Origin of the sequence: Cryobacterium sp. PH31-L1 (assembly GCF_030063145.1) — a bacterium.
Lineage (GTDB): Bacteria > Actinomycetota > Actinomycetes > Actinomycetales > Microbacteriaceae > Cryobacterium.
The window spans coordinates 1-57,671 of sequence record NZ_JASISM010000008.1 but is presented as its reverse complement, the minus strand read 5'-3'; the positions used below and the strand labels follow the sequence as shown (position 1 = coordinate 57,671).

The following is a 57,671-nucleotide window of genomic DNA, read 5'->3' as shown; positions in this document are numbered from 1 at the left end:
GCGACGACCCGAAGAAGAAGCGCAAGATCGTGCGCAAGAAGGCGCCGGACGGCTTCGTGTCCTGGGGCGAACCAAGCTTTCGACGCCTGGTCGATGCCGAGCCCGAGACCCTGACCTCGAGCATGCAGATGACAGCGGCGATGCTCATCAACGTAATCGGGCGCGGCGGCGACGCTTTCGCCCACGTGCACTCCCTGGTCTTCGACAACCACGAACCATGGCGCCGCCAGTTGGTGCTGGCCCTGCGCGCCCTGGGCATCTACAAGACGCTGCGCGAGGCCGGCATTGTGGAGCAGAGTGCGAGCGGCAGCATCCGCCTGACGGTTGATCTGCAGGCGAACTTTGCGCTCAACCAGCCGTTGTCACCGTTCGCGCTGGCCGCGTTCGAACTTCTCGATCCGGAATCGCCCACTTATTCGCTCGACATGATCTCGATTCTGGAGTCGACCCTCGACAACCCGCGGCCCGTACTTATGGGCCAGCAGTTCGCCGCCCGGGGTGAGGCTGTGAACGCGATGAAGCGTGAAGGAATCGAATACGACGAGCGGATGGCGCTGCTCGAGGAGATCACCCACCCCAAGCCGCTCGAAGAACTGCTGAACTACACCTTCGACACCTACAAGGCCTCGCAGCCGTGGATCGCGGACTTCGAGCTTCGGCCCAAGTCCGTGGTGCGCGACATGTATGAGCGGGCGATGTCGTTCGGCGAGTTCATCGCGTTCTACAAGCTCGCCCGCAGCGAGGGCGTGGTGTTGCGCTACCTGTCGGACGCCTATCGGGCCGCCCGGCAGACCATTCCCGACGAGGCCAAGAACGAAGACCTGCTTGACCTGATCGAATGGCTCGGCGAACTCGTGCGTCAGGTGGACTCGAGCCTGCTCGACGAGTGGGAAGAGCTGCTGCATCCTGACCTTGCCGCGCACGAAGCGGATGCCCACGCGATCCTGCCTCCGCCGCCTCGCCGCCTCACCACCAACGTTCGGGCCTTCCGCATTCTGGTGCGCAACGAGCTGTTCCGCCGAGTACAGCTGGCCGCGCTGGAACACTACGACGAACTCGGCGAACTCGACCGCGAGCATGGCTACTCGGCCGATGTCTGGGCCGACGCGATGGACGGCTACTTCGACGAGCACGACGAGCTACTCACCGGCGGAAACGCGCGCAGCTCCGACCTGCTCATGATCGAGGACGGCGTCGAGGAGTGGACCGTGCGGCAAATTTTCGACGACCCGGCCGGCGACCACGACTGGGGGATCAGCGCGAGCGTGAACCTGGCCGATTCCGACGAGCTCGGCGCGGCGGTCGTGCGCGTCACCGGGGTGAACCGGCTCTAGGGTTTACACACCGGGCGCGTTCAACGGTGCGTTGGCGTCGGCAGCCCACTCATTAAGTGAACCGTCGTAGATCGATACGTGTGTGTTGCCGGCACGGACAAGGGCAAGGGCGCTCGCGGCCGCAGCGATGCCGGCGCCGCAGTAAGTCACGAGGTGCTCGGAAGTGACCGATGCGGCGGCAGAGCGGGCCGGGAGAAGTGCCGCGTCGAGCGGGGACCCGCGCAGGAAAGCGTTTGTGGCCGGGTCGACGAGTGTGCCAGCGGGCAGACTGACGCTGCCGGGAATGTGCCCGGGCCGGGGTCGCGAGCCGGTCGTTCCGGCGAATTCCGCCGGCGGCAGGGAACAGACGAGGGCGGCGTTCGCTGTTCCAGCCACGATCGACTCGACGAAGGCCTTGTCGACCCACAGCTCGGGACGAGGCGTGGCAGTGAAACCGGCGGCCATTCGCGGGCGCACGCCGCCGGTAGCGAAGGGACGAGTTTCGGCGTGCCACTTACTGAGGCCCCCGTCGAGTACGGCGACATCGTCGTAGCCGAACGCGCGGAACAACCACCAGATGCGGGCCGCCCACTGGCCGATCGCGGCGTCGTAAACGATCACGGTTGTGCCGTTGTCGACACCAACGGATGCCGCAGCCTTCTCAAACAGGTCGGCGCTGGGTTTTGAGAAATCAAACTCACCAGCCGGGTCGGAGAACACCTCGAACAGGTCGGCGAACACGGCCCCCGGGATGTGTCCCTTGGTGAGGTAATCGTCTCGCCCACTGACGTAGCGGGGGCCAGCGGCGCCGGATTCGGTCGTGGACGGGGCCAGGGCGAACACTGTGGCATCGAGAATGACCAGGTTGTCGGAACCGAGATGGTCGGCTAGCCACTGCGTTGAGACAGCAGGGCTGGAAACGACGGGGCTGGAGACGACGGGGCTGGAGACGACGGGGCTGGAGACGACGGGCGAAGATGGAACGGGTGAACTCATGCTTCAAGGCTAGCGGCGGCCACCGACACCGGGTGGAACCGGGCTGGAATGAGTCGTCCGGCGACGCAGTGAGTCAGCGACACCGTGCTACAGCACGCCGGACTTCGGCGGCATCGGACTTCGGCGACACAGTGGCACTGGCGCCGTCGGCACCCGCAGGCTAGCGTGTGGTGGTCCAGTCCAGGTTGATGATCTGCTTGATGTAGATGTTCTCGCCGAGCCCGGGCACCGAGGGGTTCATGGTGAGCAGCAACTGCACCGGAATATTGAACCGTTGGGCAATGTCGAAAAATGCGTCGCCCTCGACCACAGTGTAGGTGAGCAGCGCCCCGGCGCCATCAGCCGTGGTGGTGCCCCGGGCACCGGGCGTGCTGCCTTGGTCGACGGCGGGGCCCTGCGGCAAGGGCACAGGTTCCGCGTTGGGAATGAGGTCGGGCACCGTCGGGTTCGGAATGAGCGCCGCCTCCTCGGTGGGAGTGGGAGAGGGCGTCGGCGTCGGTGTGGGGCTGGGCACCGGAGTCACGGTGGGCGTGATGGTCACCGTCACGGCCGGTGTCGGTTCGCCGGCGCAGCCAACCATCGTTACGAGCAGGAGAGCGGCACCAATGATGCCCCACGGACGGCGTGAGAGTGTGCTGCGAATGATTCAACCCTTTCAAGAGGCGTGCTGCGACCTCGTCGATGCACACGTTCAGCCAGCTTAGGCCGCTGACGTGGCGCCGCCACAGAACGGCCTACCCCCGTTCAGGGCACATGCTCAGCACTCGACGACGTTCACCGCGAGTCCGCCCTCGCTGGTTTCTTTGTACTTGGTCATCATGTCGAGTCCGGTCTGCCGCATGGTTTCAATGACGGTATCGAGCGAGACCAAGTGGGTTCCGTCGCCGTGCAGCGCCAGCCGGGCTGCCGACACGGCGGTCGACGAGGCAATGGCGTTGCGCTCGATGCAGGGGACCTGCACGAGGCCGCCGACCGGATCGCAGGTGAGCCCGAGGTGGTGCTCCATGGCAATCTCGGCCGCATTCTCCACCTGTCGTGGAGTGCCGCCGAGCACAGCGCAGAGCGCGCCGGAAGCCATGGCGCAGGCCGCGCCCACCTCGGCCTGGCAGCCGCCCTCGGCTCCGGAGATGGACGCATTGGCCTTCACCAGCGACCCGATGGCCACAGCGGTGAGCAGGTACCGACGGATGCCGGCGGCATCCGCTCCGGGGACGAAGCGCAGGTAGTAGTGGCCGACGGCCGGGATGATGCCGGCCGCCCCATTGGTCGGCGCGGTTACCACCCGGCCGCCGGCCGCGTTTTCCTCGTTCACGGCGAGCGCGAAGGCGTGCAGCCATTCGGTCGAGGTGTCGCGGTCGTGTAGCGGCAGCCCATCATATTCCTCCAGGCGCATACGTACAGCGGCGGCCCGACGCTTGACCTTGAGGCCGCCCGGCAGAGTTCCCGTGTGATTGAGCCCGGCCTCCACGCAGGTGTGCATGGCATCCCAAATGGCGTCGAGGCCAGCGTCGAGCGCTGCGGTGCCGTGTATCGCCTCTTCGTTGCGGCGGGCGACGTCGCAGATGGTGAGGTCGTGGGCGTCGCACAGGGCGAGCAATTCGGTACTGGAATCGTAGGGGAGCGGCTGGGTGACACTGGCCTGGGCACTCGAGCGTTCGGTGCCGCGGCGGATGAACCCGCCGCCGATCGAGTAGAACGTCTCCTCGAGCAGCGGGGCGGCATCCGCTGGGCTGTCGGACGACCAGGCCGAGAGGGTGAGCGCGTTGGGGTGGCCGGGCAGACGGGTGCGCGGCTCGAAGCGCACGTCGTCCACGCTAATCGGAATGCGGTGCCCGCCGAGCAAAGTGAGGGTGGCACCCTCGCCAAGGCCAGACCAGGCTGAACGCACCTGGTCGGGGTCGCAGGTCTCCGGGCGCAGCCCGGTCAGCCCGGCGAGGACGGCATCGGGCGTGCCGTGGCCGAGACCGGTTGACCCGAGCGATCCAAACAGGGAACAGCGGATGCGCCCCACCTCGGCCAGGCGGCCGGTGGACACGAGGTTTTCGGCGAAAACGCGGGCAGCACGCATCGGACCCACCGTGTGGGAACTGGACGGGCCGATTCCAATGGAAAATAGGTCCAGGGCTGAGACGTACGCTGTCATCGTCTTCATATTACGGCACCCGCACGCGTGGGCTTAACCCAACAACGCCCCGCACCGTGAGGTGCGGGGCGTTACGCGGCCGGTCCACCCGAAGGACCGGCCGAGAATGGTGGCTACGCGATGGTGAACGTGATGGTCGACACGTAGGGGTTGACGGCGGTGCTGCCGACCGCGGCCGAGAAGTTCGAGCGGAAGGTGTTGGCCGGGATGTTCAGGCTGAAGGTCGGGGTGAGGGTGTAGGTGCCCTTGCCGAGGGTCGCCGTGCTGACGAGTGTTGCACTGGTCTGGCCAGCTGCGGGCAGGACAACGGGGCTGGCGAGAGGTGCCGGGTCGGAACCGGTGCCAGCGGTGATCACGCCAGGCGTGATGGTGAGGTTTTCGGCCGGCAGGGTGCGAGCGATGGTGTCGACCGTCCCAGCAGCGCTGACGAAGTCGGTGGCGCTGACCGAGAGTGACCAACCGGCGTTGGTGCCGCGGGCGTTCGTGATGGTCCACGGCGCGGGGGTTCCGGTAGAGGCCTTGGCGCTGACGCCGTCAAGTGCGACGCCGGTCATGTTCTTCGGCGTGGTTCCGTTGGCGGTGAGGTTGCCGGCGCTGACCGTAGCGTCGACCGTGTCGGTCGTCGCTTGGGCGGGGGAGAGGGCGACGCTGAACAGGATTCCGGTGGCGATGATGATTCCTGCAGTCTTCGTGAATGCGCGCATGGTGTGCCCTTCTATTGATGCTGGTGATGCAGTCACGCGAAACAGCGTGGCCACGCAAGTGTGGGGTAGTGGATGTCGCAGGTTACAAACCGAACTCGTTATCCGCTAAGACTGAGTTCCGGAGGCGATAAATCAATCCTCACACGGGGGACACGCAAAAAGTGGGTTCGTCACGCAGGGTTGAATCAGCGTTAGCTCAAGGTTGGCGCAATGCCCAGAATGGGGGCTGGCGCGCAACGGAACCGGTCAGGAAATGGTGAACGTGATCACCGTGACGTAAGGGTTCATGGTTGATGCGTCGATAGCACCCGAGTAGTTCGACCGGTACGCGTTGGCCGGAATCATGAGGCTGTAGGCCGGCGTGAGCAGGTAGGTGCCCCGGTTCGGGCCCGACGTGGCGATCAGGGTCTGTGGGCTGGCGGACAGGGCGAGCGTGGGCGCGGTGATGCCGGTCGCGGCATCGGTGTTGGGGCCGGTCGTGATCGCCCCCGGTGTGATGGAGAGGTTCTCGACAGGCAACACCCGCTCGACGGTTTCGACCGTGCCGACCGCGCTGGTCGGCGCGGTCGCGCTCACCGAGAGGGTCCAGGCTGCTCCGGTGCCGCGCGCGTCGACGATCGACCATTGGCTCGACAACCCCGTGGCGAACTGGCTGTCCGTGCCCAACAGGGTCACCGCTGACAGCGTCGCGCCGGCCGTTGTGGCGGTGAGGTCACCGGCGGCCGGCGCCGGACTGGTGGAACTTGCCGTGCTCATGCTCACGGCGCCGTTCGCCGTCAGTGCCCGTCCGACGAATCCGACCCCGGCCCCGATCGAGATCGCGGCCATGCCGACGATCGTTCCTGAGAAAGCGGATGCCGCCCCCAGCGACACTGCCCCGGCGATCTGCCAATAGACCCGCGAGGCCTGCGCCCCGTTGGTGAGAACGACGATGCTGCCCGCGGCTGTGTTGAAGGCCGCATCCACCTGGATGATGAAGATGGCGTTGGGGTTGCCCTGGCCGTCGAGGGTGAGTGTCGTGCTGATCGCGAGGGCCGCGGTCGACTTGTAGACCCCCGATGTGAGCGTGCGGCCGGCGAGGTCGCCCGAAATCGCAGCGGTCGCCGGCCGCGCCGCGGCGTCCTTGTAGGCTGCGGCGAGGTCGATCTGGGCGGCGGCAGCGGCGGTGTCGCCGCCGTGGATGGTGCCCGTCAGCACTCCCGGCGGAAAGCCGGTGACCGCAGTGCCCGGGCTCACGCCGATATCCCCGTCCAACGACGAGTTTCCGGTGTTGGCGACCGATGTCGTCGCGAGAATCGCGTACGTGCTCGCGCTGCCGAGATTGACCACCGGTTCCGTCGTGAAGGCGTTGCTGCCCAGGGCGACGGTGCCGGATCGGGTGAGGGCGCGGCCGGTGAAACTCGTATGGGTGCCCACGGTGATGGCGCCCTGACCGACGATGATGCCCGAGAAGGCGGATGCCGCGCCCAGCTGCACGACGCCATCCACCTGCCAGAACACCCGCGAGGCCTGCGCCCCATTGATGAGCCGCACCGTGGTGCCGGCGCTCGTCGTCAGGTCTCCGTCGAGCTGGAAGATGAAGACGGCATTCGGGTTGCCCTGACCGTCGAAGGTGACGGATGAACCCACGGTCAGGCTGCCCGGGGCGGCATACACTCCAGCATTGTAGGTTTGCCCACCCAAATTTCCGCTCAAGGTGGCGGTGGGGGTGCGTGCGGCCGCATCGTTGATGGCGAGCTGTAGGTCGATCTGCGCCTGCGCACTCTCGGCCGTGCCGAGGTGGGTGCTGCCTGTGACGAGCCCGGGTGGAAATCCGGACACGCTGGTAGCGGGGCTCACTCCGAGAAAGCCGCTCAGGGTCGTTCCGCCTGAATTCACAACGGATGCCCCGGCCAAAACCGAATAGCTGCCCGCGGTTCGCAGGTTCAGCGGTGGCTCGGTCATGAATATGTTGCTCGCCATGGAGATGGCGCCATCGGAAGTCAGCGCGCGGCCGATCAAGGTCGTTCCGGCCCCGATCGAGATGGCGGCGAGGCCGAGGATGTTGCCGGTGAACGACGAGGCCGCGCCGAGGGAGACCGCGCCGACCACCTGCCAGAAAACGTTCGAGGCCTGGGCCCCGTTGGCGAGCACAATGCTGCTGGCCGCCGCGGTGTTGAACGCCGCGTCGATCTGAAAGATGAAGACGGCGGTGGGGTCGTTCTGGGCGTCCAGCGTGAGGGTGGTGCTAACGGCGAGGGCCGCGGTGGACTTGTAGACGCCGGCCGTGAGGGTGCGCCCGGCCAGGTCACCGGCCAGGCTGGTGGTTGGTACCCGGCCGGCGGCGTCAGTATATGCGGCGACGAGGTCGGCCTGGGCGGCAGTGGCGTGGCTGTCGCCGGCGTGGATGCTTCCGGTCAGGATTCCGGGCAGGAATCCGGTGATCGCGGTGCCCGGGCTGGTTCCGGCGTTGCCGCTCAGCGCGCTGGTGCCGGTATTCGCGATGGCGTTCCTGGCGAGTACCGAATAGCTGCCGGCCGTCTTGAGGTCGACCGTCGATGTGGCAGCCTCGGCGCGGGACTGCGGCACGAGCAAACCGCCTAAGAGCACGAGAATCGTGAGGGCTGGCAGGGCGATGAGGTGTGTTCGGCGGCCCCCGAATCGCGCTGGGCGGCGTCGGGGTGTGTGCGGGTGAGTCATCGCCGTAGTCGACGCAGGGGCGCGTCGTTATCGGAGTCGGCCAGCTCGGCCAGGTCGGCCTGCGGGGTTTGGGCGGTCTGCGCGACCTGAGCGAGGGCCCGGCGGGCGCGCCGCACAAACACGGTCAGGCGCCAGGCGCCGAACGCGATCAGCGCCACGAGCAGCAGCAGGATCAGCAGGATCCACCACGGCACATAGTTGAAGGTGGTGCTGATCTGCTCGGTTCCCGCGTCGGAGATCAGTTCGGCGTCGGCGCTTCCGACCTGAATGAACGCAGCCTGCGGCAGCGTGGCCTCCAGATTGAGCGTGGCGCCGGGGAGGATGCTCTCCGGCGTCGCGAATTGCAGTTCCGTCGTGACACCGATCAGGCTGTTCAGGCCCAGGTGCGCCGTCGGATACAGAATGGTGTTGCCGGTGTTCTCGATGGGCAGCGTGAAGGTGACCTCGTCGCCGGAGCGTTCCCAACTCAGGGTGCCGTGGCTCAGCTGGGTCTTTGCGGTGCCGGCAACGGTGAGGTAAATGCGCACACCCTGGCGCTGGATGACGTCCAGGCGCAGCGCAGCATCCCCGCTGTCCGTCGTCGTTGCACCCTCAACGGGCGGGCTCTGAATGATCAAACCGCCGGCATAGTCACCTGGCGTCGCCGTCGCGGGCACGCTGAGGCGAAACGGGACCGTGAGTTCGGAGTTGGCGGGAATCGTAATCGATGCGGCATCGAGGGTTACCCAACTGCCCACGGCGGTTTGCACGTCGGACTGTGCGGCGAGGGCAAATGCGCCCTGCTCGGTGCTCTGGCCGTCCACCGCGTAGTTCAGGAGAGTGACCGGGGCATCCGTGTGGTTGCTGACTATAGCGTTGGCCTCGATCGCCGCACCGGGCGCGAGATCGATATGAAAGAAGTCCGATTCCAATTCCGGGCGGATGCCGAGGGTCCCGTCATCGATAGCGGCTGCCGGTGCGGCGATCGCCACGGTGGCCAGTAACGGGGCCAGCACGACGACGACTGCCGCCAGCGCCAGACGGTGCAGTAGGCGCGGTGCGCGCAATGGGCGGCGTACGGCGGGACGGTGTGACATGCGGTGGACCTTTAGCTGGTATTCGGTATGACCCCCGAATGAGGCGGTAAAACTATTCTCACACGCTGGTCCCAGATCTCGGACACTGCGCCAGTCAGTATTGGATCAAGGTTCGCGCAGACATGTCTTTCTCGCAGACGCTATCAGGCGATCGTGAAGGTGAGAACCGAGACGAAGGGATTCACGGCTGATCCGTCGACGGCGCCGGAGAAATTGGACCGGTAGGCGTTGGGGGGAATGCTGAGGCTGAATTCGGGCGTGAGAGTGAAGCTGCCCTTGCCGAGCGTGCTGGTCCAGACCAATGCCTGCGGCTGGTTGGAGACGCTGACCGGCTCGGTCGTCGGTGCCGCATCGGCACCCTCGCTGGTTCCAGCCGTGACGATTCCGGGCGTGATGGTCAGGTTTTTCGCCGGGAGAGTGCGTTCGAGTGTGTCAAACGTTCCTGCAGCGCTCACGAAGTCGGTCGCGCTCACCGAAAGGCACCAGGCTGCGCTGGAACCGCGGCCGTTCGTTACCGTCCACTCGGCAGATCGACCGACCGAGGCCTGACTCAAACGGCCGTCGAGCACGACCGGAGTCATCTGGGTCGGTGCGGAGACGACGGCAGTGAGGGCACCGCCCAGAATCGCAACGCTGGCGGTGTCCGACGCGGTGTCGGCATTCGCAGTGGGGGAGAGTAGGGCGACCAAGCCAATGGCGAGAGCGAGGCTGGTGAGCCCGATCAGACCGCGCTCCGTGCTACCAGCCATGTGCATCCCCCAAGAATCGAATCTCATCCTAACAAGATCGTCGTACTTTGGGTACCAATGCCGCAATACCCACCCGTACCGACCGATGGGCGTGAAAAAGGCCGCCTCCCGACGGGGAAACGGCCTGCCTCATAGTGTCTGAAAACTAGTGCGTACGGAAGCGTTGCACCATCGGGCAGTCGAAGGGGTCACGCGCGGCGAGGCCCACCTTGTTGAGGTAGGCGATGACGATGCCGTAGCTCTCGAAGACGCCGGTTTCGGTGTACTTCACGTCGTGGGAGATGCAGTATTCCTTGGCGATCTCCTGCGCTTTCCGCAAGTGCGGGCGGGCCATGTTCGGAAAGAGGTGGTGCTCGATCTGGTAGTTGAGCCCACCCATGTAGGTGTCGATGAAGGTGCCACCGCGAATGTTGCGGCTGGTGAGAACCTGGCGGCGCAGAAAGTCGACGCGACTTTCGGCCGGAAGCTGCGGCATCCCCTTGTGGTTGGGAGCAAACGATGCGCCCATGTAGACGCCGAATACGGCCATTTGCACGCCGATGAAGGCGAACGCCATGCCGAGAGGCAGAAAGTAGAAAATGACGGCGAAGTAGGCGGTGAGGCGCGTGACGAGCATCGTGATCTCGACCCAGCGTTCGCTGACCTTGTTCTTGCCAAAGACGGTCTTGAAACCTTGGATGTGCAGGTTGATGCCTTCGAACATGAGCAGGGGGAAGAAGAAGTAGCCCTGCTTGCGGGTGACAATAGCGCCGAATCGGCTGACCTTGGCAGCGTCTTCCTCGCGGAACACGATGAAGTCGGGCTCGATGTCCGGGTCCTTGCCGATCACGTTCGGCTGAGCGTGGTGACGGCTGTGCTTGGTCATCCACCAGGCGTAGCTGATGCCGACGAACAGATTGGCGAGCACGCGCCCGGCGCGGTCATTCGCCTTACCGGAGGTGAACACGGCGCGGTGCGAGGCTTCATGGGCCAAAAAGGCGAACTGGGTGAAGATGAGGCCGAGGGCGGCCGCGATGATCAGCTGGTACCAGGTATCACCCAGCAGGACGAAACCGGCGGCAGCGCCGAGGGTGGCCACGACCAGAATGGAGAAGACCATCCAGTAGAAGCCGGTGCGACGGCCGAGAAGGCCGAGATTGCGCACGGTGTGCAGGAGTGCCGAATATTCGGTTGTGGGATTCTTCGTGTCTCCACCCGGCCGGGTCCTGATGATGCGGACCGAGGGTGCGGCTAGTGCTTCCGACATGAGGCCTTAGTGGATCGGGACTTCTCAGCCGGGATGCGAGCGATTACTCGTGGAGCAGATAATCGTCAGTCTACGTTCGCCGTAGCCGAATCTGTGTGTCATTCACACAGCATTCTCAGTCAGTATATGCCAAAAATGGAATGTATCTGACCGATCTATCGCCAACTTGGCATCCAAATGTGGAGTTGCCAAAACGCGAATGGAGTCTGCATTCCGGTCCACTCCGGGAAGAAGAACGCGCTCAGCAGCAGCGCCACCCCGAGGCCGACAGTGACGGCGCTAAGGGCTCCGGCCCGCGGTTGGGGGTCATATTCGTACACCTGCGAATGTGCTGAATGCCGATGTTCCGGCCTGGCCAGGTCGGGAACTCGTTTGAGGAGTATGCCGATGACGAAAACGAGCCCGAGCAGAAGATAGGGTTCGAATGCGATGGTGTAAAACTGAAAAACTGTGCGGTTCAGGTACATCAGCCACGGCAGGTAGCCGGCGACCATGCCCATGAGAATGAGGCCGACCCGCCACTCCCGGTAGCGGGCCAGTCGATAGACCAGATAGAACAGAGCGGCCGTCGCCGCCCACCAGATCAGCGGGTTGCCGACCGAGGTGATCGCCTCGGAGCAGTTCTGAAACTGGCAGCCGAGTTCGCCCTGACTGGAACCGCGGTAGTACATGCTGGTCGGGCGGATCATGAACAGCCAGGTCAGCGGGTTGGCCTGGTACGGATGCGGTGTGGCGAGGCCCACGTGGTAGGTGTAGGCGGCCGCCTGGTAGTGCCAGAAACTCTGCAGGGTGTGCGGAACCCAGGCGAGTGGTCCGGTCCAGGCCGCTCCAGCCGCGTCTGCCCACTCCCGGTAGTACCCGCCGCGGGTGACGAACCAGCCCGTCCAGGACACGAAGAACGTGGTGACGGCCACGGGAACCAGAAGCAGGAACGTGGTAGGGGCCTGCTTCAGGATGGCGGCACTGGCCCAGAAAGTGATGCCGTTACGGCGTCGGGCGAGCGCGTCGACGACAACGAGGTAGACACCGAAAGCGGCCAGAAAATACAGCCCCGACCATTTCACCGAACTGGTCAGCCCGAAGGCGAGACCGGCGGCGAGCAGCCACGGTCGCCACCATAGGGCGGGGCCCCAGCCGACGTCGCTCACCCCGGCCAGTCGGGCGGCCAGACGCGTCGCGTGCCACTGCCGATCCATCAGGATCGCTCCGAAACCGAGCAGTGCGAAGAACATCACGAAGTTGTCGAGCAGAGCAACCCGACTCATGACGATGGCATGACCGTCGATGGCGAGCAGAAAACCAGCGATCAGGGCCAGTAGGCGCGACTGGAACAGCTTGCGGGCCACGAGCATGATGAGCACTACCGCGAGCACCCCGACCACCACGGTGGCCAGGCGCCAGCCCCACGGGTTGACGGGGCCGAGCAGGTTCATGCCGAGGGCGATGAGCCATTTGCCGAGCGGCGGGTGCACCACGAACGACGGATCCGTCGTGAAGATGTCGGTCTGCCCTGCCTCGAACAGGGGATTGGCGTCGGCCGGCCAGGTGGACTCATACCCGTTATTGAAGAGGGTCCAGGCGTCCTTCACATAAAAGGTCTCGTCAAAGACGAGCGCGTGCGGCACGCCGAGGTTCCACAAACGTAATCCGGCGGCCAGCAGGACCACGAGGAGGGGCGCGCCCCAGCGAACCCATCGACTAGTTGCGAGCACCTGACCATCGTACCGAGCAAGCGACGAACGAAAGGCTCGCCCAGGGCTGCGAGAATTGCAGCATGATCATCCTTGCTGCCACCCCGATCGGAAATCTCGGCGACGCCTCCCGGCGCCTGATCGAGACCCTCAGTACGATCACGATCGTGGCCGCCGAGGATACCCGCGTCACCGTGCACCTGCTCAAAGCCCTCGGCATCGAGAATCGGCCCAAGCTCATGGCCCTGCACGACCACAACGAACGCGGCAAGGCCGCCGAACTGGTCGAACTGGCCCGCGACGTCGACATTCTCGTGCTGAGCGACGCCGGAATGCCCACCGTCTCCGATCCCGGCTTTCATTTGGTGGATGCCGCGGTGGCGGCCGGCGTGCAGGTCACCGCCCTGCCCGGTCCGTCCGCAGTGCTGACCGCTCTCGCCGTCTCCGGGCTGCCGACCGACCGGTTCACCTTCGAAGGCTTCCTGCCGCGTAGGCACGGTGAGCGGATCAAGCTGCTGCGAGACCTCGCCGCAGAACGCCGCACCATGGTGTTCTTCGAATCGCCCAACCGTCTGGCCGACTCCCTGCTTGACCTCGCGGCAACGCTTGGAGCTGACCGCCGGGTCGTGGTCTGCCGCGAACTGACCAAATTCTTCGAAGAGGTCAAGCGCGGCACGGCGGCCGAACTGGCCGAGTGGGCGGCGGCCGGCGTGCGCGGCGAGATCTGCATCGTCGTTGCGGGTGCTGAAGTGCGGGTACTGGACCTGGCCATGGGTGTGGCCGAGGTGCTCGACCTGGTGGCGGGCGGCATCCGCTTGAAAGATGCCGCGGCCGACGTGTCGGCGGCCAGCGGCCTCGGCAAGCGCGAACTCTACGAGCACGCACTGCAGGCCAAGACCGGCGCATCCGCGCCGAAACCCGACCGGTCGGCCTTTCCGCTCGGTTAGGCCGCGAGGGCCCGCCCGGCGTAACAGGGAGGATAGGCGGTGGCCTGGCGCATAAGATGAACGCATGTCCGCTGGCTCTTTTTACATCACCACGCCCATTTTCTACGTGAATGATGTGCCGCACATCGGGCACGCCTACACCGAGGTCGCTGCCGACGTGCTCGCGCGCTGGCACCGGCAGTCCGGCGATGACGCCTGGCTACTCACCGGCACCGACGAACACGGCCAGAAAATTCTGCGCACCGCCATCGCCAACGGCGTCACGCCCAAGGAATGGGCCGACCGCCTGGTCGAGACCGCCTGGAAGCCGTTGCTGGAGACCGTAGATATTGCCAACGACGACTTCATCCGCACCACGGACGAACGCCACGAGGTGAACGCGCAGAAGTTTCTGCAGCACCTCCACGATGAGGGCCACATCTACACCGGCGAGTACGAGGGTTACTACTGCGTCGGCTGCGAGGAGTACAAGCAGACCAGCGACCTCGTCGACGGCACCGGTGACTATGCCGGTCAGCCGGTCTGCGCGATCCACTCCAAGCCGGTCGAGCTGCTGCACGAGAAGAACTACTTCTTCAAGATGAGTGCCTTCGCCGACCGACTGCTGGCCCTGTACGAGGAGAACCCCAACTTTGTGCAGCCGGAAGCGGCCCGCAACGAGGTCATTTCCTTCGTCAGGCGCGGCCTGAGCGACCTGTCGATCTCCCGGTCGAGCTTCGACTGGGGCATCAAAGTTCCGTGGGACGAATCGCACGTCGTCTACGTCTGGTTCGACGCCCTCCTGAACTACATCACCGCGGCCGGTTACGGCCAGAACGACGAGGAATTCGCCAGCCGCTGGCCCGCCACGCACATCGTCGGCAAGGACATCCTGCGCTTTCACGCCGTCATCTGGCCGGCTATGCTCATGGCCGCCGGTATAGAGGTGCCCAAGCAGGTCTTCGGCCACGGCTGGTTGCTGGTCGGTGGAGAGAAGATGAGCAAGTCCAAGCTCACCGGTATCGCGCCGCGCCAGATCACCGACACCTTCGGCTCCGACGCCTTTCGGTACTACTTCATGCGCGCCATCAGCTTCGGCCAGGACGGCTCGTTCAGCTGGGAAGACCTCTCGGCCCGCTACCAGTCCGAGCTCGCCAACGGCTTCGGCAACCTCGCCTCCCGCGTGATCGCCATGGTCGTGCGGTATTGCGACGGCGTCGTGCCCGAAGCTGGTGCGTTGACTGCTGACGACCTCGCGATTGCGGCGACCGAACAGCGAGTGACGGATGCCTCGCGCGCCTTCATTGAGACCCTCGCCATCCACGACGCCCTAGCGAGCGTGTGGGAACTGGTCGACGAGCTCAACGGCTACATCACCCTGCAGGAGCCGTGGGCGCTGGCCAAGAACCCGGACACCCGGGCCCGACTGGAGACCGTGCTGCACACCGCCGTGGGCGGCCTCGGCACCCTCACGGTGCTGCTCTCGCCGGTCATTCCCATCGCCACCGCAAAGCTGTGGACCGCTCTCGGCGGCGACGGCGCGCTCGCCGACCAGCGCGTCGACCGGGCCTGGGAGTGGACCGGCGGCAAACACGTCAGCCCGCTCGAGCCGCTGTTTCCGCGTATCGAGTCAATCGTGGAGCCGGCCGATGCCTAGCAACGCGCTCACCAGTCTCGACGGAGGCGTTGACGGCTACGGCAGCGCCATTCGAAGGCGCGAGAATACTCAGGGCCGTGACCTGAGCTACCCGCCACTGCCCGAACCGCTCACGGTGCCCGTCTACGACAACCACACCCACCTCGAAATCAGTGACGGCGAGCATCCGCTCAGCTATCGGGAACAGCTCGATCGCGCCTCGAGCGTCGGCGTGCGCGGGGTGATCCAGGTCGGCGGCGACGTGGAAACCTCCCGCTGGTCGGCCGCTTGCGCCCTGATCGAGCCGCGCATGCTGGCCGCCGTCGCGATTCACCCCAACGAGGCCCCAGCGCTCGAAGAAGCCGGAACCCTGGACGACGCACTCGCCGTCATCAACGAACTGGCCGGACAGCCGCGCGTGGTCGCGGTCGGCGAGACCGGCCTGGACTTCTTTCGCACCGGCGAAGAAGGCCGCGCCGCCCAGTTTCGCTCCTTCGAGGCGCACATTCGCATTGCCAAGGAGAACAACCTGGCGCTGCAGATTCACGACCGCAACGCCCACGAAGCCGTCATCGAGACCCTGCTCAAGGTGGGCGCCCCCGAACGCACCGTCTTTCACTGCTTCTCCGGAGACGCCGACATGGCGCGCCTCTGCGCAGATCATGGTTGGTATATGTCGTTCGCCGGCAACGTCACATTCAAGAACGCCTCCATGCTGCGCGACGCCCTGTTCGCCGCCCCACGCAACCTGCTACTGGCCGAAACGGATGCCCCCTTCCTCACCCCGCTGCCCTACCGCGGCCGGCCCAACGCGCCCTACCTGCTGCCGAACACGCTGCGCGGCATGGCCGCCCACCTCGAAACGGACGTCTCCCTGCTCTCCGCTCAAATCACCGCCAACACCGAGCTGGTCTACGGCCGCTGGGACGCCGAACCGGTCACGGCCGCCCACGACGATCCAGGCCCGGACCTCACCCCGCGCGGCGGCATCGCATGACGGACGCTGCTGACGAGCCGAAGCCCGCAAAGACCCTCCTCGGTCCGGCTGAGATTCGCGACCTCGCCGAGATGCTCGGCGTCAACCCCACCAAGAAGCTCGGCCAGAACTTCGTCATCGACGGCAATACTGTGCGGCGCATCGTCAAGGTCGCCCGGGTCGCACCGGCCGACACCGTGGTCGAGGTCGGACCGGGCCTCGGCTCGCTCACCCTCGGCATGCTCGAGGTCGGCGCCGCCGTCGTCGCCGTTGAAATCGACGACCGCCTGGCCGAGCAGCTGCCACTCACCGTCGAACTCATGCAGCCCGGCGCCAGACTGTCGGTCATCCGTGCCGATGCTCTGAAAATCACCGAGCTGCCCGGCGACCCCACCCGGCTCGTCGCCAACCTGCCCTACAACGTTTCTGTGCCGGTGTTGCTCTACCTGCTCGAGCACTTCAAGTCGATTCGCGCCGGTGTCGTCATGGTGCAGGCCGAGGTCGGCGAACGCCTCGCAGCCCCGCCCGGCAACAAGATCTACGGCAGCCCGAGCGTCAAAGCCGCCTGGTACGGTGATTTTCGCACCGCCGGCAAGGTAAGCCGCCAGGTGTTCTGGCCGGTCCCCAACGTCGACTCGATCCTCATCGCCTTCGACCGGCGGCCCCAGCCGCTGGAATCCGAGGAGCTCCGGCTCAGGACCTTCGCGCTCGTCGACGCCGCTTTTCAGCAGCGCCGCAAGATGTTGCGGCAGTCGCTGTCGGTCGTCCTTGGGGACTCGGCCACGGCATCCGCTCTGATGAGCGCGGCGGGTATCGACCCGCAGGCGCGGGGCGAGCAGCTCACCGTGCACGATTTTCTCGCCATCGCGCGCGTCTGGTCACCCGCGTAGCTGCGGCGGCGGTCGGTGCAGGCACACAGGCTGGGCTAAGTTAAAAGCATGATGACGACCGCCGGCACCACCGCTGTGCACGCGCGGGCACCGGGCAAAATCAACGTCTTCCTCAAGGTCGGCGCCGTCATGGAAGACGGTTACCACGACCTCGCGACCGCCTACCAGGCCGTCTCCCTGTTCGAGGATGTGCGCGCCACACCTGCCAGTGATTTCTCGGTCGAGTTCAGCGGCAGCATCGACACCTCCGGCCTCGCCACCGGCGGCAGCAATCTCGCCATCAAGGCAGCCAGGGCCCTCGCCCGCAAGACCGGCTATCGCGGCGGGGTGCACCTCGAGATCGAGAAGAACGTGCCCATCGCCGGCGGGATGGGCGGAGGCTCGGCCGACGCCGCAGCCACGCTGCTCGCCTGCGACGCCCTGTGGGGGACCAGCGCCACGAAGGACGAGCTGCTAGCCATTGCCGCCACCCTCGGCGCCGACGTACCGTTCTCCTTCACCGGCGGCACCGCCATCGGAACCGGTCGCGGCGACCAGCTGAGCCCGGCGCTGGCCAAAGGAAAATTCCAGTGGGTACTCGCCCTGGCTGACTTTGGTATGTCGACGCCCAGCGTGTACCAGGAGCTCGACCGGCACCGCGATCGCCACGCGCAGGACATCTTTCCGGCCGAGCATCAGCCCAGTGTCGACGCGAACGTGCTGCAGGCACTGCGCGCCGGCGACCCGCACATGCTCGCCGACGTGCTGCACAACGACCTGCAGGCTCCAGCGCTGCACCTCGCACCCGGGCTCGGCAAGGTGCTCCAGCTCGGCGAAGAGAACGGCGCCCTCGCCGGCATTCTCTCCGGCTCCGGCCCGACCGTGGCTTTTCTGGTAGCGGATGCCGACACCGCGCTCGAACTGCAGGTCGCTCTCTCTGCCTCCCGCCTCAAGGTCGTGCGAGCCAGCGGCCCGGTGCACGGGGCTCGCCTCATTTAACACTTCGGCGTGCCGTAAACTCGGAGGCTATGGCACATCTTCTCGGGGCTGAGTCCCTGCACCTCGAATTTCCCACCCGCGTTATCTTTGACAGCGTCACCGCCGGCCTCAACGAGGGCGACCGCATCGGCGTCGTCGGCAAGAACGGCGACGGCAAGTCCACCCTCATGCGCCTGCTGGCCGGCCGCATAGAACCCGACGAAGGCCGAGTCACCCGTCGCCGCGGCGTCACCATCGGCATGCTCGACCAGTCCGACGACCTCGCCAGCGGCCAGACCGTCGGCCACACCATCGTCGGCGGCATCGAAGAACACGTCTGGGCTGGCGACGCCAAGGTGCGCGACGTCATCGGCGGCCTCGTGCGCGACATCCCCTGGGACGCCCTGGTCGACGACCTCTCCGGTGGCCAGCGCCGCCGGGTGGCCCTCGCCGCGGTGCTCATCGGCGACTACGACTGCATCTTTCTCGACGAGCCCACCAACCACCTCGACGTGGAGGGCATCTCCTGGCTCGCCGGCCACCTCAAGACCCGCTGGGCCGCCCAGAGTGGCGGCCTCGTGGTCGTCACCCACGACCGGTGGTTCCTCGACGAGGTCTGCAACATCACCTGGGAGGTGCACGACCGCCTGATCGAACCCTTTGAGGGGGGCTACGCCGCCTACATCCTGCAGCGCGTGGAGCGCGACCGCATGAGTAGCGTGGTCGAGTCCAAGCGACAGAACCTCATGAAGAAGGAGCTGGCCTGGCTGCGCCGCGGCGCACCGGCCCGCACCGCCAAGCCCAAATTCCGCATCGATGCCGCCAACGTGCTGATCGAGAATGAGCCGCCGCCCCGCGACACCGTCACGATGCAGTCGATGGCCATGCAGCGGCTCGGCAAGGACGTCGTCGACCTCATCGACATCGGCGTGAAGTTCGGCGAGAAGACCGTGCTGAACGACATCACCTGGCGCATCGCGCCGGGGGAGCGCACCGGAATCATGGGCGTCAACGGGGCCGGCAAGTCCACCCTGCTGAACCTTGTCGCCGGCACCCTGCAGCCGAGCGAAGGAACGGTCAAACGCGGCAAGACCATCAAGGTGGCCGTGCTCACCCAGCAGCTGTTCGAACTCGACGAGATTCGCAACGACCGCGTGAGCGACGTCATCGGCCGTCAGAAGACCAGCTACATGGCCGGTGGCAAAGAGATCACGCCCGGCCAGATGCTCGAACGCATGGGCTTTTTGAGCGCGCAGCTCACCACCCAGGTGAAAGACCTCTCCGGTGGCCAGAAACGCCGCCTGCAGCTGCTGCTGATCGTGCTGAGCGAGCCGAACGTGCTCATCCTCGACGAGCCCACCAACGACCTCGACACCGACATGCTCGCCGCCATGGAAGACCTGCTCGACTCCTTTCCCGGCACCCTGCTCGTCGTTTCGCACGACCGGTACCTCATCGAGCGCGTCACCGACAACCAGTACGCGGTCATGGACGGTGGCTTTCGCCACCTGCCCGGCGGCGTCGACCAGTACCTCGAGGTGCGCCGGAAGGCCGTCGCCGGCCCGGCCGCCGGTTCTCCAACGGATGCTTCGGGTTCGACCAAGAAGATCCCCAGCCTGGGCGGCGCTGAACTGCGCAACGCCCAGAAGGAGCTCGGCTCGATCGACCGCAAGGTGGTCAAACTGCAGGAGCGCATCGCACTCAAGCACGAAAAACTGGCCGCGCACGATCAGTCCGATTTCGCCGGTCTCGGCGCGCTCGGCGTGAAACTGACCGAACTGGAAGAGACCATCGCCACGCTGGAAACCCGCTGGGTCGAACTTACCGAGTTGATCGAGGGCTGACGTCGCAGAAGCTGTGACGTAGTGTGTCGGTGCGTGCCACACGTCGCAGCTTCGGCACGTATCGTTAAGGGGTACCCGCGCAGCCGCGGTACCAAGCCCCGTGTGGGCGCAGCCTTCTGGTTTGACCGGTCATGGCGGTGCGCCCGGGAGCCCAATCCCCAGATCGCTCGAAGGAATCATCGTGAAGAAAAAGAACATACTCGCCGCCCTCGCCGTCATCCCGCTGGTCGCCCTGCTGTCCGGCTGCGCCGGCGCTTCCGATGGAGCCGCCACGGGCGCCGACGGTGACGCCATCAAGATCGGCGTCGTCGGAGCCAGCGACCCGTACTGGGCCGTCTACACCGAGGCCGCCGCGGCCGAGGGGATCGAGATCGAACTCGTCGACTTCGCGCAGTACCCGCAGGTCAACCCGGCGCTGGCGGCCGGAGAGGTCGACCTCAACCAGTTCCAGCACATCGCCTACCTGGCCGAGTACAACGAGGCCAGCAGCGACAACCTGGCCCCGATCGGCGCAACGGCCATCTACCCGATCGCCCTGTACTCCTCCGAGTACAGCTCCGTCGACGACATCGTCAAGGGCGACACCGTCGCCGTGCCCGACGACGACAGCAACCAGGCCCGCGCCCTGGTGCTGCTCCAGTCCGAGGGGCTCATCGAGCTGACCGACGGCGGAACGATCTACTCCAGCATCGATGACATCGACGAAGCGGCCTCGAAGGTCAAGGTCACGGCCCTCGAAGCCTCACTCACCGCGAGTTCGCTGCCCGACGTCGCCGCCGCGATCATCAACAATGACTTCGCCGAGAAGGCCGGCCTCAAGTTCGAGGACGCCATCGCCACCGACGACGCGACCGACTCGAAGGCGCTGCCCTACGCCAACATCTTCGTTGCCCGCGACGAAGACAAGAACAACGAGACCTTGCTGAAGCTCGTCGAGATCTACCAGAACACCCAGGCCGTGCAGGACGGCGTGTTCGCTGTGTCCGGTGACACCGCGGTCATGCTGACCACCCCGGTGGCCGACCTGGTTGAGTCCCTGGCCGGTATTCAGGCCGAAATCAAGGCCGCCAAGTAAGCATTCGCTCTAATAACGCAGTCCGGGGGAGCACGCGCCCCGGGCTGCGTTGGTGTGTTCAGCGATTCAAGTATGAAATGAGCGAGGCAAACGGATGGCTGTAGTCAGTCTGCGCAATGTGGGCAAGGTGTACCCGCCCCAGGCCAGGAACGGCGCGAGCGTCACGGCGATCGACGGCGTCAGTCTCGACGTCGAGGCCGGTGACATCTACGGCATCATCGGCTATTCCGGTGCCGGCAAGAGCACCCTGGTGCGGCTGGTCAACGCGCTCGAACGTTCGACCTCCGGCGAGATCTGGGTGAACGGACAGAACATTGCCGCGCTGCGTGAGCGCGAGCTGCGCCAGGTGCGGCTCGGTATCGGCATTATCTTTCAACAGTTCAACCTGCTCGGCTCCCGCACGGTGGCTCGAAACGTGGCCTATCCGCTCGAAGTGGCCGGGCATCCCAAGGAGAAGCGCGCCACCCGGGTGGCCGAACTGCTCGACTTCGTCGGCCTCGCCGACAAGGCCGGGTCCTTTCCCGACCAGCTCTCCGGCGGCCAGAAGCAGCGGGTGGGCATCGCCCGTGCCCTCGCCACCCAGCCCAGAATCCTGCTCGCCGACGAGGCCACGAGCGCCCTCGACCCGGAAACCACGCACGAGGTGCTCGCCCTGCTGAAACGGGTGAACGCGGAATTCGGGGTCACGATCATCGTGATCACCCACGAGATGGATGTCATCCAGACCATCGCCACCAAGGTCGCCGTGATGGACCAGGGGCGCGTCATCGAGCGTGGCCCGGTCTTTGACGTGTTCTCGAACCCGCAAGCCGCGGCATCCGCTCGATTCGTCTCGACCGTGGTCAAGGGGGTGCCGTCGCCCGCCGAGCTCGCCGTGCTGCGCGACCGGCACCCGGGGCGCATCGTCACGCTGGCCTTTCGTGACGCTGCGGTCGACCAGAAGGCGGTTTTCGGTGAGTTCTCGAGCGCCGGCGTGGCGTTCGAGGTCGTCTACGGCGGCATCAACGAGATTCAGGGACGCCCTTTCGGGCATCTCACCCTCGCCCTCACCGGCGCTGACTCGGTGATCGACACGGTGCTGGCCCAGATTCGAACGCTCACGACCGTCACGGAGGTGCGCTGATGGATGCCCTGATCGATCTGCTGCCCGAACTGTGGACGGCCACCTACGAGACCCTCTACATCGTCGCCCTGACCCTGGTCTTCGGCGGTCTCGGCGGCCTCATCGTCGGCCTCGGCCTGTACGTCACCCGCGCCGGCAGCATTCTCGACAACAAGCCGGTGTTCTTCGTGCTCAACCTGCTGGTCAACTTCATTCGCCCGATTCCGTTCATCATCTTTCTCGCGGCGGCGCAACCGCTCGCCCGTGCGGTCACCGGCAGCGGCATCGGCAATAATGCGATCATCTTCACCATCGCCCTTGCGGCGTCCTTCGCCATGGCCCGCATCGTGGAGCAGAACTTGCTCACCGTGACGCCCGGCGTGATCGACGCGGCCCGCAGTGTCGGCGCCGGGCCGATTCGCATCATCTTCACGGTGTTGCTGCCGGAAGCGCTCGGACCGCTCATTCTCGGGTACACGTTCATCTTCGTCGCGCTCGTGGACATGTCGGCGGTCGCCAGCTACGTCGGCGGCGGTGGCCTCGGAAGCTTCGCCCTGACCTACGGCTACCGCCAGTTCAACCCGATCGTGACCTGGGCGGCCGTACTGCTGATCATCGTGCTGGTGCAGTTCGTGCAGTTCTTCGGAAATTACCTCGCCCGTAAGGCTTTGCGGCGGTAGCTGCCCGCGGTCTCAGTCGAAGTCGAGGCTGAGCTTTCGCAGCAGGGCGGCCAGCCGCTCCTGGTCGGTCACCGACAGAGTTTCGAGCAGGTCGGCCTCGGCGTCGACTAGCCGGGTGATGGCGGCATCCACTCGGGTGAGACCGGCCGGAGTCATGCCAACGAGGATGCCGCGGCCGTCGTTGGGTGCGGAGCGGCGCTTCACCAGCCCGCGCTCGACGAGCCGGTCGATGCGGTTCGTCATGGTGCCGCTGGAAACCAGGGTCTGCTGCAGCAGGGCTTTCGGGCTGAGCTCGTAGGGGGTGCCGGCGCGGCGCAGGGCCGAGAGCACGTCGAACTCCCACGATGCGAGCTCCGACCGGGAGAAGGCGGTGCGGCGGGCCCGGTCGAGGTGCTTGGACAACCGGGCGACGCGGCTGAGCACCTGCAACGGCGCGAAATCCAGATCGGGGCGTTCGCGCAGCCACGAATCGACGATTCGGTCGACTTCATCATGGCCAGGCATTGCTCCATTATCCCGCTTACCGGGGGGTTTCTTCGCCCGGTGGCCGCGTGGCCGAGGTCAGCGGTGCTGCGCGTCGCTAAGAATCTGGCAGACTTGACTGGTTGCTGGCCTCGGTCGGCATGGTCCGCCATAGTGTAACGGCAGCACGGCAACCTTTGGAGTTGTTCGGTCCAGGTTCGAATCCTGGTGGCGGAGCCCTCACTTTCTTCACCAAATGCGTTAGGAATCCTGTGACAGACGCCCGCCTCGCCATTGTTGTTCTGGCCGCCGGCCAGGGTACCCGCATGAAGTCCAGCCTGCCCAAGCTGCTGCATCCGCTTGCCGGCGTGCCGATTGTCAGCCACGTGCTCGCGACCGCCCGGGCGCTCGACGCGGCCTACGTCGTTACCGTCGTGCGGCACGAACGCGACCTGCTGGCCGCCGTCGTGGCCGAAGACCTGCCGGAGAGCACGATCGTAGACCAGGACGAGATTCCAGGCACCGGCCGCGCCGTGGAGCAGGCTGTCGCCGCGCTGCCAGCCGATTTCGACGGTGACGTACTCGTCATCAACGGTGACGTACCGTTGCTGAACGCCGCAACGCTCGCCTCGTTCATCGCCTCGCACCGCCAGAGCAGCGCTGCGGGAACGGTGCTGTCCGCCTACCCGGACGACGCGACCGGGTATGGCCGCATCATCCGCTCGGTGGAGGGTGCGTTCGACCGCATCGTCGAGCAGAAAGATGCGACGGAGGCCGAACTGGCCGTCACCGAGATCAACGCCGGCGTCTACTTGTTCGGCCTGGCCGCGCTGCGCGAGCAGCTCGCCCAGCTCACCACCGCGAACGCTCAGGGTGAGAAATACCTCACCGATGTGATCGAGCTGTTGCGCCGGGCCGGCTCCGAGGTGAGCGCCGTTCCGGTCGCCGACGCCTGGATCGTCGCTGGCATCAACGATCGCGCCCAGCTGGGCGATACCGCCCAGAAGCTGAACGCCCTGATCGTGCGCGGCTGGCAGCTGGCCGGCGTGACCGTGCAGGATCCGGCCACTACCTGGATCGACCTCAAAGCCGTGCTCGCGGCCGACGTCACCCTGCTGCCCGGCACGCAGATTGTCGGCGCCACTGTCGTGGCGACCGGAGCCATCGTCGGCCCGGACACGACCCTGCGCGCCTGCGAGATCGGTGAGAATGCCCGGGTGAATCGCACCGACGCGACCCTCGCGGTGATCGAGGCCGGGGCATCCGTCGGCCCGTTCTCCTATCTGCGCCCCAACACCGTGCTCGGTGCCGACGGCAAGATCGGTGCCTTCGTCGAGACCAAGAACGCCCAGATCGGCGCCGGCAGCAAGGTGCCGCACCTGAGCTATGTGGGCGATGCCACTGTCGGCGAGGGGTCGAATATCGGTGCCGGAACAATCTTCGCCAACTATGACGGCGTGGCCAAACACCACTCGGCGATCGGGTCGCACGTGCGCACCGGGTCGCACAACGTGTTCGTCGCGCCGATTACAATTGGTGACGGGGCGTACACGGGAGCGGGTACGGTCGTTCGCAAGAGCGTACCGGCCGGCGCACTGGCCATCAACGTGGCTCCGCAACGCAACATGGACGGCTGGGTTCACGCCAACCGTCCAGGCACAGCCGCGGCTCACGCCGCGACCACCAGCCTGAGCAACACAGAACGCGTGGACAGCACGAAGACTGGAGAATAGGTGTCGGAAATCAAGACCAGCGGCGATAAACGACTAGTACTGGTTTCGGGGCGAGCGCACCCGCAGCTCGCTCTCGACATCGCCACGGAGCTTGGTTCAGAGCTGCTCCACACCGACGCACGCACCTTCGCCAACGGCGAACTGTATGCCAGGTTCGACGAGAGCGTGCGCGGCTCGGATGCCTTTGTCATCCAGTCCCACACCGCTCCGATTAATGAATGGCTGATGGAACAGCTCATCATGGTCGATGCGCTCAAGCGGGCCTCCGCCAAGCGCATCACCGTGGTCGCTCCGTTCTACCCCTACGCCCGGCAAGACAAAAAGGGTCGCGGCCGCGAGCCGATCTCGGCCCGCCTGGTCGCCGACCTGTTCAAGGTCGCCGGCGCCGATCGCATCATGTCGATCGACCTGCACGCCGCCCAGATCCAGGGCTTCTTCGACGGTCCCGTCGACCACCTGTTCGCGATGCCGGTGCTGCTCGAGCACTTCCGCGAGAAGCTCGACCCGGCCACGCTCACCGTGGTCTCGCCAGACATGGGCCGCGTGCGCGTCGCCGACATCTGGAGTGATCGCCTCGGTGTGCCGCTGGCCATCATCCACAAGCGTCGCGACCCGCTCGTGCCCAACCGGGTCTCCGTGCACGAGATCGTCGGCCAGGTGAGCGGCCGCGTCTGCCTGCTCGTTGACGACATGATCGACACCGGCCGCACCATCGCCCTGGCCGCCGAGGCACTGCGCGAGGCCGGCGCCATCGGCGTCGTCGTCGCCGCTACCCACGCCGTGTTCAGCGACCCGGCCGTTGACATGCTGCAGAACCCGGCCATCAGCGCCGTCGTCGTGACCGACACCCTGCCGATCCCGCCGGAAAAGCGTTTTCCGACTCTCACCGTGCTGCCGATCGCTCCGCTGCTAGCCCGCGCCATCCACGAGGTCTTCGACGAGGGTTCGGTCACCTCGATGTTCGACGGCGCTGCATAGTAACTGCACTGGCGTAAGCGGCTGATTTCGGGAGGCGGTGGTTGCGGCCGTCGCCTTCCGTTCGGTATCTGCTTCAATTGCGCCACTAACGGATGCTGCCCGCTTCGTTTCGCAGACATTCTCGCGTTCGCGCCGACACCTCGCCGAGCCGTGAGTCGTGATTGGCGATCCGTGAGTTTCCGTCGCCGAGCCGTGAGCTTGACGGGCGTTTTGGGACGTTGAAACGCTCAATACTCACAGCTCGGCGAGGCCAGCGTGAGTGGAGGATGATCACGCGTGCGTGGAGAGTCGCTAGGTGCGCGTGGCGGGGGCCAGCGGGCGCGGCGCGGAGGGAATGATGCCGAGCGGCGTCACGAAGGTCTCGCGCTCGTTCAGGTCGATCGCGTAGCACTGCCAGCCGAACCCGCCGGGCCCGGCGAAGTCGAATCGCGCGTCGAAGTCCACGGCTGAGGGATAGTACTGGTCCACCGCGGTCACACAGGCGTTGCTGGCGGTGTCGGAGGCGACGCGCATGGTCGTGAGCACGCCCGGCACGACCAGGGCGATCAGCCCGAGCACCACGACGACGCGCAGAATGGTCGTGAAGTGCTTGCCGCGCAGGGGGCGGTCGTCGTCGTGCGGCTCGTAGCCGGAGAGCTCGGGGTGATTGTCAGTCATGGGTACCGCTATTCTCCCAGACCTGGGTGTGAAGCGACCCGGTGAAGCGACCCGGTTAAACGAAGCGGCCGGCGGCATCCGTTCTCTGCGAGTGAGAAGCGGATGCCGCCGGCCGACACGGCCGCTAGTGCGTCGACGCCTCGGTGGCGATCTCGGTGCGGTCGCCGGACCACAGGGTATGGAAGGTACCGGGCATGTCGACGCGGTGGTAGGTGTGCGCCCCGAAGAAGTCACGCTGACCCTGAACGAGGGCGGCCGGCAGACGAACGCTTGCGAGCGAGTCGAAGTAGCTCAGGCTCGAGCCGAAACCGGGAACCGGGATGCCCGACAGGGCGGCGGTCGAGACCACTCGGCGCCAGGCAGCCTCGCCGGCGGCGACGGCCTCGACGAAGTATGGGTCCACGAGCAGGCTCGGGATGGACGGGTCATTATCGTAGGCGTCAACGATGCGGTTGAGGAACTGGGCGCGAATGATGCAGCCGCCGCGCCAGATGGTGGCGATGGCGCCCTTGTCGATGTTCCAGTTGTATTTCGCCGCTCCGGCGATGATGGCGTCGAATCCCTGCGCGTAGGCGACGATCTTCGAGGCGTAGAGCGCCTGGCGCACGTCTTCCTGGAAGGTGTGGCCGACGACGGCGATTTCGGGGCGGGCCGTGATGGTGGCCCGCACCGGTCCGCGCTGTTCCGGGTGGCTGGAGACCGAGCGGGCGAAGACAGCTTCGGCGATGCCGCCGACGGGTACGCCGAGGTCGAGCGCGTTCTGTACGGTCCAGACGCCGGTTCCCTTGGAGCCTGCCTCGTCGAGCACGACATCGATGAAGGGTTCGCCGGTCGTCGAGTCGACCTGGCGCAGAATCTCCGCGGTGATTTCGATCAGGTAGCTATTGAGCTCCCCACCGTTCCAATCGGTGAAGATCTCGGCGATGGCCTCGGGGGAGTGCCCGCCGACCTTACGCAGCAGGTCGTAGGCTTCAGCGATGAGCTGCATGTCGGCGTATTCGATGCCGTTGTGGATCATCTTGACGAAGTGACCGGCACCGTCGGTGCCGATGTGGGTGACGCAAGGCACACCGTCGACGACAGCGGCGATGGACTCAAGGATGGGGCCGAGAGTCTTGTAGGCCTCCACCGAGCCGCCGGGCATGATGCTCGGGCCGTTGAGGGCGCCCTCTTCGCCACCGGAGATGCCGGCGCCGACGAAGTTGATGCCCTTGGTGCTCTGCTCTTTTTCGCGACGAATGGTGTCGGTGAATTCGGCGTTGCCGCCGTCGACGATGATGTCGCCGGGTTCGAACAGTTCAGAGAGCTGGGAGATGACGGCGTCGGTGCCGCGGCCGGCCTGCACCATGATGATGGCGGTGCGCGGCTTGGTCAGCGAGGCGACGAAATCGGCGATGTCCTCAGAGGCGACGAAGTTCGCCTCGGGGTGCTCGGTCGTGAGCAGGCGGGTGCGTTCGGGAGAGCGGTTGTAGACCGCGACGGTGTTTCCTTCCCGGCCGGCGAGGTTGCGGGCGAGGTTCGAGCCCATCACCGCCAGACCCACGACACCAATGTTTGCCTGTGCTGAACCGGACTCTGACACGTTTTCTCCTTTGGGGCTGAGATCAACAGACCACTGTCAAGGGTAGTCCACGACGCCGGTCGGTCCCATAATCAGGGGTCAACAGACGCTTGATCGGGTTCACTGCGTTGATTTGCCGTCCCAGATCGAACTCATCTCGTTGAAAGCGCGTTCCATGATGCCGAGCATGGCTTCGTGGGCTGCCTCCGGGTTGCCGCGCTGAATCGCGCTGGCCACATCGACGTGCAGTTGCAGCGCCTCATTGTGCGGATGCCGCGGCATCAGCCCGTAATTCGTGCGCCCGGTCAGCACCTCGGCCACCAGTGTGTTGAGCTTGGCGAACATTTCGTTGCCCGAACTGGCCAGGACCAGGCGGTGAAACTCGATGTCGAGCACGAGGAAGGCCTCGGGGTCGTCGGCCTGGCCGGCGGCCCACAGCTTGCCGGCCAGCCCCATCAGCTCACTGGCATCCGCCAGGGGAGCGCGGATGGCGGCGAGCCGGGCGGCCTGCGGTTCAATGGCGGTACGCAGCTCGGTCAGGGAACGCAATTGGGCGATGCGGGCCGGCGAGGCGAGCCTCCAGCGGATGACCTGTGGGTCATACAGGTTCCACTCGGAGGCCGGCAGAATTTGAACGCCGACGCGACGGCGAGAGGCAAGCATGCCCATGGAGGCGAGCACGCGGATGGCTTCGCGCACGACGGAACGGGAGACACCGTATCGTTCCTCGAGTTCCTCGATGCGGAAGACCGACTTGCTTGCCAGCTCTCCGGCGCAAATGGCGAGACCGAGCAGGTCGACTATGCGCGCGTGCAGGCTGGTCGAGGGGGTTCCGTCGTCGAGACTCTGGGGCAAGTCGACGAGCGGGTCGGCGCCCGGCCCGGACATCACAGTGTGCGTCATGCGGTTGATCATACCGTTCCAGCAATAAACTTGAATAAGTATGCTTTATTCGGTAGCGTTTCCTTTCGAGACAGATGTAAAGATGCATTCTGTTGGGAACCGTGGCTCAAAGCGCCGGTTCTGCGAATGGAGACACAGTGAAGCGTCATTCAGTTGTTCGCGTTGCGGCCATCGTCGCAGCGACATTCTTCGCGGCGGGCACACTTACCGCGTGCAGTGCCGGTGCCGGTGATGACGGGGGCTCGAAGACTCTTCGGGTGACCCTGGCTAACCACGTGTGGACCGACACGATCAAGAGCAAGCTGCCCGAGTTTGAGGCGGCCACCGGCCTCACGGTCGAGCTCAGCCAGTACGGCGAAGACCAGCTCTCCGATCAGTACAACGTGAAGCTCAATGCGGGTACCGATGAGATCGACGTCATGATGTATCGTCCGCTTCAGGAGGGCAAGCTGTTCGCGAAGAACGGCTATCTGGCCGACCTGAGCGGCAACGTCGAGTCGAACGCCGACTGGAACTGGAGCGACTTCCAGTCCGGACCGGTCGCGTCGACCACCTACGATGGCAACGTCGTCGGCGTACCGATCATCACCGAGCAGGAAGTTCTGTACTACCGTAAGGACCTCCTCGCCAAGGCCGGCCTCGAAGTGCCGACCACCATGGACGAGCTCGAAGCCGCGGCCAAGGCAATCAAGGAACAAAATCCCGGCGTGGCCGGTTTTGTCGCACGCACCGGCAAGTCCGCTGCCGTCACCCAGTTCTCCAGCTTTCTGTACAGCTTCGGCGGTGACTTCATCGATAAAGATGGTAACTCCGGTATCGCCAGCCCGGAAGCCAAGGAGGCCTATGCCTTCTACGGCGGCTTGATCCGCGACTACGGCCCCGAGAACGTGAGCACAGACATGAGCTGGCCAGAGGCCATGGCCATCTTCACCCAGGGCCAGGCGGGCTTCTACACCGAGGCGGACAGTCTCTACAAGAACGCGACCGACCCCGAGACCTCAAAGGTCTCCGATACCGTCGGCTTCGCACCGATGCCGGCCGGTCCTGGCGGTTCGGCCGCCTACAACGTGCCGTCCTGGGCACTCGGCGTCAACGCGGAGTCGGCCTACACGGATGAAGCCTGGTCGTTCATCGAATGGGCCACCAGCGCGGACCTGACCTTGGAGGTGCAGCAGGACGGCGTTCCCGGTGCGCGCCAGTCGGTCTGGGAAGACCCGGAGGGCACGTCGACATACCCGGCCGACCTCGCCGCCGCGATCGCCACGAGCACCAAGAACGGTGTCGGTCATGACCGCCCCCTCGTCATCAAGGTGCCCGAAGCGCGCGAGATCGTGGGAGACCCGATCGTCATCGCCATCACCGGCGGCGACTCCGACGCAGCAGCGGATGCTGCGAGCGAGGCGTTCCAGGGAATCCTCGACGACGAATAGCCCGAATTAATGAGGCGGGGCGGATGTCCCAACGCGGTCGTCCGCCCTGCCACCCCCTTCTTTCTGAACGTGCAACACCAAGTGTGAGGTGAACGATGACCACAATGGTCACCACCAAGCCCTCAATGTGGAAGAACTCTTCCACCTGGGCAAACCGTCATCGCAAGTGGCTCTTCGCTTCCCCAGCCATGATCTTCGTCGGGCTGCTCATCGCGGTGCCGCTGGGCTGGACGCTGTACCTCAGCGTGACGGACTCCGAGGGCTCGGTGCGCGCAGCATCCAACCTGGTCGGGTTCAGCAACTACGTCGAGGTACTCACCGATACGGATCGCTTCTGGCCCGCCGTGATGCGCACGTTCGTCTTCACCGGCGGAGCACTCGTCATCGAGCTTATCCTCGGTATGTGCATCGCCCTGCTGCTCTGGCGCCCGTTCCGCGGCGAGAAATGGGTTCGCGTCGCGATCCTGCTGCCCCTGGTCGCCACCCCGGTCGCCGTCGGCATGATGTGGCGCCTCATCTTCGACCCGAACATCGGCTTCGCCAACCAGGTGCTCAGCTGGATCGGTATTCCGGCCCAGCCCTGGCTGTCCGGCCAGTACACGGCCCTACCGACCCTCATGTTCGTCGACATCTGGCAGTGGACGCCGATGGTCGTACTGATGCTGCTCGCCGGCCTCACCTCACTCTCCGACGAACCTGACGAAGCGGCCCGCATCGACGGCGCCAACGCCTGGCAGCGATTCTGGTTCGTCACCCTGCCGCTGCTGCGCGCCACCGTCATCGTGACCATCGTGCTTCGCGGAATCGACGCCCTCAAGACCTTCGACATCCTCTATGCCACCAAGGGCAAGGGCGGCGGGTCATTCCACGAAGTCGAGACGCTGAACATTTATGCCTTCGGCCTGAGCTTCGACTACAACGACTACGGGATCGCGTCCACCGTGCTGATCCTGTTCTTCCTGCTCATCATCGCGATCATGTGGGTACTTACCTACCGCAGAAAGGCGAACCGGTCATGACCACGACCCTGCCAGCCCGTCCTGTCACCCAGACACCGCGCCCGGTCGCGATCGCACCGCGGCGCCGCAAACCGCGAGCGTACAAAATCTTTCGGGTCGTCGCCCTCGCCCTGGTGGTGCTGCTGTTCATCGCCCCGCTGATCTGGATGTTCGTCGCCTCGCTCAAGACCAACGTCGACATCTATGACGCGAGCAAGACCGTGTTCTTCACTCCGACGTTCGACAACTACGACAACGTGCTCAGCCGCAACAACTATTTCGGATTCATTTTCAATAGTTTCTGGGTGGCCTTGTTGTCCACGGTCTTCTCCCTGCTCATCGGAGTTCCGGCCGCCTACGCGATGAGTCGTTTCGCGATGCACCGCTCCGCGCTGGTCGTGCTCATGGCACGCATCATTCCGGGCGTCAGCCTGCTCGTGCCGTGGTACTTCATCTTCGCCAACATGCGCATGGTCGGCGGCTTCGGCGTGCTGATTCTCTCGCACATGTTCGTCGCCCTGCCACTCATCGTGTACATCATGATCAGCTACTTCGACTCGACTCCGCTCGAGTTGGAAGAGCAGGCGCAGGTGGATGGCCTCACCCACATTGGAGCCTTCCTGCGGATCACGCTGCCGCTGTCGGTTCCGGGACTTGCGACGGCCGGCATCCTCTCCTTTATCTTTTCGTGGAACAACTTCATGTTCGCGCTGGTGCTCTCCGGAGCGAATACCAAGACCCTGCCGGTGGCGATCTTCAACTTCGTCTCGTATGCCAGCATCGACTGGGGGAGCCTGATGGCGGCGGCCGTCGTGGTCACCGTTCCGATCATGGTCATCGCCCTGTTCACCCAGAAATACATCGTGTCCGGTCTCACCGCCGGTGCGACCAAGGGCTAGGGGTGGGTCTTCCTCCGATCGTCGTCATGGGTGTGCAGGGCTCAGGCAAATCGACCATCGGTGAATTTCTCGCCGAGCGCCTCGGCGCCCGGTTCCTCGACGGCGATACCCTGCACCCCGCCGCGAACAAGGCCGTCATGGCCGCCGGTAACGCGCTGCAGGATGAACACCGGCTGCCGTGGCTGCACGAGGTGGGGCGATGCCTGGCCGGGGACTACCCGAACGGCATCGTCATCGCCTGCTCTGCCCTCAAACGCAGTTACCGCGACCTGTTGCGCGATCACGCCGGCGACCTGTTCGTGGTTGATCCGGAAGGGTCGATTGACCTGATCGCCGCCCGGCTGCGCGCACGCACCCACGAATTCATGCCTCCCGCGCTGCTGCAATCGCAGTTCGACACGCTCGAGGTGCGCACAGACGATGAACGCGGCGTGACCGTGGACATCGTCGAACCGCCCGGCACCATCGTCGAACGGATCCTTGCGGCTCTCGCCGCCGAAGCAGAAAGCGGTGAGGTTGCCCGTGTCACACATTGAACGAGTGGAAACTTTTCTCGTGGCACCGCGGTGGTTGTTCGTGCGGCTCGAAACCAGCGATGGCGTCGTCGGCTGGGGCGAAGCCAGCCTGGAAGGGCATTCGGATGCCGTGCGCGCCGTGGTCGAACAGTTCGCGGAATACCTCATCGGCGCCGACCCCGACCGCATTGAGGACCACTGGCAGGTATTGACCAAGAGCGGTTTCTACCGCGGCGGACCCGTCTTCGGCAGCGCCGTCTCCGGCATCGACCAGGCACTGTGGGACCTCAAGGGCAAGTCGCTCGGGGTGCCGGTCTACCAGCTGCTCGGCGGCGCGGTGCGCGATCGCATCCGCATGTACGGCTGGGTCGGCGGCGACGACCCGAGCGGCATCACTGACGCGATCGCGGCGCAGATCGCCGTGGGGTTGACCGCCGTCAAGATGAACGCCTCCGGCATTATGAGCCGGGTTGGCACGGTCGCCGAAATCGACGGTGTTCTCGAACGAGTCGCCGCAGCGCGCGCCGTTCTCGGCCCCGACCGCGATGTGGCCGTGGACTTTCACGGTCGGTTCACGCTCGCCAATGCCCGCCGGATCGCGCCGCTGCTCGAACCTCTGCGACCGTTCTTCATTGAAGAACCGGTTGTCCCGGAGAATTCCCACCTGATTGGTCAGCTGGCCCAGGCCACCTCGATTCCGATCGCGACCGGGGAGCGGCTCTACACCCGGCAGGATTTTCTGCCGGTGTTCGAAGCCGGCATCGCCGTGGCGCAGCCCGACCTCTCCCACGCCGGCGGGATCTCCGAAGTACGCCGCATCGCGGCGATGGCCGAGGTGTACGACGTACAGCTGGCCCCGCACTGCCCGCTGGGCCCGATCGCGCTCGCCGCTTGCCTGCAGGTGGGCTTCGCCACTCCCAACTACCTCATTCAGGAGCAGAGCATCGGCATCCACTACAACCAGGGCGCCGAAGTACTCGATTACGTGCTCGACAAGGAGCCATTGAAATTCATCGACGGCAACATCGAACTGTTGACCGGCCCCGGTCTCGGCATTGAGATCGACGAGGCCGCAGTGCGGGCCGCCGACTCGCGCGGGCACACCTGGCGTTCGCCGATCTGGCGGCATGCCGACGGCGCACTCGCGGAGTGGTGACGGCCCGTACGGTGCCGAACTCCCCATTGACGACCCGCACGACCAAGGAGAACGCATGAAGATCGACAGAGCAGAAGTCGTCGTCACCAGCCCGGATCGTAATTTCGTGACCCTGCGTCTCACTACCGACGACGGGCTCGTCGGACTCGGTGACGCCACCCTGAACGGCCGCGAACTGGCCGTGGTGGCCTACCTGCAGGAGCACGTCGTGCCGCTGCTGCTCGGCGCCGACGCCCACCGCATCGAAGACACCTGGCAGTTTCTCTACCGCAGCGCCTACTGGCGCCGGGGTCCGGTCACCATGGCCGCGATTGCCGCCGTCGACGTCGCGCTGTGGGACCTCAAAGCGCAGGCCGCCGGGATGCCGCTCTACCAGTTGCTCGGCGGAGCCAGCCGCGACAAGATCCTTGCCTACGGCCACGCCTCTGGGCGGGATCTGCCCGAACTGTTCGATTCCATTCGCAAGCACCAGGCGCTCGGCTACCGAGCCATACGGGTGCAGACCGCCATCCCCGGCCTGAAAGCCATCTACGGCGTCGCCGCGCAGACCCAGACCAGCGGCAAGCGTTACGACTATGAACCGGCGCAGCGCGCGGCCAGGCCCGCCGAAGAAGACTGGGATACGCGCGCTTACCTGCGGCACCTGCCGACCGTGTTCGAGGGCGTTCGCGGTGAGTTCGGTGCCGAACTGCCCCTGCTGCACGACGGTCACCACCGGATGACGCCGATCCAGGCCGCGAAACTCGGCAAGTCGCTCGAGCCCTACGACCTGTTCTGGCTCGAAGACTGCACCCCGGCCGAAAATCAGGATGCCCTGCGGCTGGTGCGCTCGCACACCACCACCCCGCTCGCGATCGGTGAGGTCTTCAACACGGTCTGGGACTACCAGACCCTGATCAAAGAACAGCTCATTGATTATGTGCGGTCGGCGGTCACCCACACCGGCGGTATCTCGCCCATGAAGAAGATTCTCGACTATGCCGCGCAGTACCAGATCAAGTCCGGCATTCACGGCCCGACCGACATCTCCCCCGTGGGCATGGCGGCGGCGCTGCACCTCGACCTGGCCATTCACAACTTTGGAATCCAGGAGTACATGCAGCACGGTGACGCCACCAACAGCGTTTTCGAACAGTCCTTCAGCTTTTCCGACGGGTACCTGCACCCCGGCAACAAGCCGGGCCTGGGCGTTGAGCTGAACGTGGACGAGGCCGGCAGATACCCGTACCAGACGGCGTATCTGCCCTTCAACCGGCTGGCCGACGGTACCGTCCACGACTGGTAGAGCAAGCGGACGACACGCCCGGGCTGCAAGGGTGGCTCGAACTGTGTAAGATTGAGACGAACTTCGGCGAGGGATAACGTCGTGCCTGCATTCTGGGCCGGCGGCATCCGTTATCGACGCGGCGGACGAGGCCTTGGGCTTTTCCTCACGCTGACATGCGTTCGAGTTGAATGAATACCCAACCTACGCGGGCTTCGGCCCGCGAACGACGACCCGGGCGCTCAGCCCCGCAAGGAGAAACATCATGGCTAAAGCCAAAGAAGTAAACAGCGTCATCGCTGAACTGCGCGAAAACTTCGGCAAGGGCGCGGCCCGCAAGCTGCGCGTGCTGGGCATGATCCCCGCCGTCATCTACGGCCACGGCACCGAGCCGGTGCACGTGTCGCTGCCCGCCCACCGCATCGGCCTGCTGCTGCGTCGCACCAACATGATCCTCGAACTGGACATCGCCGGCAAGAAACAGCTCGTTTTGGTCAAGGACGTGCAGAAGGACCCGGTGAAGTACATCATCGAGCACATCGACCTCATCGTCGTGCGCAAGGGTGAAAAGGTTCAGGTTGAGGTTCCCGTGCACATGACCGGCGAGTCCTTCGCCGGCACGATGGCAGATTTCGACACCAAGTCGCTCCTGCTCGAGGTTGAAGCCACCGACATCCCTGACTACCTCGAAGTGTCCATCGAAGGTCTCGAGGAAGGCGCGCAGATTCACGCCGCCGACGTCACGCTGCCCGCCGGTGCCGTACTCATTTCCGACCCCGACACCCTCGTCGTCTACGTGCACACGCCGCGTGGCGAAGCCGAGGATGAGGAGACCGAGGTCATCACCGCCGGCACGCCGGCCGCCACGCCCGCCGCGTAGCAGTCGCCCTCATCAACTGGTTCACCCGGGGTTGTCTCACACCACGACGGAGGATTCCCCTGGATACGAACCTCTGGCTCGTAGTCGGGCTCGGCAACCCCGGGCCCGACTACGCCGGCAATCGGCACAACGTCGGACAGATGGTGGCGGCACAACTCGCCGACCGTCTCACCTCAAACTTCAAGCGTCACAAAACGGCCGCCCTCGTCGCCGAGGGTCGCCTCTCACCCGGTGGACCCAAACTGGTGCTGGCCAAGCCCACCACGTTCATGAACGTATCCGGCAGCCCGGTCGCCGCGCTGCTGCGCTTCTATTCTCTGCCCGCCTCCCGGCTGATCGTCGTGCACGACGACCTTGACCTGCCCTTCGACACGCTCAAGATCAAGGTCGGCGGCGGTCACGGCGGTCACAACGGCCTGCGCGACATCATCGCCGCCACCGGAACCAACGAATTCATTCGAATTCGCATGGGTATCGGGCGTCCGCCCGGTCGCCAGAACCCGGCCGATTTCGTGCTGCACGACTTTGTCGCTGCCGAGCGCAGCATTCTGCCCAACCTGATAGCGGATGCCGCCGACGCGATCGAACTGATCGCCTCCGACGGCGTCGTGGCCGCCCAGCAGAAGTTTCACGCGCCCTCCTAGGCTGCGTAGACTCATTCAGTGATCCTTCAGGGCTTAATCGCAGCGCTCGCGCGCGCCTCCACGTTCGATAACGCCCTCGCCTACGCCAGCCGGGACGCTGATTTCAGTCTGACCGAGGGCCTGCGCGCCCCGCTGCTGGCGGCGCTGCTCGACCTGCGCCGGGACGACGCCCAGGCCCTGTTCGTCATCACCGCGACCGGCCGCGAATCCGAGGCGCTGCGCGAGAACCTCAGCTGCTTCGCCACGAGCGCTGAGATCATTGACTTTCCGGCCTGGGAAACGCTGCCGCACGAACGGCTCAGCCCGAGCGCGGAGATCGTGGGCAAGCGCCTGCACGCTCTCCGCCGCATGCGCGAGTGGCAGGAGCAAGACGCGAGTGAGCGGCATCCGCTTATCGTCGTCGCCTCCGTGCGGGCCGCCCTGCAGCCGGTCGCCGACAACCTCACCGACTACGAACCGATCGACCTCACGGTCGGCGGGCGCGGACACGACCTCGCGGCGATCGTGCTGCAGCTGGTCAACGTTGCCTATGCTCGGGTCGACATGGTCACCCGGCGCGGCGAGTTCGCCGTGCGCGGCGGCATCCTCGACGTGTTTCCGCCGGTCGCCGTACACCCCTACCGGGTGGAGTTCTTCGGCGACGAGGTCGAGCAGATCCGCCTGTTCAGCGTTGCCGACCAACGGTCGCTGCCCGAATCGGTCGAGTCGGTCAGCCTGCCGCCGAGCCGGGAGCTGCTGCTGAGCCCCGCCGTGCGGCAGCGTGCTCGGGAAATGCAGCACGAGTTTCCCAGCCTCGCCGGACTGCTGGCCAAGATCGCCGAGGGTATCCCGGTCGAGGGCATGGAAAGCCTCGCTCCCGCCCTGGTCGACCGGCTGGTTCCCGTCACGCACTACCTGCCGACCAACGCGGCCGTTGCGGTGATCTCGCCGGAGCGGGTCGCGAGTCGCGCGATCAGCCTCGCCGAAACCAATCGCGAATTCCTCGGTGCAGCGTGGAGTGCCGCCACGGCCGGTGCCGACGCCCCGATCGACCTCGAATCCGGCGATTTTCTCACCCTCGGGCGCCTGCGCGACAGTGTGAAGTACTCGGCGCCGGGGGCACCGGCCTCCGGTCACAGCTGGTGGACCCTGAGCACTTTTCAGGCCGCGCCGACCGACGCGCCCGTCCTGCCTGAACACCTCGAGATGGACGAACTGCTCACCATTCGCATCGAAGCGGATGCCGTCCCCACCTTCGCCGGGAGTGTCGACGGTGCCGTCGGGCACGTCGCAAGCCGGCTGCACGACGGTTGGGTCGTCGGCATCGTCGCCCAGGGCGTCGGCCTCGTGGAACGAGCGGCGCAGGTGCTCGCCGAGCGTGAACTGCCGGTGCGCGTCGTGGACGTGTGGCCGCTGGAGCCGGAACCGGGTATCGCCTACCTGCTGAAGGCATCCGTCGATCACGGGTTTGAGCTGCCGCAGAACAAGCTCGCGCTGATCAGCGAGAGCGAGTTCTACGGGCGCATCGTCGGCTATGACGCGCGCCAGATTAAGAAGCTCGCCAGTCGCCGCAAGAACGTCGTCGACCCGCTGCAACTGGTGGCTGGCGACCACGTGGTGCACCAGACGCACGGTATCGGCCGTTTTCTCGAACTGACCCAGCGGGAGGTGTCGAGCGGCGGGCGCAACCCGGTCAAGACCACCCGGGAATACCTCGTGCTGGAATACGCGCCGTCGAAGCGCGGTCACGCCGACGATCGGCTGTACGTGCCAACCGACCAGCTCGACCTCGTCACCCGCTATGTCGGCGGTGAAGCGCCGACCCTGAGCAAGATGGGCGGCAGCGACTGGTCGAGTGCCAAGACCAAGGCGCGCAAAGCGGTGCGCGACATCGCCGTGGAGCTGGTCAAACTGTATTCGGCGCGCATGGCCAGCAAGGGGCACGCGTTCGGGCCGGACACCCCGTGGCAGCGTGAGCTCGAAGAGGCCTTTCCGTTCGTGGAGACGCCCGACCAGCTGACCACGATCGATGAGGTCAAGGCCGATATGGAACGGCCCATTCCGATGGACCGGCTGCTCAGCGGTGACGTCGGTTTCGGCAAGACCGAGGTGGCCATTCGCGCCGCGTTCAAGGCCGTGCAGGACGGCAAGCAGGTGGCCATGCTCGTGCCGACCACCCTGTTGGTCAGCCAGCACATGGAGACTTTCAAGGAACGCTTTGCCGGGTTCCCCATTCACCTGCGGGCACTGTCGCGGTTTCAGACCGACAAGGAGTCCCGGGAGACGATCGCCGGCATGCTCGACGGCACCGTCGATGTCGTCATCGGCACGCACCGGCTGTTGTCTCCGTCGATCATCTTCAAAGATCTCGGCCTGGTCATCATCGACGAGGAGCAGCGGTTCGGCGTCGAACACAAGGACGCGCTGAAGAAGCTCAAGACCAACGTCGACATTCTTGCGATGAGTGCGACGCCCATCCCGCGGTCCCTCGAGATGGCGGTCACCGGCATCCGCGAGATGTCGACCCTGGCGACTCCGCCCGAAGATCGACACCCCATTTTGACCTTTGTGGGGCCGTACTCGCAGCGGCAGGTGGCCGCGGCCATCCGTCGTGAGCTGCTGCGCGAGGGCCAGATCTTCTTCGTGCACAACCGGGTGACCAGCATCAACCGCATGGCCGCGCAGATTGCCGAACTCGTGCCGGAGGCACGCATCGCGGTGGCACACGGACAGCTGCCCGAGGCACAGCTCGAACAGGTGGTCGGTGATTTCTGGGAGCGCAAGTTCGACATCCTGGTCTGCACCACGATCATTGAGACCGGCCTCGACATCAATAACGCCAATACCATCATCATTGACCGCGCCGACAAGTTCGGCCTGAGCCAGCTGCACCAGCTGCGCGGTCGGGTCGGTCGCGGGCGCGAACGGGCCTACGCTTACTTTCTGTACGACGAGAACAAGCCGCTGTCGGAGACCGCGCACGACCGGCTCGCCACCATTGCGGCGAACAACGAGCTCGGCGCCGGCATGCAGGTGGCCCTGAAAGACCTCGAGATTCGCGGGGCCGGCAACCTGCTCGGCGGGGAGCAGGCCGGCCACATCGCGGGCGTCGGCTTCGACCTGTACCTGCGCATGATCGGTGAGGCCGTCAGCACCTTCCGCGGCGATGTCGCCGAGGGGCAGACCGAGCTGCGGCTGGAGCTGCCGGTCGACGCGCATATTCCGCACGACTTCGTCGACAGTGAGCGGTTGCGGCTCGAGGCGTACCAGAAACTCTCCAGCGCGAGCTCGCCCACCGCGACCGACGATCAGATCGACCTCGTGCTCGACGAACTCACCGACCGATACGGTGAACCGCCCGTGCCGGTGCAGAACCTGGTGGCCGTGTCCCGGCTGCGCTGGCAGGCCCAGCAGGCCAACCTCAGCGAGGTCGTGGCCATGGGCTCCAACCTTCGGGTGGCACCGGCCGACCTGGCCGACTCGCTCCAGGTGCGCTTACAGCGGATGTATCCCGGCTCGCGTTACGTGTCGGCCACCGGCGCACTCAGCGTGCCGATGCCGCGGCCGAACGGCGAGCCGCTCGATGACAACGCCCTGATCGAGTGGACCAAGACGCTCCTCACTGCGATCTTCCCGCCGTCCGTACCGAGCGTTCGCGCCGGCAGCTAGCCCTTCGACGCCGCGTCTGTCTCGTAGACATCCGGAATGCCGTCGTTGTCGCTGTCCAGTGCGTCCTTCTCGGCGATACGCCCGTAGTGGCGGTTGCGCGCACGGAGGACGACCGTTGCCAGTAGCGCGGCCAACAACGACCCAACCAGGATGGCGACCTTGGCATGGTCGTCGTGCGGGCTGCCCTGCCCGAAGGCCAGCTCGCTGATCAGCAGGGAGACCGTGAAGCCGACTCCGGCCAGTAGTGAGACGCCGATCAGGTCAATCCAGGCCAGGTCGGGGTCGAGCGTGGCCTTGGTGGTCTTGGTGACGATGAAGGTCGCCAGGAGCACGCCGATCGGCTTGCCGACCACGAGGGCGATTACGATGCCCAGCGCAACGGGATCGGTGATGGCGCGAATCATGCCGTCGAGACCGCCGATTGTGACGCCGGCGGAAAAGAAGGCGAACACGGGGATGGCGATACCGCTGGACAAGGGGCGGATGCGGTGTTCGAGAGTTTCAGCCAGCCCGGGGCCGGCATCGGGGCCGCCTCCGCGTTTGCTGCGCAGAACGGGGACGGCGAATCCGAGCAGGACTCCAGCGACAGTCGCGTGTATACCGGAACCATGTACCAGCGCCCAGACGATGACGCCGAGAGGTAGCAGCAGCGCCCACGCCGCCCAGGCTCGGGTGCCGAAGAAATAGGAGAATTTGTGGGTCAGAATCCAGAAGAGCGCGAGCACGACAATCGCTAGCAGCAGTGGCAGAAGGGCGATGTCTGCGGTGTAGAAGAAAGCGATGATCGCAATCGCGAGCAAATCGTCGACGACGGCGAGCGTCAGCAGAAAGATGCGGAGCGCTGGCGGAAGCTTTGATCCAATGACGGCGAGCACGGCGACGGCAAACGCAATGTCCGTCGCGGTGGGAATCGCCCAGCCGCGCAGCGTTTCGGCGCCGGAGTCGAGGTTGATCAGCGTGTAGATGACCGCCGGAACGATCACGCCACCAACCGCTGCGGCCACCGGAACAATGGCCCGGTTCACACTGCGCAGGTCACCAGCCACGAATTCACGTTTCAGCTCGAGGCCGGCCAGAAAGAAGAAGATCGCCAACAGGCCATCGGCCGCCCAAGCGCCGAGGCTGAGCTGAAGGTGCCAGGGCTCATAGCCGATCGTGAAGTCGCGAAAGGCGTAGTAGGCGTCGGAGAATTCGGAGTTGGCCATGATGAGCGCGGCCACGGTGGCGGCGAGCAGAATCGCCCCGCCAACCGTTTCCTTGCGCAGGATGCCGGAGATACGCACGAACTCGCGGTAGCTGCCGCGGCGCAGAATGGTCGTGGTCGACGGTGCAGATTTTGGGGGAGTGGGCAGATTGGACGGTTCGGTCATGAGAATCCTCTGGTGTTTCGGGCGCGCACAAGCAACTGCCGACCAGACTTCCCGGCTCACCGTGAACCAGAATACACGACGTACCTGAGCGACCCTCTGGCAGTATGCCCGCCTACGATTGAAACGACGATCCAGGAGTGCCGACCATGACGAACCCAGTGTTTTCCGCTTCCCCCGCATCGAACCCCGAGGTGCCGACGAGCTCGCTCGACATACTCATCGCGACCGTGGCGCGGCTGCGCGCTCCTGGCGGATGTCCGTGGGACGCCGACCAGACGCACGCCTCGCTCGTGCGCCACCTGGTCGAGGAGACCCACGAACTGATCGAGGCGATCGAAGACGGCAGTCGCGACGATCTGCTCGAAGAACTCGGTGATGTGCTGTACCAGGTGCTCTTTCACGCCGACCTGGCCGCGCACACGCCCGACGAGAATTTCGACATTCAGGATGTCGCTGCCCGGCTGACCGAGAAGATGGTCGGGCGGCATCCGCACGTGTTCGGTGATGTCACGCTGGAGACGGCGGAGGAAGTCTCAGCCGCTTGGGACGGTTTCAAAGCCGAAGAGAAGCCGGGGCGCACGAGCGTGCTCGACGGTATTCCGGCCGGCATGCCGGCGCTGGCCCTCGCCGACAAGGTGCTCGGCCGGGCCGAGAAGCTCGGACTAATCGAAGCGGATGCCGGTTTCCCGCTTCCGATCGAGTCCGAGGCCGACCTCGGGCCGCTGTTGCTGGCCATCGTGGCGTCGGCTCGCTCGCAGGGCCTTGATGCCGAACGCGCCCTGCGCGGCGCCGTGCGCGATCTGCAGGCGGAGATCCGCGGAGCGGAAGCCCCCGCAGCTGCAGACAACGCGGTCGATGACGACGCCTTCGACGCCGGAATCATCGCCTTCCCGTCCTGACGTCTAGGCGATACGGCTTCCGGTGGGAAGGTGCGTCGCGGGGGTGCGGGTGCGGCGCCAGGCCCACGTCAGGGCGCCCGCGCCGAGCAGCAGGTGCATGGTGAGGCCGATGAACCAGCTCGGCACAGCACCGTCGTAGGTCTCCTGCGCGGTCGGCCGGGTGGAGGCTCCCTCGTCGAAATAGCCGTTGGCGGCTTCGTCGCAGCCGTTGTACTCCGAGTACAGCGCCGGGGGTGTCTGGGCGCCGCGCACGCCGACGGCGATCTGACCGAAAAGGTCGGTCGGGGAACCGTTCTCGTCGAAGCTGCCGGGCGAGGCATCCGCTACCACAACGTAGGGGTTCGCGGCGAGAATCCACCAGTAGTAGTCAAACCGCGGCACCGGGTAGGTCGAGGTCTGCGCGGTGGAGCAGATGATGTCCGACTGCTTGCCGGTTTGCTCGTCGTAGGTCGACGACACCACCTGGTAGTTCACGCTGGTTGCGTCCTGCTGGGTGGCGGTGCCGAGCAGAGCGAAGGCAATAAGCGTGCCGAGGCTGAGTGCCGCAACCAGGAGATAGGTCAGCACGATGGAGAACAGCGGCCGGGTCAGGATGCCAGACAGCCCGACACCGACCGCAGCGATGACCCCGAGCTCGGCGGCGAGTACGAGCACGGAAACGCTTATCGTGCCGAGGGAGACCTCGCCGAGAACGACGGCGAAGATGAGAAAGGGGAGCGCCGCAGCGAGAAAGGCGAGCGCTGTGATCCACGCGGCCAGAAACTTGCCGAGCACGAGCTGCCCGGTGCCGATCAGCGTGACCTGCGTGGTGGCGAGGGTGCCGGCATCCCGGTCACCGTTGATCGCATTGCCGGACAGCGCAGGCGAGACCAGCGTGCCGAGCAGCAGCACGAAGAAGATGATGGCCCCGAACACGCCGCCGCCGCCGGACAGCCAGGCCGAGGTGGCCAGCCAGAGCAGAAAAGTGACGATTCCCACGAGCAGCATGAAGATGCCGAGCAGCACGTACCAGGAGACGCCGCGCACCCGTTGGCGCAGTTCCAGGGTGACAATGAGCCAGAGTCCGGTCAGGAACACGCGCTTGGTCATGGGGTTACCTCCGGGTTGACGACGATCGAACTGTGTCGTGCCGGTCTCTCTCGGGTGAGGTCGAGAAAAGTGTGTTCGAGGTTGCCGACGGCGGGGCCGAAGTCGCAGACCGGAACCCCGCTCAGCACCAGGTTGTGCAGCAGGGCGGCCGCCGAGGCTTCATTTTCCACCTGCACCAGGGTGCCGAGCTGGTCGACGCCGAGCACCTGCACGAGCGCCCCGACCACGCCCGGTGCGGCGAGCGCACCGGCCAGCGCCGCGTCATCAAGCGAGCGGATGCGCCAGGCCCTGGCGCTTGCGCCGGCCGCGGCCACCTGCTCCGGGCTCGCGGTCCGGCCGTCGGACAGGTACACCGCGGCATCCGCCATCTCGTCGAGCTCGGCGAGAACGTGACTGGAGACGAGGATGGCGGCGCCCTCACTGGCCAGGCGGCGGAGCAGCTGGCGCAGCGCGGCGCGGGCTGCCGGGTCGAGGCCGGAGGCCGGCTCGTCGAGCAGCAGCACGCTGGGGGAGTGCACGAGCGCCCTGGCCAGGCTCAGTCGTTGCTTCTGGCCCCGTGACAACACCCGCGAGGGGCGGTCGGCGAAGTCCGTAAGGTCGGTCAGAAGGATCAGCGCGTCGGCGCGCGCGGCGGCCTGCTCGCGGGTCATGCGGTACATGCGACCGGTGGTTTGCAGGGCTGCGCGGGCGGAGAGGCTTGGCCAGGAGCCGAGGGTGTCTGGCATCCAGCCCATCAGGGCGCGCACGCGTTCCGGTTCGGTGACCGGGTCGTGACCGTTGATGCGAATGCTGCCCGCATCGGGTGTGAGCAGCGTGGCAAGCATGAGCAGCAGCGTGGTCTTGCCCGAGCCGTTCGGCCCGATCAGGGCCGTGACCGACCCGGCCGGTACCGTGAGGGTCGCATCGAGCAGCGCGAACACGCTGCCGAATGCCCGGCTCACCCCGGTCACCGCGATGCCGCTCGGCACGATCCCGTCCGAGCCGAAAATCGTCGTCGCTGACATTGCGACACCCCCAGTTGTTTCCCCCGAGTCTACGGGCGTTCCCGTTCGGGGTGGGCGGTGCAACGCGTCGACGGCACCTGAGAGAATTGCCCCATGGCTATTGCAGTGACCCCGCCGCGCGGTATGCGCGATTTTCTCCCCGCCGACAAGGCCGTTCGTGAGCGTTCGCTCGGAATCATCCGCGGCAGTTTTCGTGCGCACGGTTTCGATGAGATCGAAACGCCGGTCATGGAAGACGCCGCCCGACTGCACTCTGGCCTGGGCGGCGACAACGAGAAGATCGCTTTCGCGGTGCTCAAGCGCGGTCTCAGCCCAGCGGATGTTGCCGCCGCGGCCGAGCAAAACGACCTTGCGTCCCTGGCCGACCTCGGCCTGCGCTTCGACCTGACGGTTCCGCTCGCCCGGTTCTACGCCACCCACCGTGCCGCGCTGCCGACCGTGTTCCGGTCGATTCAGATCGCTCCGGTCTGGCGAGCCGAACGCCCGCAAAAGGGGCGCTACCGCCAGTTCATGCAGTGTGACATCGACATCATCGGGGAGGCCGGCCCGCTCGCCGAGATCGAACTGATCACCGCGACGGCCGCAACGCTGGAAAAGCTCGGCCTTACCGGCTGTTCCATTCGAATCAATGACCGCCGCATCCTCTTCGGCCTGCTCGCACACTGGAAAGTCGCGGCCGAGCTGACCGATCCGGCGCTGATCGTGATCGACAAGCTCGACAAGATCGGTGTCGACGGCGTCGATGCCGAACTTCGAGCCCTCGGCATCGACGCGCCCGACCTTGCCACGCTGCTCACCGAGCTCGGTACCGGCGGCTGGGCCCTCGGGGCAGGTGCGCCGGACTGGCTCGACCAGACGGCCTTCGCCGACCTCGAAGCCCTTCGCGCTGCACTCCCCGGCGTGGACCTCGAGTTTGACCCCACCCTGGTGCGCGGCATGGGCTACTACACCGGCACCATCTTCGAAATTTCCCACCCGTCGCTCGGCTATTCCCTCGGCGGTGGCGGCCGGTACGACGGCATGATCGGCCGGTTCCTCGGCACCGACGTGCCAGCCTGCGGATTCTCGATCGGCTTTGAACGCATCGTCGACCTGCTGCAAGCGGATGCCGAATCCGCTCTCAACGCGGTCGTGTTGGTGCACGAGAAGGACGCCGACCCGGCAAGTCTGGTCGCCCTCAAGCGCGACCTCGTTGCCGCGGGGCTGCGGGTGCGGCTGGAACGCCGCACCAAGAACCTCAAGGCGCTGCTCGATCGGGCTGGCGAGGCCGGCTACGGACGCTTCGCGTTCGTGACCGCTGACACTGCAACCAGCGACGACCTCGACCTCAAGCCGCTCGGCGTCTGAGCGGACCGGCCAGCCCCTGCAGATCAGCGGATCGGCTGACGGGTTTAGTTAGACTGAATCCGCGACACATCCGAGCGTCCACCCAGACGTTCACCCCGACAAATCAGGAGACAGTTGTGGCCCTAATTGAGGCAGTAGACGCACGCGAAATTCTCGACTCTCGTGGCAACCCGACCATCGAGGTCGAAGTTCTGCTCGGCGACGGAACAGTCAGCCGTGCTGCTGTGCCGTCCGGAGCGTCGACCGGCGTGTTCGAGGCCTACGAGCTGCGCGACGGCGACAAAGCCCGCTACCAGGGCAAGGGCGTACTCAAAGCCGTCGAAGCCGTCATCGACGACCTCGGCCCCGCGGTGGAAGACATCGACGCGACCGACCAGCGCATCGTCGACCTCGTGCTCATCGAAGCCGACGGTACCGACAACAAGGAGCGCCTCGGCGCCAACGCCATCCTCGGCGTGAGCCTGGCCGTGGCCAAGGCCGCTTCGAGCTCGGCCGGGCTGCCGCTGTTCCGCTACCTCGGTGGCCCGAACGCGCACACCTTGCCAGTGCCCCTCATGAACATCATCAACGGCGGTTCGCACGCCGACAACGATGTCGACATCCAGGAATTCATGATCGTGCCGCTCGGCGCTGAGTCGTTCAGTGAGGCCCTGCGCTGGGGGGTCGAGACCTACCACTCGCTCAAGGCGCTGCTGCAGTCCAAGGGACTGTCCACCGGCCTCGGCGACGAGGGCGGCTTCGCTCCCAACCTGCCGAGCAACCGTGCGGCCCTCGACTTCATCGTCGAAGCCATCGAAAACGCCGGCTACGTTCCCGGCAAGGACATCGCCCTGGCCCTCGACGTGGCCGCGAGCGAATTCTTCAAGGACGGCAGCTACAACTTCGAGGGCAAAAAGCTCTCGGCCGAAGAGATGAGCGCGTACTACGCCGAGCTCGTCACCGACTATCCGCTCGTCTCCCTCGAGGACCCGCTCGAAGAAGACGACTGGGACGGCTACGTGCACCTCACAGCTTCACTCGGCGACAAGGTACAGATCGTCGGAGACGACCTGTTCGTGACCAATCCCCTGCGCCTGGCCAAGGGCCTCGAACTCAAGGCTGCGAACTCCATCCTGGTCAAGGTCAACCAGATCGGCACCCTAACCGAGACGATGGATGCCGTCTCTCTCGCCCAGCGCGCCGGCTACACCGCCATCATCTCGCACCGCTCCGGCGAGACCGAGGACACCTTCATCGCTGACCTCGCCGTCGCCACGGATGCCGGGCAGATCAAGACCGGCGCGCCGGCACGCAGCGAGCGCGTTGCCAAGTACAACCAGCTGCTGCGCATCGAGGAAGAACTCGGCGAGGCTGCGGTCTATGCCGGTCGCACCGCGTTCCCCCGCTTCACCGCGTAACAGCGCCCCACAACAAAGCTCGGGCTCCCGACCACCGATTTTGGCTGGTCGGGGGCCCACAGCTTTCGCTTGGTACCATTTTCACCAGCACGTCCAGCCAGCGAAAGGAGTTGCCGTGGATCAGAAACGACCTGCCCAGAGCGCGTCGGCAGCACGTCAACCCGCTGTCGCGGAAGCCGAGACGCCGGCCGGCGGCTGGCTGCGCAGCATCCGGTTCTCCGGATTTTCACTCGTGATGATGGTCGTCCTCATTCTTGCCGTCGTGGTGCTCGCGCCGAGCCTCCGCACCTACGCCGAGCAGCGGCAGCAAATCAGCCAGCTCAGTGCTGCTGTCGCCGACCAGAAGGCCGAGGTCGACCAGCTCACGAGCCAGCTGGAGCGCTGGAACGACCGTACCTATGTCACGACGCAGGCCCGCGAGCGGCTGTCGTACGTGCTGCCAGGGGACATCAGCTTTCTCGTCATCAACGATCTGCCGGTCGTCGCTCCGCTCGAAGCGGATACGACCCCGGTCAGCACGAATATTCAAAGCACCACAATTGATTGGCTGGGTTCCTTGTTCGCCTCCACCATGACGGCCGGCCTCGCTCCGCAAGCACCGGCACCGGTGGTGCCGTGACTCGGCCGCCGTTCGACCCGTTCACTGCGGCCGATATCGATCTCGTTTCGGCGCAGCTGGGTCGCCCGGCCCGCAACGTCGTCGGCATCGCCGCGCGCTGCGTCTGCGGAGCGCCGACCGTGGTCGCCACCGCACCCCGGCTGGCCGACGGCACCCCGTTTCCCACGCTGTACTACCTCTGCCATCCGGCCGCGACGGCGGCGATCTCATCTCTCGAGGCCACCCAGGTCATGAACGAATACAACGACCTGCTCGCCGAGGATGGCGAGCTGCGGGCAGCTTACGAGCGCGCTCACCAAAGTTTTCTGTTCGACCGCGACCAGCTTGGCACCGTGCCGGAAATCGCCGGGATCTCCTCCGGCGGCATGCCGAGCAGGGTCAAGTGTCTGCACGCCCTGGCCGCGCACTCCCTGGCCGCCGGGCCCGGTGTAAACCCGATCGGCGACCTCGCGCTGGCGCGAGCGGCCTGGTCGCCCTCGGTCTGCGTCTGCCTGGACTACAGTGCGGTGGCCGCCGGGACGGCTTCGGAGTGACTGCACTCTCGCGCCGTGTCACCACCGGTGTCGCGCTCGCCCTCGCCACAACGCTGTTCGGCGGCACTATCGCCGGCTCCGTCATGCTTGACGCGCCCGCAGCGCACGCCGACCAGATTCGTGACCTGCAGTACTGGCTGAACGACTACGGGTTCACCGAAGCCTGGAACACCACGCGGGGCGCCGGCGTCACCGTCGCCGTCATCGACTCCGGGGTCAAAGGCAGCGTCCCCGAGTTGAACGGCGTCGTGACCGGGGGAACGGATGTTTCCGGCCTCGGTTCCGCGAACGGCCAGACGCCGGTCGCCGGCGATGACGATGACGGCGAGCACGGCACCCTCGTGGCCTCTCTGCTGGCCGGTCGCGGAACCGGTGACGGCGCGGGCCTCATCGGGGTGGCGCCAGAAGCATCCATTTTGGCGGTGTCAGTCGCGTTCGGCAGCACCCGTTCCGCGGTGAGCAATGATGACCAGATCGCGCAGGGCATCCGCTGGGCTGTCGACAACGGTGCCGATGTCATCAATATGTCGCTGACCCGCAACACGCTGTACTGGCCGGAAAGCTGGGACGACGCCTTTCTTTACGCGTTTGACAATGATGTCGTCGTCGTGGCCGCGGCCGGCAACCGGGGAAGCGGTACCACCGAGGTCGGTGCTCCGGCGACGATTCCCGGCGTGCTCACGGTCGCCGGTGTTGACCGCAACAAGACGGCGAGTTTTGACGCTTCCTCGCAGGGAATCACCATCGCCATCGCCGCTCCGAGCGAGAAACTGGTCGGTGTCATGCCCGACTCGTCGTACGTGCAGTGGGACGGAACCAGCGCTGCGGCGCCGATCGTGTCCGGACTCGTCGCCCTCGTTCGAGCCGCGTACCCCGACCTTGACGCGGCAGGGGTCATGAACCGGGTGATTGCCACAGCGAACTCGAACGGGCAATCAGTGCCGAGCCCGATCTACGGCAACGGTCTAATCGATGCCGCGGCCGCGGTGACCCGCTACGTTGCTCCGGCAACCGGGGCCACTCCCAGCCAGTTGCTGACGGAGTGGATCACCCTGCACCGTCGGGCCGAGATCGAGGTCGTTCCCACCGAGGTTCCCGCCGCCGAAGCACCCGCAGCCGCGGACGACGACCCGGCGCTTCCGGCCCAAAACGTGCTCACGGCCTGGCTTCCCAACCAGCTGACATTGACTTATATCAGTCTGCCGCTCGCTGTACTCGTGGTGTTTGGTATCCTAGTAACGCTGCTCGGCATTGGGGCCACTCGGCATATCAAGCGAATTCGGCGCAATCCCAAAGATTTCGCACAATCATAATCATGTAGGAGGCCTTCTCATCGTGCCCAAAATTCTCATTGTTGGTGGCGGCTACGCCGGTTTTTACACGGCGTGGAAGCTCGAGAAATGGCTACGATCCGGCGAAGCCGAGGTCACCATCGTGGACCCGCTGCCGTACATGACGTACCAGCCCTTCCTGCCGGAGGTCGCTGCCGGATCCATCGAACCGCGTCACGCGGTTGTGTCGCACCGTCGTCACCTCAAGAAGACCAATGTTGTCTCCGCCAAGGTCACGCACGTGAACCACGCCGACAAGACGGCCACGATCACCCCGCCGATCGGCGAGCCGTACGAATTCAAGTACGACATCGTCGTGGTCACCGCCGGTGCTGTTTCGCGCACCTTCCCGATTCCGGGTGTTGCCGACCAAGCCATCGGCCTGAAGACCATCGAAGAAGCCGTCGCCATCCGCGACCGCGTGCTGACTAACTTCGACCGGGCCGCTGCCCTGCCGGCCGGTCCCGAACGCGAACGCCTGCTCACCTTCGTCGTGGTCGGTGGCGGTTTCGCCGGCATCGAGGTGTTCGCCGAGCTGCGCTCCTTCGCCACCTCGCTGCTCACTCTCTACCCGGAGATCAGCTTCGAAGAAACCAACTTTCACCTCATTGAGGCCATGGGTCGCATCATGCCCGAGGTGTCGCTCAAGACGAGCCTGTGGGTCATCGACAACCTCGCCGGTCGCGGCGCGCAGATTCACCTCGACACCCAGCTGACCAGTGCGGTCGACGGCAAGATCGAGCTCTCCACCGGAGAGACGTTCGAGACCGACCTCATCGTCTGGACGGCCGGCGTCATGGCCAACCCCACGATCGTGCGTCACACCGACCTTCCGATCGAAGAGCGTGGCCGCCTGCAGGTTCGCGCGGACCTGCGTGTTGGAACCGAAGACGACATCATCGTTGATGCCTGGGGCGCCGGCGACGTCAGCTGTGTCCCCGACCTGAGTGGTGGCGGTGTCGGTGGCAACTGCGTGCCCAACGCCCAGCACGCAGTGCGTCAGGGCAAGCTGCTCGCCAAGAACCTGGTCGCAGTACTGCGCGGCGAAGAGCCGGTGCAGTACCTGCACAAGAACCTCGGTGCCGTCGCCGGTCTCGGCATCGGTGTCGGCGTATTTCAGAGCGGCAACCTTGCCGTCACCGGCCTGCCGGCCTGGTTCGCCCACCGTGGTTACCACGGCCTGGCCATGCCCAGCTGGGAGCGCAAGTTCCGCGTCGTGTGGGGCTGGGTCAACAACGTGCTACTCGGTCGCGATGTCGTGTCGCTGAGTGCCACGGAACACCCGCGCGCTGTGTTCGAAGAGTTCGCTTCGCGCCCGAAGCCGCCGGCTCCTGCTGCTGCGGCTCTTGCTGCGCCCGCGGCCAAGGCGCCGACGGCTCCGCGTGCGCCTCGTGCGCCGCGCAAGCCCACGGCGAAGGCTGCTCCATCGGATGCCGCCGCCGGATCCACGAAGGCACCCTCCGCGCAGGCGCCGGTTGCCGAGAAGGCGGCCGCTGAGGCATCCGCTTCGAAGTAGCTTTTCGGTAGGTGCTGCCGGGCGATACTCGCGCGGCAGTACCTACGCTGTAAATGCCCGTCACCGGGCTCGCCCCCATAGCCCAATTGGCAGAGGCAGACGACTTAAAATCGTCACAGTCTGGGTTCAAGTCCCAGTGGGGGCACCATCTTTATTTCCGTATGATCTGGGCTTTACCTTAGTACCGGGTGCCTCAGGCCCTTCTTTGCCCACATTTGAATTCATTCGGGCCTGATCGAGGACCACCGCGCCGCTGTCCAGGTCGTCGTCGAAGAGGTCGGCGTACACGTCGAGGGTCATCGCGGCCGAGGCGTGGCCGAGCATCCGTCCCAGATCTGTCGCGTTCGTCGTCCGGCCTACAGGCGGCCGCAGGGAGTTCAGCAGTCGGTCTGAATGAATACCGACTAGAGCGCTCGTGCTCTTGCCCCGGTCGCGACCAGGTTATTCACCGTTCTCCTTTTTGTTTTGTACCTGAAGTCCGCCGGTGGGTCTGGTCTCGATGAGGAAGAGTTCCGCCGCTCGAACCAAGTCAGAAAGTTTTACGTAGCCCCATTTTCGGGAGTCGAAGTCGGGCTGTTGCTTCCGCACTAGCTGGCCCACCGTGGCAAGGTTCGCCCATCCGTCCTCTCCTGATGCACGCTGTCCCTGAGCCCTGTGACGAATTCGTCCGTCCCGCCTGCGTCGTCCTGCCTATTTCGGCTTCCATCGCTCCGGTGTTGTTTATCCACATAGACGATAGTAATATCGCGTATGTGAACATTCAGGCGCCAGCGCTAAGCCCGCTCTTCCGGTCAGATGCGCAGGGAGAAATTCTCGCACGACTCTTCCTGAATGCTGATCGGTCATTTACGATTGCCGAACTTGCTCGCGCCGCTAAGTCGCCGTATGCGAGCGCTCACCGAGAAGTCTCTCGCATTGTCCAGATGGGACTTGCCAGCACAGAGAAGCGCGGTCAGTCCGTCGAGGTTCGAGTGCGCTCGGATACGCCAGCTTTTCGGCCCCTCGCGGAACTGCTTGCCCTGACGTACGGGCCGGCTGTCGTGATACCCCAGCATTTGTCGGGGATATCCGGAATCGATCAGGCCTTCATCTATGGTTCCTGGGCCGCCCGCCGCGCGGGAGAGTCGGGGGACGCTCCGGCAGACATCGATGTACTCCTCGTCGGCAACCCGCCCCGTGGCGCTGTCAACGAGGCAGCACGCCTCGCCGGCGCCAGCCTGGGGCGGGAGGTGAACGTGCGAATCGTCAGCGCAGCCGCGTGGGAGGCCGCCAACACGGACCCGTTCCTGCGCACCCTAACCGAGCGTCCGATCGTGAGCCTTGAACTTCAGAAGGAGAATCCATGATCAACCATTGGGACCGCGGCCGATCCGAGGTTGACCTGCTTCTCAAACAAGGCCGTCTCACGGGGGTCGCAGCCAATAGTGACCTCGCCGAACGTCACCTTGCGCAGGCGCGGGTGCACCTCACGGCAGCCGTGACCCTGCGCGACCTCGATCCCGCCGGGGCGTTCACCCTCACATACGATGCGGTGCGCCTCGCGCTCGCGGCCATTCTGGTCAATCAGGGATTGAAGGCCCGTGGCGAAGGTGCACACGCCGTTCTGCTTGAAGTGGCGATCGCTCAACTCGACCCACCACGGCAGGTTGAAATTCGCGAATTCGACTCGATGCGTCGGCTCCGCAACTCGACGCAATACCCCGACCTCGACCGTCCATCGGCGAGTGTCGACGACGTTGATCAAGCCGTTCCCGCAGCAGGAGCGATCGCTGATCGTGCAGCTCGACTCCTTGAACTCATGCCGGCCTATTGACGGGGTTGAGACACCAAAAAATGCCCACGCGTTTGCCCACATTTTGCCGACAAATGTCGGAAAATGACGTGATTGTGGCACTACCCAAGTGACCCAAAAACGTTGATTTTACGCGGAAGCTGACTGTTCGCGGGGTGGCCATTGACCTCCCAATTGGTTTCAAGTCCCAGTGGGGGCACCACAGGCGCCACTCGGCTGCTCGCGTAGCCCCGTCTCCAGGACCTGTGCGGACGGCCGTGCTGCCCCGTCTTGGGCGAACGAACGGACGAAGTCTTGCGCTGAAGGGTGCGCTGCCGTTCAGTCGTCCGGTTGGACTATTCCTTCGCGGCTGCGACCATCGGCGTGGGGGAATGAACACGATGGCACGAATGCTTTTTGGCGATATCTCGCCAGGGCGGCGGAATCTGCCAATTCACCAACTTGCTTCATTGGATGGTGCTCTACAGCCCACTCACGATCACGGAGCACCACCACGATAGCCTGGACCTCTGTCCCGACTTCAACCGGCAGATCCGTTCGGTACTTGGACGTCGGTGATGTTCAACTATCTCGACTAACGAGTGCGAAACGACACCGACCAGGAATTTCAGTTCGTTGTGGCGACCACACCGGAATATCTGGTGGGCGAATTGCGCACCGCGACGGCACTCGACGTGACATTTCACATCCACGAGACCGACGCCTACTTCTATGAGCACGACGGCGACCTCTCGCGACAACCTGGTATGCCTCGTGCGGTGCGACACCGGCGTCCGGTCGCGCAACCGACCGGCCGCGCAACCGAACGGTCACCGACCGGTGCGGGCAGCGAGGAGTCGACGCTCGGCGTCGTTCGCTGTCAGTTCCAGGGCGTGCAGATCCGCGGCGAGTGCCTCGTCGTCGCGTCCGAGCCGGCGCAGCAGGTGCGCGCGCACGGCATGCCAGAGGTGGTTCCGCGTGAGCTTGCCCTCAAGGGCGTCCACCTCGGTGAGCGCTGCCGTGGGGGCTCCCACCCGATCCAGGGCTACGGCACGATTGAGCCGCACCACAGGAGATGGGTCGTAGCCGAGGAGCAGGTCGTAGAGCACGAGCACCTGCAGCCAGTCCGTTTTCACTGCGGTCTCGGCATCCGCGTGGCACGCGGCGATCGCCGCGTGCAGCTGCCAACGGCCCGGGCGACGTAACCGGGCGGCCTGTTCCAGCTCGGCGCGTGCGCGAGCTATGAGAGTCTGGTCCCATCTGGACCGGTCCTGATCGGCCATCAGCACCAGTTCGCCATCCACGGACCGTGCCGATTCTCGCGCCCGGTGGAACAGCAGTAGCGCGAGGAGGCCGTGAGCCTCTGCCTCGCGCGGCAGGGCCGCCACAATCACGCCCGCCAGCCACAGCGCGTCATCGGCGAGGTCGCGGTCTGCGGCTGCGTCGCCGCCGGCAACCAGATGAGCTTCGTTGTACATGACCGACACGATCGTGAGGACGATGTCGAGCCGTGCCGCCCGATCCGTCGCCTCCGGTATCCGCAGCAGGATGCCTGTCGCGCCGATCTTCCGCTTGGCGCGCACGATTCGCTGCGCCGTCGCGGGCTCGGTGCTGAAGGTGGCACGCGCGATCTGCGCCGTGGTGAGGCCGCACACCGCTCGCAGCGTGAGCGCGAGTTGAGCCTCCGGCGCCAATGCGGGGTGGCAGCAGCCGAACAGCAGCGGAAGACGGTCGTCGAGCTCGGCGGGCGAATTGGGCCAGGCGTCTTCCTGTGCCGCGGACTCCGAATCGACGCCGGGTACCATGCCGGCCAGCTTCTCGCGGTACCTTTTCTCGCGGCGCAGGCGATCGAGCGCGTTATGACGCGCGGCTTGCGTGAGCCAAGCGCCCGGGTTCGGCGGGATCCCGCCCTTCCGCCACGCGCGGAGCGCCTCATCCACGGCCTCGGCCACCGCTTCTTCGGCGATGTCCAGGCTGCCGAGAGACCGGGCCAGGGCCGCCACGATTCGTCCGGACTCCTCGCGCACGACTTGCGAGAGGAGGAGATCGGATGCCGCGACCTTGCCGCTCGGGCCGCTCGGCGCGCTCGCGTCGTCCGGACGGGCCGCGGCATCCGAGCCGCTCACTCCTCGGGCTGGCTGCCGATGGTCAAGATCGGGCGGATCTCCACACCCCAGCCGGGCAGTTCGAGGAACGGCCATGTGCGGACCAGCGCGATCGCGGCGTCCAAATCCGGGACGTCGATGATACTGAAGCCGCCGACGACCTCCTTGGCCTCCGAGAACGGCCCATCGACCAACACGGTGCCGCTCTCGCCGTACTTCACGGTGGTCGCCGTCTCGACGGGCTGCAGTTGGACTCCACCATCGGCGATTTGCGCGGCATGCTCCGCGTACCACTGGTACGCGCGCCCGTAAAGGCCCTGCATCCGGTCCGCCGGCACTTTCGCGTCGAGCTCGGGGTCGAAGGTAAACATGATGACGTACTTCACGGTCGTATCCTTTCGTCAATGGAATCGTTTCATTCTTACAGCGAACCGACAAGCCCGTTTTCGACAGTTCTCGAAGAAAATTCTCAGAAGAGAGAGACCGGGTTGAAGATGTCGTCGAGGATGAGCTCTCCATCCATCGCGATCAACGCGATGACCAGGACAAAGATGAGCGGCACGGGTTTGGCCGCATCGACGAGCGTCGGGGCGTCGAGCGGAGCACGAAGGCCCGCTCTGAGCGGCGGGCCTGCGCCAGCGCAGGGCCGCCGCGCCCTCCCGCACGGCGGACGCGGTCGGCTCGTCGCCTGGAGCGATTAGAACGGGTTCGTCGACGGGTCCACGAGCGGGCGAACCTCGACGCCGCCGAAGGGGGCCGGGCAGAGCTTGGCGATCTCGACGGCGTGGTCAAGGTCGCGCGCCTCGAAAGAATAGTAGCCGCCGAAGGCCTCCTCGGACTCGACGAACGGGCCGTCCGTCACCATGCCGCGACCCTTGATCGTTTTGGCCGTCGTCACGGACGCGAGCGCCTCCCCGCCCGTGAGGGCCCCACCGAGCTCGGAGATCTGGTTTCTGAACGTGTTGTGCGCGTCGATCAGCGCGCCCCACTCCTCGGGCGACATGGTCGCGTAGCGCGCCTGGTCTTCGTAGATTAGGACTATGTACTGGGACATGGAGCTGCCTCCTGCATTAGATCGCGGGCCGGACTGTCCGGCCCCGTCATCAAGACAGCGAACAACCTGCCCCGGATCGACAGCTGGGCCAAGATTTTTCAAGATATCTCCGGCGCCGCCATGTGCGCCGGGGTCGGCTTTGCGTGCTGAAGTGCACTCCAGCGGCCCCACCTGACGCTCCGTATAGTGCGGCTAGTCATGTCACCCGAGGTACTCGGACGGCTCACTCGTCGCTCGGCCAGGCGGCATGTCCGGCAAGCCTCCAAAACCCGCGCCATCACTGCGAGTTCTCCCCGCACTAGCCGGGCGAAATCCTGGTCAGGGACGACGAGCCTCGGGCTAGCCCGATCAGATAGATTCGGCCCATGACCAAACCACAAAGCGTTGGCCCGTATGTGAAAGTGACGAAGCGAGGATGGTCGGAATGGGTTGCCGTGATCGACGCTATGGGTGGTCGGGAGCTGCCTCATCCCGACATCGTGCCGCTGGTACAACATGAAATCGCGCATCTGGAATTGAAAAATCACGGGTGGTGGGCGCAGGGCATCACGATCGCTTACGAACAGTACATCGGCCGCCGTATCCCCGGACAGCAAGGAGACGGCACCTTTGCCTCCAGCGCCAGCAGGACAATATCCGGCAGTATGGACGCGGCACTTACCGCCTGGACTGCTCTGGTCGGCGGCCGTACGTCGTTCAACGGGCTCGAGGTGACGGACGAGTCGACGACTTCAACGACCGCGAAGTGGCGCTACTGGCGTTGTGGATTAGAGGATGACTCCCGTGTCAATGTCACGATCAACGAGTCGACACCCGGCAAGAGTCGGGTGGCGGTGCAGCATAGCCAGCTCGGCTCGCCGGAGGCTGCGGCAGTGTGCAAATCCTACTGGAAGGCTCAACTCGCGTCACTGTGATCGAGGGACCGGGCGGTTGTGGCGGCCGTGCGGCGCCAACCGACGGCGATGTTCCCGCTTGGGAACCCGACAATCGCGAGACCAGTGATTTGTGCAAGGATTCGCGGCGGGTGCGTGCTCGCCCCTCCCGATGAGGGTGGCACCCAGGCTCTTGAACACGATGAACAGTCCGGTGATCGACCGTTGTTAACGCCGAGCCAAAACAGGGCCAATAGTGCCGTTTGAAAACAGGACCACTATCTGTGTTTTCTACTATGCCGTATCAGCGGCGGGCTGGTGGCTCTTGAGTCGATAGCTGACGCCTTGGAGGC

At 65.3% G+C, this 57,671-nt stretch carries 52 protein-coding genes and 2 tRNA genes (1 of these 54 running past the window's edge); 34 read left to right on the top strand and 20 right to left on the bottom strand.

Going from position 1 to position 57,671, the window contains the following annotated elements:
- Nucleotides 1-1,334: the 3' portion of a DEAD/DEAH box helicase gene (locus QMF22_RS15245; protein WP_283455137.1), read on the top strand. Its footprint begins 1,165 nt before the window's first position; the window shows 1,334 of its 2,499 coding nt (coding positions 1,166-2,499); its start codon lies off the left edge, out of view; its stop codon occupies nt 1,332-1,334.
- Nucleotides 1,335-1,337: 3 nt separating this feature from the next.
- Here the strand turns inward: QMF22_RS15245 and QMF22_RS15240 are convergent, their stop codons facing one another.
- From QMF22_RS15240 to QMF22_RS15200, 9 genes are all read right to left on the bottom strand, one after another.
- On the bottom strand, nt 1,338-2,309 hold the full coding sequence (locus QMF22_RS15240; RefSeq protein WP_283455135.1) for a sulfurtransferase: 972 nt from the start codon (nt 2,307-2,309) through the stop codon (nt 1,338-1,340).
- Nucleotides 2,310-2,469: 160 nt separating this feature from the next.
- Nucleotides 2,470-2,856 (bottom strand): LysM peptidoglycan-binding domain-containing protein, encoded by a 387-nt coding sequence (locus QMF22_RS15235; RefSeq protein ID WP_283455134.1) that lies wholly within the window; start codon nt 2,854-2,856, stop codon nt 2,470-2,472.
- Nucleotides 2,857-3,066: 210 nt separating this feature from the next.
- A complete protein-coding gene (locus tag QMF22_RS15230; RefSeq protein WP_283455260.1) occupies nt 3,067-4,452 on the bottom strand; it encodes an L-serine ammonia-lyase in 1,386 nt (461 codons plus the stop codon).
- A gap of 113 nt (nt 4,453-4,565) precedes the next feature.
- Nucleotides 4,566-5,156 carry a WxL domain-containing protein gene (locus QMF22_RS15225; RefSeq protein ID WP_283455132.1) on the bottom strand — a complete coding sequence of 197 codons (591 nt, stop codon included), beginning with the start codon at nt 5,154-5,156 and terminating at the stop codon, nt 4,566-4,568.
- Nucleotides 5,157-5,402: 246 nt separating this feature from the next.
- Nucleotides 5,403-7,835, bottom strand: a complete 2,433-nt coding sequence (locus tag QMF22_RS15220) for an ice-binding family protein (RefSeq protein ID WP_283455130.1) — start codon at nt 7,833-7,835, stop codon at nt 5,403-5,405.
- Complete coding sequence (locus QMF22_RS15215; protein ID WP_283455128.1) at nt 7,832-8,911, bottom strand: WxL protein peptidoglycan domain-containing protein; 1,080 nt, start codon at nt 8,909-8,911, stop codon at nt 7,832-7,834. Before QMF22_RS15215 ends, QMF22_RS15220 begins: the two co-directional genes overlap by 4 nt.
- A 143-nt stretch (nt 8,912-9,054) precedes the next feature.
- Nucleotides 9,055-9,660: a hypothetical protein gene (locus QMF22_RS15210; RefSeq protein ID WP_283455126.1), complete on the bottom strand. Its 606-nt coding sequence runs from the start codon at nt 9,658-9,660 to the stop codon at nt 9,055-9,057.
- A 145-nt stretch (nt 9,661-9,805) separates the two neighbouring features.
- The gene (locus tag QMF22_RS15205) at nt 9,806-10,906 is read right to left on the bottom strand and encodes a fatty acid desaturase family protein (protein WP_283455124.1); all 1,101 of its coding nucleotides are present in this window, start codon (nt 10,904-10,906) and stop codon (nt 9,806-9,808) included.
- Between the two features lie 155 nt (nt 10,907-11,061).
- Complete coding sequence (locus QMF22_RS15200) at nt 11,062-12,618, bottom strand: dolichyl-phosphate-mannose--protein mannosyltransferase (RefSeq protein ID WP_283455122.1); 1,557 nt, start codon at nt 12,616-12,618, stop codon at nt 11,062-11,064.
- A 62-nt stretch (nt 12,619-12,680) separates the two neighbouring features.
- On the opposite strand from QMF22_RS15200, the gene rsmI reads away from it, so the two are divergent.
- From rsmI to QMF22_RS15155, 9 genes are all read left to right on the top strand, one after another.
- Entirely contained in the window at nt 12,681-13,544 is an 864-nt protein-coding gene (rsmI, locus tag QMF22_RS15195) for a 16S rRNA (cytidine(1402)-2'-O)-methyltransferase (RefSeq protein WP_283455120.1), read from the top strand.
- 64 nt (nt 13,545-13,608) lie between these two features.
- On the top strand, nt 13,609-15,180 hold the full coding sequence (gene metG / locus QMF22_RS15190; protein WP_283455118.1) for a methionine--tRNA ligase: 1,572 nt from the start codon (nt 13,609-13,611) through the stop codon (nt 15,178-15,180).
- Complete coding sequence (locus QMF22_RS15185; RefSeq protein ID WP_283455117.1) at nt 15,173-16,156, top strand: TatD family hydrolase; 984 nt, start codon at nt 15,173-15,175, stop codon at nt 16,154-16,156. The genes metG and QMF22_RS15185 overlap by 8 nt, the downstream gene beginning before the upstream one ends.
- Nucleotides 16,153-17,025: a 16S rRNA (adenine(1518)-N(6)/adenine(1519)-N(6))-dimethyltransferase RsmA gene (gene rsmA, locus QMF22_RS15180; protein WP_283455115.1), complete on the top strand. Its 873-nt coding sequence runs from the start codon at nt 16,153-16,155 to the stop codon at nt 17,023-17,025. The genes QMF22_RS15185 and rsmA overlap by 4 nt, the downstream gene beginning before the upstream one ends.
- Before the next feature lie 51 nt (nt 17,026-17,076).
- Nucleotides 17,077-18,003, top strand: coding sequence for a 4-(cytidine 5'-diphospho)-2-C-methyl-D-erythritol kinase (locus QMF22_RS15175; protein WP_283455258.1), 927 nt, complete (start codon nt 17,077-17,079; stop codon nt 18,001-18,003).
- Nucleotides 18,004-18,032: 29 nt separating this feature from the next.
- Nucleotides 18,033-19,826: an ABC-F family ATP-binding cassette domain-containing protein gene (locus tag QMF22_RS15170; RefSeq protein WP_283455113.1), complete on the top strand. Its 1,794-nt coding sequence runs from the start codon at nt 18,033-18,035 to the stop codon at nt 19,824-19,826.
- Between the two features lie 181 nt (nt 19,827-20,007).
- The gene (locus tag QMF22_RS15165) at nt 20,008-20,901 is read left to right on the top strand and encodes a MetQ/NlpA family ABC transporter substrate-binding protein (RefSeq protein WP_349357105.1); all 894 of its coding nucleotides are present in this window, start codon (nt 20,008-20,010) and stop codon (nt 20,899-20,901) included.
- Between the two features lie 94 nt (nt 20,902-20,995).
- Nucleotides 20,996-22,024, top strand: coding sequence for a methionine ABC transporter ATP-binding protein (locus tag QMF22_RS15160; protein ID WP_283455111.1), 1,029 nt, complete (start codon nt 20,996-20,998; stop codon nt 22,022-22,024).
- Nucleotides 22,024-22,683, top strand: coding sequence for a methionine ABC transporter permease (locus QMF22_RS15155; protein ID WP_283455109.1), 660 nt, complete (start codon nt 22,024-22,026; stop codon nt 22,681-22,683). The genes QMF22_RS15160 and QMF22_RS15155 overlap by 1 nt, the downstream gene beginning before the upstream one ends.
- 12 nt (nt 22,684-22,695) lie before the next feature.
- On the opposite strand, the gene QMF22_RS15150 is transcribed toward QMF22_RS15155, so the two are convergent.
- A complete protein-coding gene (locus QMF22_RS15150; protein WP_283455106.1) occupies nt 22,696-23,187 on the bottom strand; it encodes a MarR family winged helix-turn-helix transcriptional regulator in 492 nt (163 codons plus the stop codon).
- A 123-nt stretch (nt 23,188-23,310) separates the two neighbouring features.
- On the opposite strand from QMF22_RS15150, the gene QMF22_RS15145 reads away from it, so the two are divergent.
- The 3 genes from QMF22_RS15145 to QMF22_RS15135 all read left to right on the top strand — a co-directional run bounded on the left by QMF22_RS15145 (nt 23,311) and on the right by QMF22_RS15135 (nt 25,856).
- A tRNA-Gln gene (locus QMF22_RS15145) sits at nt 23,311-23,382 on the top strand.
- A 35-nt stretch (nt 23,383-23,417) separates the two neighbouring features.
- Nucleotides 23,418-24,878 (top strand): bifunctional UDP-N-acetylglucosamine diphosphorylase/glucosamine-1-phosphate N-acetyltransferase GlmU, encoded by a 1,461-nt coding sequence (gene glmU, locus QMF22_RS15140; RefSeq protein ID WP_283455104.1) that lies wholly within the window; start codon nt 23,418-23,420, stop codon nt 24,876-24,878.
- Nucleotides 24,879-25,856, top strand: a complete 978-nt coding sequence (locus QMF22_RS15135) for a ribose-phosphate diphosphokinase (RefSeq protein WP_092340644.1) — start codon at nt 24,879-24,881, stop codon at nt 25,854-25,856.
- A gap of 291 nt (nt 25,857-26,147) precedes the next feature.
- Here QMF22_RS15135 and QMF22_RS15130 read toward each other — a convergent pair whose 3' ends face one another.
- The 3 genes from QMF22_RS15130 to QMF22_RS15120 all read right to left on the bottom strand — a co-directional run bounded on the left by QMF22_RS15130 (nt 26,148) and on the right by QMF22_RS15120 (nt 28,977).
- The gene (locus tag QMF22_RS15130) at nt 26,148-26,513 is read right to left on the bottom strand and encodes a hypothetical protein (protein ID WP_283455099.1); all 366 of its coding nucleotides are present in this window, start codon (nt 26,511-26,513) and stop codon (nt 26,148-26,150) included.
- 124 nt (nt 26,514-26,637) lie between these two features.
- On the bottom strand, nt 26,638-28,095 hold the full coding sequence (gnd, locus tag QMF22_RS15125) for an NADP-dependent phosphogluconate dehydrogenase (RefSeq protein WP_283455097.1): 1,458 nt from the start codon (nt 28,093-28,095) through the stop codon (nt 26,638-26,640).
- A 99-nt stretch (nt 28,096-28,194) separates the two neighbouring features.
- Nucleotides 28,195-28,977: a FadR/GntR family transcriptional regulator gene (locus QMF22_RS15120; RefSeq protein ID WP_283455095.1), complete on the bottom strand. Its 783-nt coding sequence runs from the start codon at nt 28,975-28,977 to the stop codon at nt 28,195-28,197.
- 137 nt (nt 28,978-29,114) lie between these two features.
- Between QMF22_RS15120 and QMF22_RS15115 the strand changes: the two genes are divergently transcribed.
- The 9 genes from QMF22_RS15115 to mfd all read left to right on the top strand — a co-directional run bounded on the left by QMF22_RS15115 (nt 29,115) and on the right by mfd (nt 40,411).
- Nucleotides 29,115-30,407, top strand: a complete 1,293-nt coding sequence (locus tag QMF22_RS15115; protein WP_283455093.1) for an ABC transporter substrate-binding protein — start codon at nt 29,115-29,117, stop codon at nt 30,405-30,407.
- Between the two features lie 95 nt (nt 30,408-30,502).
- Nucleotides 30,503-31,426, top strand: a complete 924-nt coding sequence (locus QMF22_RS15110) for a carbohydrate ABC transporter permease (protein WP_283455091.1) — start codon at nt 30,503-30,505, stop codon at nt 31,424-31,426.
- Nucleotides 31,423-32,304 (top strand): carbohydrate ABC transporter permease, encoded by an 882-nt coding sequence (locus QMF22_RS15105; protein WP_283455089.1) that lies wholly within the window; start codon nt 31,423-31,425, stop codon nt 32,302-32,304. The genes QMF22_RS15110 and QMF22_RS15105 overlap by 4 nt, the downstream gene beginning before the upstream one ends.
- Before the next feature lie 2 nt (nt 32,305-32,306).
- Nucleotides 32,307-32,840, top strand: a complete 534-nt coding sequence (locus QMF22_RS15100) for a gluconokinase (RefSeq protein ID WP_283455087.1) — start codon at nt 32,307-32,309, stop codon at nt 32,838-32,840.
- Nucleotides 32,827-33,975 (top strand): galactonate dehydratase, encoded by a 1,149-nt coding sequence (dgoD, locus tag QMF22_RS15095; protein WP_283455085.1) that lies wholly within the window; start codon nt 32,827-32,829, stop codon nt 33,973-33,975. The genes QMF22_RS15100 and dgoD overlap by 14 nt, the downstream gene beginning before the upstream one ends.
- A gap of 55 nt (nt 33,976-34,030) precedes the next feature.
- The gene (gene manD, locus QMF22_RS15090) at nt 34,031-35,260 is read left to right on the top strand and encodes a D-mannonate dehydratase ManD (protein WP_283455083.1); all 1,230 of its coding nucleotides are present in this window, start codon (nt 34,031-34,033) and stop codon (nt 35,258-35,260) included.
- A gap of 244 nt (nt 35,261-35,504) precedes the next feature.
- Complete coding sequence (locus QMF22_RS15085; RefSeq protein ID WP_283455081.1) at nt 35,505-36,119, top strand: 50S ribosomal protein L25/general stress protein Ctc; 615 nt, start codon at nt 35,505-35,507, stop codon at nt 36,117-36,119.
- Between the two features lie 59 nt (nt 36,120-36,178).
- Entirely contained in the window at nt 36,179-36,763 is a 585-nt protein-coding gene (pth, locus tag QMF22_RS15080; RefSeq protein ID WP_283455254.1) for an aminoacyl-tRNA hydrolase, read from the top strand.
- A gap of 18 nt (nt 36,764-36,781) precedes the next feature.
- Nucleotides 36,782-40,411, top strand: coding sequence for a transcription-repair coupling factor (gene mfd / locus QMF22_RS15075; RefSeq protein ID WP_283455079.1), 3,630 nt, complete (start codon nt 36,782-36,784; stop codon nt 40,409-40,411).
- Here the strand turns inward: mfd and nhaA are convergent.
- Nucleotides 40,408-41,781 (bottom strand): Na+/H+ antiporter NhaA, encoded by a 1,374-nt coding sequence (gene nhaA, locus QMF22_RS15070; protein ID WP_283455077.1) that lies wholly within the window; start codon nt 41,779-41,781, stop codon nt 40,408-40,410. The two genes, mfd and nhaA, sit on opposite strands and share 4 nt — an antisense overlap.
- A gap of 146 nt (nt 41,782-41,927) precedes the next feature.
- Between nhaA and QMF22_RS15065 the strand changes: the two genes are divergently transcribed.
- Complete coding sequence (locus QMF22_RS15065; protein ID WP_283455075.1) at nt 41,928-42,680, top strand: nucleoside triphosphate pyrophosphohydrolase; 753 nt, start codon at nt 41,928-41,930, stop codon at nt 42,678-42,680.
- Between the two features lie 3 nt (nt 42,681-42,683).
- Here QMF22_RS15065 and QMF22_RS15060 read toward each other — a convergent pair whose 3' ends face one another.
- Nucleotides 42,684-43,769, bottom strand: a complete 1,086-nt coding sequence (locus QMF22_RS15060; RefSeq protein WP_283455073.1) for an ABC transporter permease — start codon at nt 43,767-43,769, stop codon at nt 42,684-42,686.
- Complete coding sequence (locus QMF22_RS15055) at nt 43,766-44,773, bottom strand: ABC transporter ATP-binding protein (protein ID WP_283455072.1); 1,008 nt, start codon at nt 44,771-44,773, stop codon at nt 43,766-43,768. Before QMF22_RS15055 ends, QMF22_RS15060 begins: the two co-directional genes overlap by 4 nt.
- Before the next feature lie 93 nt (nt 44,774-44,866).
- On the opposite strand from QMF22_RS15055, the gene hisS reads away from it, so the two are divergent.
- From hisS to QMF22_RS15020, 7 genes are all read left to right on the top strand, one after another.
- Nucleotides 44,867-46,120, top strand: coding sequence for a histidine--tRNA ligase (gene hisS, locus QMF22_RS15050; RefSeq protein ID WP_283455070.1), 1,254 nt, complete (start codon nt 44,867-44,869; stop codon nt 46,118-46,120).
- A gap of 116 nt (nt 46,121-46,236) precedes the next feature.
- On the top strand, nt 46,237-47,517 hold the full coding sequence (gene eno, locus QMF22_RS15045) for a phosphopyruvate hydratase (protein ID WP_283455068.1): 1,281 nt from the start codon (nt 46,237-46,239) through the stop codon (nt 47,515-47,517).
- Nucleotides 47,518-47,632: 115 nt separating this feature from the next.
- Nucleotides 47,633-48,136 (top strand): FtsB family cell division protein, encoded by a 504-nt coding sequence (locus QMF22_RS15040; RefSeq protein WP_283455066.1) that lies wholly within the window; start codon nt 47,633-47,635, stop codon nt 48,134-48,136.
- Nucleotides 48,133-48,669, top strand: a complete 537-nt coding sequence (locus QMF22_RS15035) for a DUF501 domain-containing protein (RefSeq protein WP_283455064.1) — start codon at nt 48,133-48,135, stop codon at nt 48,667-48,669. Before QMF22_RS15040 ends, QMF22_RS15035 begins: the two co-directional genes overlap by 4 nt.
- A complete protein-coding gene (locus QMF22_RS15030; RefSeq protein ID WP_283455061.1) occupies nt 48,666-49,982 on the top strand; it encodes a S8 family serine peptidase in 1,317 nt (438 codons plus the stop codon). Before QMF22_RS15035 ends, QMF22_RS15030 begins: the two co-directional genes overlap by 4 nt.
- A 22-nt stretch (nt 49,983-50,004) precedes the next feature.
- Nucleotides 50,005-51,516 carry an NAD(P)/FAD-dependent oxidoreductase gene (locus tag QMF22_RS15025; RefSeq protein WP_283455059.1) on the top strand — a complete coding sequence of 504 codons (1,512 nt, stop codon included), beginning with the start codon at nt 50,005-50,007 and terminating at the stop codon, nt 51,514-51,516.
- Nucleotides 51,517-51,587: 71 nt separating this feature from the next.
- A tRNA-Leu gene (locus QMF22_RS15020) sits at nt 51,588-51,664 on the top strand.
- A 293-nt stretch (nt 51,665-51,957) separates the two neighbouring features.
- Here QMF22_RS15020 and QMF22_RS17545 read toward each other — a convergent pair.
- Nucleotides 51,958-52,179, bottom strand: coding sequence for an OST-HTH/LOTUS domain-containing protein (locus tag QMF22_RS17545; protein ID WP_502846971.1), 222 nt, complete (start codon nt 52,177-52,179; stop codon nt 51,958-51,960).
- Between the two features lie 260 nt (nt 52,180-52,439).
- On the opposite strand from QMF22_RS17545, the gene QMF22_RS15015 reads away from it, so the two are divergent.
- The 3 genes from QMF22_RS15015 (at nt 52,440) to QMF22_RS17405 (ending at nt 53,866) form a co-directional block, all read left to right on the top strand.
- Nucleotides 52,440-52,862 (top strand): nucleotidyltransferase domain-containing protein, encoded by a 423-nt coding sequence (locus QMF22_RS15015; RefSeq protein ID WP_283455057.1) that lies wholly within the window; start codon nt 52,440-52,442, stop codon nt 52,860-52,862.
- The gene (locus QMF22_RS15010; RefSeq protein WP_283455055.1) at nt 52,859-53,329 is read left to right on the top strand and encodes a HEPN domain-containing protein; all 471 of its coding nucleotides are present in this window, start codon (nt 52,859-52,861) and stop codon (nt 53,327-53,329) included. The genes QMF22_RS15015 and QMF22_RS15010 overlap by 4 nt, the downstream gene beginning before the upstream one ends.
- A gap of 432 nt (nt 53,330-53,761) precedes the next feature.
- On the top strand, nt 53,762-53,866 hold the full coding sequence (locus QMF22_RS17405; RefSeq protein WP_349357104.1) for a hypothetical protein: 105 nt from the start codon (nt 53,762-53,764) through the stop codon (nt 53,864-53,866).
- 251 nt (nt 53,867-54,117) lie between these two features.
- Here the strand turns inward: QMF22_RS17405 and QMF22_RS15005 are convergent, their stop codons facing one another.
- From QMF22_RS15005 to QMF22_RS14995, 3 genes are all read right to left on the bottom strand, one after another.
- On the bottom strand, nt 54,118-55,413 hold the full coding sequence (locus QMF22_RS15005) for an RNA polymerase sigma factor (protein WP_283455053.1): 1,296 nt from the start codon (nt 55,411-55,413) through the stop codon (nt 54,118-54,120).
- Nucleotides 55,410-55,778 carry a YciI family protein gene (locus QMF22_RS15000; RefSeq protein ID WP_283455051.1) on the bottom strand — a complete coding sequence of 123 codons (369 nt, stop codon included), beginning with the start codon at nt 55,776-55,778 and terminating at the stop codon, nt 55,410-55,412. Before QMF22_RS15000 ends, QMF22_RS15005 begins: the two co-directional genes overlap by 4 nt.
- A gap of 311 nt (nt 55,779-56,089) precedes the next feature.
- Nucleotides 56,090-56,446: a YciI family protein gene (locus QMF22_RS14995; protein ID WP_283455049.1), complete on the bottom strand. Its 357-nt coding sequence runs from the start codon at nt 56,444-56,446 to the stop codon at nt 56,090-56,092.
- 365 nt (nt 56,447-56,811) lie between these two features.
- Here QMF22_RS14995 and QMF22_RS14990 point away from each other — a divergent pair, with 365 nt between their 5' ends.
- Nucleotides 56,812-57,360 (top strand): hypothetical protein, encoded by a 549-nt coding sequence (locus QMF22_RS14990; protein ID WP_283455047.1) that lies wholly within the window; start codon nt 56,812-56,814, stop codon nt 57,358-57,360.
- Nucleotides 57,361-57,671: the final 311 nt, after the last annotated feature.

What these genes read in the sequence shown, in the direction of transcription:
- QMF22_RS15210 (WP_283455126.1), bottom strand. Translation starts at nt 9,660, where the DNA reads ATGGCTGGTAGCACGGAGCGCGGTCTGATCGGGCTCACCAGCCTCGCT.
- QMF22_RS15130 (WP_283455099.1), bottom strand. Translation starts at nt 26,513, where the DNA reads ATGACTGACAATCACCCCGAGCTCTCCGGCTACGAGCCGCACGACGAC.
- QMF22_RS15055 (WP_283455072.1), bottom strand. Translation starts at nt 44,773, where the DNA reads ATGTCAGCGACGACGATTTTCGGCTCGGACGGGATCGTGCCGAGCGGC.
- QMF22_RS15155 (WP_283455109.1), top strand. Translation starts at nt 22,024, where the DNA reads ATGGATGCCCTGATCGATCTGCTGCCCGAACTGTGGACGGCCACCTAC.
- QMF22_RS15060 (WP_283455073.1), bottom strand. Translation starts at nt 43,769, where the DNA reads ATGACCAAGCGCGTGTTCCTGACCGGACTCTGGCTCATTGTCACCCTG.
- rsmA (WP_283455115.1), top strand. Translation starts at nt 16,153, where the DNA reads ATGACGGACGCTGCTGACGAGCCGAAGCCCGCAAAGACCCTCCTCGGT.
- nhaA (WP_283455077.1), bottom strand. Translation starts at nt 41,781, where the DNA reads ATGACCGAACCGTCCAATCTGCCCACTCCCCCAAAATCTGCACCGTCG.
- QMF22_RS15085 (WP_283455081.1), top strand. Translation starts at nt 35,505, where the DNA reads ATGGCTAAAGCCAAAGAAGTAAACAGCGTCATCGCTGAACTGCGCGAA.
- rsmI (WP_283455120.1), top strand. Translation starts at nt 12,681, where the DNA reads ATGATCATCCTTGCTGCCACCCCGATCGGAAATCTCGGCGACGCCTCC.
- QMF22_RS15160 (WP_283455111.1), top strand. Translation starts at nt 20,996, where the DNA reads ATGGCTGTAGTCAGTCTGCGCAATGTGGGCAAGGTGTACCCGCCCCAG.
- QMF22_RS15150 (WP_283455106.1), bottom strand. Translation starts at nt 23,187, where the DNA reads ATGCCTGGCCATGATGAAGTCGACCGAATCGTCGATTCGTGGCTGCGC.
- QMF22_RS15225 (WP_283455132.1), bottom strand. Translation starts at nt 5,156, where the DNA reads ATGCGCGCATTCACGAAGACTGCAGGAATCATCATCGCCACCGGAATC.
- QMF22_RS15240 (WP_283455135.1), bottom strand. Translation starts at nt 2,309, where the DNA reads ATGAGTTCACCCGTTCCATCTTCGCCCGTCGTCTCCAGCCCCGTCGTC.
- QMF22_RS15120 (WP_283455095.1), bottom strand. Translation starts at nt 28,977, where the DNA reads ATGACGCACACTGTGATGTCCGGGCCGGGCGCCGACCCGCTCGTCGAC.
- QMF22_RS14990 (WP_283455047.1), top strand. Translation starts at nt 56,812, where the DNA reads ATGACCAAACCACAAAGCGTTGGCCCGTATGTGAAAGTGACGAAGCGA.
- QMF22_RS15215 (WP_283455128.1), bottom strand. Translation starts at nt 8,911, where the DNA reads ATGTCACACCGTCCCGCCGTACGCCGCCCATTGCGCGCACCGCGCCTA.
- metG (WP_283455118.1), top strand. Translation starts at nt 13,609, where the DNA reads ATGTCCGCTGGCTCTTTTTACATCACCACGCCCATTTTCTACGTGAAT.
- QMF22_RS14995 (WP_283455049.1), bottom strand. Translation starts at nt 56,446, where the DNA reads ATGTCCCAGTACATAGTCCTAATCTACGAAGACCAGGCGCGCTACGCG.
- QMF22_RS15185 (WP_283455117.1), top strand. Translation starts at nt 15,173, where the DNA reads ATGCCTAGCAACGCGCTCACCAGTCTCGACGGAGGCGTTGACGGCTAC.
- QMF22_RS15175 (WP_283455258.1), top strand. Translation starts at nt 17,077, where the DNA reads ATGACGACCGCCGGCACCACCGCTGTGCACGCGCGGGCACCGGGCAAA.
- hisS (WP_283455070.1), top strand. Translation starts at nt 44,867, where the DNA reads ATGGCTATTGCAGTGACCCCGCCGCGCGGTATGCGCGATTTTCTCCCC.
- QMF22_RS15105 (WP_283455089.1), top strand. Translation starts at nt 31,423, where the DNA reads ATGACCACGACCCTGCCAGCCCGTCCTGTCACCCAGACACCGCGCCCG.
- QMF22_RS15110 (WP_283455091.1), top strand. Translation starts at nt 30,503, where the DNA reads ATGACCACAATGGTCACCACCAAGCCCTCAATGTGGAAGAACTCTTCC.
- QMF22_RS15220 (WP_283455130.1), bottom strand. Translation starts at nt 7,835, where the DNA reads ATGACTCACCCGCACACACCCCGACGCCGCCCAGCGCGATTCGGGGGC.
- QMF22_RS15170 (WP_283455113.1), top strand. Translation starts at nt 18,033, where the DNA reads ATGGCACATCTTCTCGGGGCTGAGTCCCTGCACCTCGAATTTCCCACC.
- QMF22_RS17405 (WP_349357104.1), top strand. Translation starts at nt 53,762, where the DNA reads ATGGTGCTCTACAGCCCACTCACGATCACGGAGCACCACCACGATAGC.
- manD (WP_283455083.1), top strand. Translation starts at nt 34,031, where the DNA reads ATGAAGATCGACAGAGCAGAAGTCGTCGTCACCAGCCCGGATCGTAAT.
- QMF22_RS15010 (WP_283455055.1), top strand. Translation starts at nt 52,859, where the DNA reads ATGATCAACCATTGGGACCGCGGCCGATCCGAGGTTGACCTGCTTCTC.
- QMF22_RS15065 (WP_283455075.1), top strand. Translation starts at nt 41,928, where the DNA reads ATGACGAACCCAGTGTTTTCCGCTTCCCCCGCATCGAACCCCGAGGTG.
- QMF22_RS15205 (WP_283455124.1), bottom strand. Translation starts at nt 10,906, where the DNA reads ATGTCGGAAGCACTAGCCGCACCCTCGGTCCGCATCATCAGGACCCGG.
- QMF22_RS15015 (WP_283455057.1), top strand. Translation starts at nt 52,440, where the DNA reads ATGGGACTTGCCAGCACAGAGAAGCGCGGTCAGTCCGTCGAGGTTCGA.
- QMF22_RS15230 (WP_283455260.1), bottom strand. Translation starts at nt 4,452, where the DNA reads ATGACAGCGTACGTCTCAGCCCTGGACCTATTTTCCATTGGAATCGGC.